This is a genomic window from Microbacterium alkaliflavum (genome assembly GCF_044325405.1).
In the GTDB taxonomy this organism is placed as follows: domain Bacteria; phylum Actinomycetota; class Actinomycetes; order Actinomycetales; family Microbacteriaceae; genus Microbacterium; species Microbacterium alkaliflavum.
On sequence record NZ_JBIQWL010000007.1, the window covers coordinates 56160 to 113696 of the forward strand.

51 protein-coding genes (2 of these 51 running past the window's edge) are annotated in these 57537 nt (G+C 69.8%); 31 read left to right on the forward strand and 20 right to left on the reverse strand.

Annotated features, from left to right (window positions below; all coding sequences use genetic code 11):
* Positions 1-522 carry the 3' portion of a DHA2 family efflux MFS transporter permease subunit gene (locus tag ACH3VR_RS17000; RefSeq protein WP_397557515.1) on the forward strand. The gene continues 927 nt to the left of window position 1, outside the view, so the window shows 522 of its 1449 coding nt (coding positions 928-1449); the start codon falls outside the window, past its left edge; it ends in the stop codon at positions 520-522.
* Positions 523-557: 35 nt separating this feature from the next.
* Here the strand turns inward: ACH3VR_RS17000 and ACH3VR_RS17005 are convergent, their stop codons facing one another.
* On the reverse strand, positions 558-1199 hold the full coding sequence (locus ACH3VR_RS17005) for a TMEM175 family protein (RefSeq protein WP_397557516.1): 642 nt from the start codon (positions 1197-1199) through the stop codon (positions 558-560).
* Positions 1200-1219: 20 nt separating this feature from the next.
* Entirely contained in the window at positions 1220-2722 is a 1503-nt protein-coding gene (guaB, locus tag ACH3VR_RS17010) for an IMP dehydrogenase (RefSeq protein WP_397557517.1), read from the reverse strand.
* A 288-nt stretch (positions 2723-3010) separates the two neighbouring features.
* Here guaB and ACH3VR_RS17015 point away from each other — a divergent pair, with 288 nt between their 5' ends.
* Genes ACH3VR_RS17015 through ACH3VR_RS17030 form a run of 4 tightly spaced genes read left to right on the forward strand, consistent with a single transcriptional unit; the run spans position 3011 to position 7058 of the window.
* The gene (locus tag ACH3VR_RS17015; RefSeq protein ID WP_397557518.1) at positions 3011-4300 is read left to right on the forward strand and encodes an ABC transporter permease subunit; all 1290 of its coding nucleotides are present in this window, start codon (positions 3011-3013) and stop codon (positions 4298-4300) included.
* 4 nt (positions 4301-4304) lie between these two features.
* Entirely contained in the window at positions 4305-5291 is a 987-nt protein-coding gene (locus ACH3VR_RS17020) for a branched-chain amino acid ABC transporter permease (RefSeq protein WP_397557519.1), read from the forward strand.
* Complete coding sequence (locus ACH3VR_RS17025; protein ID WP_397557520.1) at positions 5281-6270, forward strand: ABC transporter ATP-binding protein; 990 nt, start codon at positions 5281-5283, stop codon at positions 6268-6270. The genes ACH3VR_RS17020 and ACH3VR_RS17025 overlap by 11 nt, the downstream gene beginning before the upstream one ends.
* Positions 6267-7058 (forward strand): ABC transporter ATP-binding protein, encoded by a 792-nt coding sequence (locus ACH3VR_RS17030; RefSeq protein WP_397557521.1) that lies wholly within the window; start codon positions 6267-6269, stop codon positions 7056-7058. The genes ACH3VR_RS17025 and ACH3VR_RS17030 overlap by 4 nt, the downstream gene beginning before the upstream one ends.
* Before the next feature lie 131 nt (positions 7059-7189).
* On the opposite strand, the gene ACH3VR_RS17035 is transcribed toward ACH3VR_RS17030, so the two are convergent.
* Positions 7190-8470 carry an ABC transporter substrate-binding protein gene (locus ACH3VR_RS17035; RefSeq protein ID WP_397557522.1) on the reverse strand — a complete coding sequence of 427 codons (1281 nt, stop codon included), beginning with the start codon at positions 8468-8470 and terminating at the stop codon, positions 7190-7192.
* A 207-nt stretch (positions 8471-8677) separates the two neighbouring features.
* Here ACH3VR_RS17035 and ACH3VR_RS17040 point away from each other — a divergent pair, with 207 nt between their 5' ends.
* The 3 genes from ACH3VR_RS17040 to ACH3VR_RS17050 are packed head-to-tail and all read left to right on the forward strand — an operon-like array spanning position 8678 to position 11408.
* Positions 8678-8890, forward strand: coding sequence for a heavy-metal-associated domain-containing protein (locus tag ACH3VR_RS17040; RefSeq protein ID WP_397557523.1), 213 nt, complete (start codon positions 8678-8680; stop codon positions 8888-8890).
* Entirely contained in the window at positions 8887-11082 is a 2196-nt protein-coding gene (locus ACH3VR_RS17045) for a heavy metal translocating P-type ATPase (RefSeq protein ID WP_397557524.1), read from the forward strand. Before ACH3VR_RS17040 ends, ACH3VR_RS17045 begins: the two co-directional genes overlap by 4 nt.
* The gene (locus tag ACH3VR_RS17050; protein WP_397557525.1) at positions 11079-11408 is read left to right on the forward strand and encodes a metal-sensitive transcriptional regulator; all 330 of its coding nucleotides are present in this window, start codon (positions 11079-11081) and stop codon (positions 11406-11408) included. The genes ACH3VR_RS17045 and ACH3VR_RS17050 overlap by 4 nt, the downstream gene beginning before the upstream one ends.
* 7 nt (positions 11409-11415) lie before the next feature.
* Here the strand turns inward: ACH3VR_RS17050 and rarD are convergent, their stop codons facing one another.
* Complete coding sequence (gene rarD / locus ACH3VR_RS17055; RefSeq protein ID WP_397557526.1) at positions 11416-12369, reverse strand: EamA family transporter RarD; 954 nt, start codon at positions 12367-12369, stop codon at positions 11416-11418.
* Between the two features lie 139 nt (positions 12370-12508).
* Positions 12509-12805 carry a co-chaperone GroES gene (gene groES, locus ACH3VR_RS17060; protein WP_345801589.1) on the reverse strand — a complete coding sequence of 99 codons (297 nt, stop codon included), beginning with the start codon at positions 12803-12805 and terminating at the stop codon, positions 12509-12511.
* Between the two features lie 138 nt (positions 12806-12943).
* On the opposite strand from groES, the gene ACH3VR_RS17065 reads away from it, so the two are divergent.
* Positions 12944-14131 carry a THUMP-like domain-containing protein gene (locus tag ACH3VR_RS17065; RefSeq protein ID WP_397557527.1) on the forward strand — a complete coding sequence of 396 codons (1188 nt, stop codon included), beginning with the start codon at positions 12944-12946 and terminating at the stop codon, positions 14129-14131.
* Positions 14132-14140: 9 nt separating this feature from the next.
* Here ACH3VR_RS17065 and ACH3VR_RS17070 read toward each other — a convergent pair whose 3' ends face one another.
* From ACH3VR_RS17070 to ACH3VR_RS17100, 7 genes are all read right to left on the reverse strand, one after another.
* A complete protein-coding gene (locus tag ACH3VR_RS17070) occupies positions 14141-14716 on the reverse strand; it encodes a hypothetical protein (RefSeq protein ID WP_397557528.1) in 576 nt (191 codons plus the stop codon).
* The gene (gene tsaD, locus ACH3VR_RS17075) at positions 14713-15804 is read right to left on the reverse strand and encodes a tRNA (adenosine(37)-N6)-threonylcarbamoyltransferase complex transferase subunit TsaD (RefSeq protein WP_397557529.1); all 1092 of its coding nucleotides are present in this window, start codon (positions 15802-15804) and stop codon (positions 14713-14715) included. Before tsaD ends, ACH3VR_RS17070 begins: the two co-directional genes overlap by 4 nt.
* On the reverse strand, positions 15801-16298 hold the full coding sequence (gene rimI / locus ACH3VR_RS17080; protein WP_397557530.1) for a ribosomal protein S18-alanine N-acetyltransferase: 498 nt from the start codon (positions 16296-16298) through the stop codon (positions 15801-15803). The genes tsaD and rimI overlap by 4 nt, the downstream gene beginning before the upstream one ends.
* The gene (tsaB, locus tag ACH3VR_RS17085) at positions 16295-16954 is read right to left on the reverse strand and encodes a tRNA (adenosine(37)-N6)-threonylcarbamoyltransferase complex dimerization subunit type 1 TsaB (RefSeq protein ID WP_397557531.1); all 660 of its coding nucleotides are present in this window, start codon (positions 16952-16954) and stop codon (positions 16295-16297) included. The genes rimI and tsaB overlap by 4 nt, the downstream gene beginning before the upstream one ends.
* Positions 16955-17080: 126 nt before the next feature.
* On the reverse strand, positions 17081-17530 hold the full coding sequence (tsaE, locus tag ACH3VR_RS17090) for a tRNA (adenosine(37)-N6)-threonylcarbamoyltransferase complex ATPase subunit type 1 TsaE (RefSeq protein ID WP_397557615.1): 450 nt from the start codon (positions 17528-17530) through the stop codon (positions 17081-17083).
* Positions 17531-17580: 50 nt separating this feature from the next.
* Positions 17581-18705, reverse strand: coding sequence for an alanine racemase (alr, locus tag ACH3VR_RS17095; RefSeq protein WP_397557532.1), 1125 nt, complete (start codon positions 18703-18705; stop codon positions 17581-17583).
* Complete coding sequence (locus ACH3VR_RS17100) at positions 18702-19058, reverse strand: holo-ACP synthase (RefSeq protein WP_397557616.1); 357 nt, start codon at positions 19056-19058, stop codon at positions 18702-18704. Before ACH3VR_RS17100 ends, alr begins: the two co-directional genes overlap by 4 nt.
* Positions 19059-19275: 217 nt before the next feature.
* Here ACH3VR_RS17100 and ACH3VR_RS17105 point away from each other — a divergent pair, with 217 nt between their 5' ends.
* On the forward strand, positions 19276-22089 hold the full coding sequence (locus ACH3VR_RS17105) for a polysaccharide lyase 8 family protein (protein ID WP_397557533.1): 2814 nt from the start codon (positions 19276-19278) through the stop codon (positions 22087-22089).
* 50 nt (positions 22090-22139) lie between these two features.
* Here ACH3VR_RS17105 and glmS read toward each other — a convergent pair whose 3' ends face one another.
* Together glmS and coaA are read right to left on the reverse strand one after the other, a co-directional pair.
* Positions 22140-23993 carry a glutamine--fructose-6-phosphate transaminase (isomerizing) gene (gene glmS / locus ACH3VR_RS17110; protein WP_397557534.1) on the reverse strand — a complete coding sequence of 618 codons (1854 nt, stop codon included), beginning with the start codon at positions 23991-23993 and terminating at the stop codon, positions 22140-22142.
* A 170-nt stretch (positions 23994-24163) separates the two neighbouring features.
* Positions 24164-25180, reverse strand: coding sequence for a type I pantothenate kinase (coaA, locus tag ACH3VR_RS17115; RefSeq protein ID WP_397557535.1), 1017 nt, complete (start codon positions 25178-25180; stop codon positions 24164-24166).
* Positions 25181-25245: 65 nt separating this feature from the next.
* Between coaA and ACH3VR_RS17120 the strand changes: the two genes are divergently transcribed.
* Both ACH3VR_RS17120 and ACH3VR_RS17125 read left to right on the forward strand, forming a co-directional pair.
* On the forward strand, positions 25246-25806 hold the full coding sequence (locus ACH3VR_RS17120) for a YdcF family protein (RefSeq protein ID WP_397557536.1): 561 nt from the start codon (positions 25246-25248) through the stop codon (positions 25804-25806).
* Between the two features lie 50 nt (positions 25807-25856).
* Entirely contained in the window at positions 25857-26789 is a 933-nt protein-coding gene (locus ACH3VR_RS17125; protein ID WP_397557537.1) for a Ppx/GppA phosphatase family protein, read from the forward strand.
* A gap of 347 nt (positions 26790-27136) precedes the next feature.
* Here ACH3VR_RS17125 and ACH3VR_RS17130 read toward each other — a convergent pair whose 3' ends face one another.
* Positions 27137-28543, reverse strand: a complete 1407-nt coding sequence (locus tag ACH3VR_RS17130) for an HNH endonuclease signature motif containing protein (protein WP_397557538.1) — start codon at positions 28541-28543, stop codon at positions 27137-27139.
* An 810-nt stretch (positions 28544-29353) separates the two neighbouring features.
* On the opposite strand from ACH3VR_RS17130, the gene ACH3VR_RS17135 reads away from it, so the two are divergent.
* Together ACH3VR_RS17135 and ACH3VR_RS17140 are read left to right on the forward strand one after the other, a co-directional pair.
* Complete coding sequence (locus ACH3VR_RS17135) at positions 29354-31930, forward strand: ATP-binding protein (protein WP_397557539.1); 2577 nt, start codon at positions 29354-29356, stop codon at positions 31928-31930.
* A complete protein-coding gene (locus tag ACH3VR_RS17140; protein ID WP_397557540.1) occupies positions 31914-32777 on the forward strand; it encodes a hypothetical protein in 864 nt (287 codons plus the stop codon). The genes ACH3VR_RS17135 and ACH3VR_RS17140 overlap by 17 nt, the downstream gene beginning before the upstream one ends.
* An 85-nt stretch (positions 32778-32862) precedes the next feature.
* Here ACH3VR_RS17140 and glmM read toward each other — a convergent pair whose 3' ends face one another.
* Genes glmM through rplM form a run of 3 tightly spaced genes read right to left on the reverse strand, consistent with a single transcriptional unit; the run spans position 32863 to position 35196 of the window.
* Positions 32863-34221 carry a phosphoglucosamine mutase gene (gene glmM / locus ACH3VR_RS17145; protein ID WP_397557541.1) on the reverse strand — a complete coding sequence of 453 codons (1359 nt, stop codon included), beginning with the start codon at positions 34219-34221 and terminating at the stop codon, positions 32863-32865.
* 16 nt (positions 34222-34237) lie between these two features.
* Positions 34238-34720 carry a 30S ribosomal protein S9 gene (rpsI, locus tag ACH3VR_RS17150; protein WP_397557542.1) on the reverse strand — a complete coding sequence of 161 codons (483 nt, stop codon included), beginning with the start codon at positions 34718-34720 and terminating at the stop codon, positions 34238-34240.
* Between the two features lie 29 nt (positions 34721-34749).
* Entirely contained in the window at positions 34750-35196 is a 447-nt protein-coding gene (rplM, locus tag ACH3VR_RS17155; protein WP_397557543.1) for a 50S ribosomal protein L13, read from the reverse strand.
* 522 nt (positions 35197-35718) lie between these two features.
* Between rplM and galU the strand changes: the two genes are divergently transcribed.
* Entirely contained in the window at positions 35719-36612 is an 894-nt protein-coding gene (gene galU, locus ACH3VR_RS17160; RefSeq protein WP_397557544.1) for a UTP--glucose-1-phosphate uridylyltransferase GalU, read from the forward strand.
* Positions 36613-36779: 167 nt separating this feature from the next.
* Positions 36780-37004 (forward strand): hypothetical protein, encoded by a 225-nt coding sequence (locus tag ACH3VR_RS17165; RefSeq protein WP_397557545.1) that lies wholly within the window; start codon positions 36780-36782, stop codon positions 37002-37004.
* On the opposite strand, the gene ACH3VR_RS17170 is transcribed toward ACH3VR_RS17165, so the two are convergent.
* Positions 36998-38497, reverse strand: coding sequence for a sugar transferase (locus ACH3VR_RS17170; protein WP_397557546.1), 1500 nt, complete (start codon positions 38495-38497; stop codon positions 36998-37000). The two genes, ACH3VR_RS17165 and ACH3VR_RS17170, sit on opposite strands and share 7 nt — an antisense overlap.
* A 267-nt stretch (positions 38498-38764) precedes the next feature.
* Between ACH3VR_RS17170 and ACH3VR_RS17175 the strand changes: the two genes are divergently transcribed.
* The 13 genes from ACH3VR_RS17175 (at position 38765) to ACH3VR_RS17235 (ending at position 55308) form a co-directional block, all read left to right on the forward strand.
* Positions 38765-39583 (forward strand): polysaccharide pyruvyl transferase family protein, encoded by an 819-nt coding sequence (locus tag ACH3VR_RS17175; RefSeq protein WP_397557547.1) that lies wholly within the window; start codon positions 38765-38767, stop codon positions 39581-39583.
* 154 nt (positions 39584-39737) lie between these two features.
* On the forward strand, positions 39738-40793 hold the full coding sequence (locus tag ACH3VR_RS17180) for a glycosyltransferase (protein WP_397557548.1): 1056 nt from the start codon (positions 39738-39740) through the stop codon (positions 40791-40793).
* The gene (locus tag ACH3VR_RS17185; RefSeq protein ID WP_397557549.1) at positions 40790-42481 is read left to right on the forward strand and encodes a lipopolysaccharide biosynthesis protein; all 1692 of its coding nucleotides are present in this window, start codon (positions 40790-40792) and stop codon (positions 42479-42481) included. The genes ACH3VR_RS17180 and ACH3VR_RS17185 overlap by 4 nt, the downstream gene beginning before the upstream one ends.
* Entirely contained in the window at positions 42478-43473 is a 996-nt protein-coding gene (locus ACH3VR_RS17190) for a glycosyltransferase family 2 protein (protein ID WP_397557550.1), read from the forward strand. Before ACH3VR_RS17185 ends, ACH3VR_RS17190 begins: the two co-directional genes overlap by 4 nt.
* A gap of 129 nt (positions 43474-43602) precedes the next feature.
* On the forward strand, positions 43603-44679 hold the full coding sequence (locus tag ACH3VR_RS17195) for an acyltransferase family protein (protein ID WP_397557551.1): 1077 nt from the start codon (positions 43603-43605) through the stop codon (positions 44677-44679).
* The gene (locus ACH3VR_RS17200) at positions 44676-45551 is read left to right on the forward strand and encodes an alpha/beta hydrolase (RefSeq protein WP_397557552.1); all 876 of its coding nucleotides are present in this window, start codon (positions 44676-44678) and stop codon (positions 45549-45551) included. Before ACH3VR_RS17195 ends, ACH3VR_RS17200 begins: the two co-directional genes overlap by 4 nt.
* Positions 45552-45605: 54 nt before the next feature.
* Positions 45606-46607 carry a glycosyltransferase gene (locus ACH3VR_RS17205; RefSeq protein ID WP_397557553.1) on the forward strand — a complete coding sequence of 334 codons (1002 nt, stop codon included), beginning with the start codon at positions 45606-45608 and terminating at the stop codon, positions 46605-46607.
* Positions 46607-48682 carry a glycosyltransferase gene (locus tag ACH3VR_RS17210; protein WP_397557617.1) on the forward strand — a complete coding sequence of 692 codons (2076 nt, stop codon included), beginning with the start codon at positions 46607-46609 and terminating at the stop codon, positions 48680-48682. Before ACH3VR_RS17205 ends, ACH3VR_RS17210 begins: the two co-directional genes overlap by 1 nt.
* 91 nt (positions 48683-48773) lie before the next feature.
* Entirely contained in the window at positions 48774-50438 is a 1665-nt protein-coding gene (locus ACH3VR_RS17215) for a hypothetical protein (protein ID WP_397557554.1), read from the forward strand.
* Positions 50435-51691: a Wzz/FepE/Etk N-terminal domain-containing protein gene (locus ACH3VR_RS17220; protein WP_397557555.1), complete on the forward strand. Its 1257-nt coding sequence runs from the start codon at positions 50435-50437 to the stop codon at positions 51689-51691. Before ACH3VR_RS17215 ends, ACH3VR_RS17220 begins: the two co-directional genes overlap by 4 nt.
* Positions 51692-51728: 37 nt before the next feature.
* Positions 51729-52646, forward strand: coding sequence for a hypothetical protein (locus ACH3VR_RS17225; RefSeq protein ID WP_397557556.1), 918 nt, complete (start codon positions 51729-51731; stop codon positions 52644-52646).
* A gap of 166 nt (positions 52647-52812) precedes the next feature.
* Complete coding sequence (locus ACH3VR_RS17230; protein WP_397557557.1) at positions 52813-54123, forward strand: UDP-glucose dehydrogenase family protein; 1311 nt, start codon at positions 52813-52815, stop codon at positions 54121-54123.
* Between the two features lie 15 nt (positions 54124-54138).
* The gene (locus ACH3VR_RS17235; protein WP_397557558.1) at positions 54139-55308 is read left to right on the forward strand and encodes an acyltransferase family protein; all 1170 of its coding nucleotides are present in this window, start codon (positions 54139-54141) and stop codon (positions 55306-55308) included.
* A gap of 7 nt (positions 55309-55315) precedes the next feature.
* On the opposite strand, the gene ACH3VR_RS17240 is transcribed toward ACH3VR_RS17235, so the two are convergent.
* Positions 55316-56065, reverse strand: a complete 750-nt coding sequence (locus tag ACH3VR_RS17240) for an endonuclease/exonuclease/phosphatase family protein (RefSeq protein WP_397557559.1) — start codon at positions 56063-56065, stop codon at positions 55316-55318.
* 235 nt (positions 56066-56300) lie between these two features.
* Between ACH3VR_RS17240 and ACH3VR_RS17245 the strand changes: the two genes are divergently transcribed.
* On the forward strand, positions 56301-57344 hold the full coding sequence (locus ACH3VR_RS17245) for an acyltransferase family protein (protein ID WP_397557560.1): 1044 nt from the start codon (positions 56301-56303) through the stop codon (positions 57342-57344).
* Positions 57344-57537 carry the start of a glycosyltransferase gene (locus tag ACH3VR_RS17250; RefSeq protein ID WP_397557561.1) on the forward strand. 982 nt of this gene lie beyond the right edge of the window, so only the first 194 of its 1176 coding nucleotides appear in the window; it begins with the start codon at positions 57344-57346; its stop codon lies beyond the right edge, outside the window. Before ACH3VR_RS17245 ends, ACH3VR_RS17250 begins: the two co-directional genes overlap by 1 nt.

Consider the following 57537-nt stretch of genomic DNA (forward strand, 5'->3'; position numbering starts at 1 on the left):
ACGACGCCGTGGACGCTCGCGCCCATGTTCGTCGCCCCGCTCGCCGGCATCATCGCACCGCGCGTGGGCACCCGCATCCTCATGCTCGTCGGCCTCGTGCTGCAGGGCATCGCGCTCGCCTGGATCGGCCTCACGATGTCGGCGACGCTCGACTACATCGAGCTCGTCGCGCCGTTCATCCTCGCGGGCGTCGGCATGGGCCTCGTCTTCGCGCCGTCGGCGACGGCGCTCCTGGCGACCCTCGGCGTGCTCGACCACGCGAAGGCGTCGGGCGTCAACTCGACGATCCGCGAGATCGGCATCGCCCTGGGCACCGCCGTCATGACCGCGATCTTCGTCGGAGCGGGCGGCGCACTGCAGCCCGACCTCTACGTCGACGCCGCGCGCCCCGCCGTGCTCACGGGCGCCGCCGTGCTCTTCGTCGCCGCCGTCGCGGCGGTGTGGCTTCCGTCGGGTCGGGCAGTTCGCGGAGGGGATGCCTCACGCGAGGCGACCGCCGAGCAGGAGCTCGCGACGGTCTGATCTCGCCTACGGCACCGTGCGAGGCGGTGGGCTCCTCAGGAGCCCGCCGCCTCCGCGCGTCTCCGGCGACCGAGCAGCGCGCGCGTGAAGGTGCCGTCGAGGAGGAAGAGCAGGAACGCCCATGACCCGATGAACGCCGCCAGCACGACGACGACAGCGGCGATGATGAGGGCGCTCAGCGATCCGCGGCCGTAGACCTTGGCGTCGTCATCGCTCAGGTCGGGCATCATGACGTCGCGGTTGCGCAGGACCCAGCGGTACTGGAGCCAGCTCGCGAGGATCGCGAAGAAGAAGACGAGCGGCATCGCGAGCCGGCCGGCGAGATAGTCCGCGTACTCCGTCATGAGCCCCGTCGCGAACGGCACGAGCACGATGAACAGCAGGCGGGCGCTGTTGAGCCACAGCACGACGGAGTCGACGCGAGCGATGTGCTCGAACTGCTGCACGTGGATCATCCACAGCAGGCACAGCAGCCCGAAGCTCAGCAGGAAGTTGACGAAGAGGCCGCCCATCCCGCCGAGCGCACTCCACAGCTCGCCGTCCGAATCCACCTCGCCCAGCGAGTGGCTCGTGAGATCGAGCACGAGGAGCGTCGCCGCGATCGCGAAGACACCGTCGGTGAAGGCCTCGAGCCGACGGGTCGACTCGGTCGCGAGCGCATGCCTGCGGCGGATCACCCGCTCAGGCTAGCGAACGCTCAGCGCTTGTAGTTGGGCGCCTCGACGACGATCTGCACGTCATGCGGGTGCGACTCCTTGAGACCCGCGGCCGTGATGCGGACGAACTTGCCCTTGGCCTTGAGCTCGTCGACCGTGCGGGCGCCGACGTAGAACATCGACTGACGCAGGCCCCCGACGAGCTGGTACGCGACCGCAGAGACGGGACCGCGGTATGCGACCTGACCCTCGATGCCCTCCGGGATGAGCTTGTCGTCGCTGGGCACGTCGGCCTGGAAGTAGCGATCCTTCGAGTACGACGTCTTCTTGCCACGCGTCTGCAGCGCGCCGAGCGAGCCCATGCCGCGATACTGCTTGAACTGCTTGCCAGCCTGGAACACGATCTCGCCCGGCGACTCGTCGGTGCCCGCGAGGAGCGAGCCGAGCATGACGGTGTCGGCACCGGCGACGAGCGCCTTGGCGATGTCGCCGGAGTACTGCAGACCGCCGTCGGCGATCACCGGGACGCCCGCCTCGCGCGCCGCGAGCGACGCCTCGTAGATCGCGGTCACCTGGGGCACGCCGACACCTGCCACGACGCGCGTCGTGCAGATCGAGCCCGGGCCCACGCCGACCTTGACGGCATCCACACCCGCGTCGATGAGCGCCTGCGCGCCCTCACGCGTCGCGACGTTGCCGCCGATGACGTCGATGTCGGCGAAGGATGCGTCGGCCTTGAGCCGGCGGACCATGTCGATGACGCCCGCGGACTGCCCGTTGGCCGTGTCGACGACGATGACGTCGACCCCCGCGTCGCGGAGCGCCTCGGCACGCTCCCAGGCGTCGCCGAAGAACCCGATGGCGGCGCCGACGCGCAGCCGGCCATGCTCGTCCTTCGTCGCGAGGGGGTACTTCTCGCTCTTGTCGAAGTCCTTGATCGTGATGAGGCCCGCGAGCGTGCCGTCGTCGTCGATGAGCGGCAGCTTCTCGACGCGGTGCTGGGCGAACAGGGCGATGACCTCGCCCGCGCTGATGCCGACGTGGCCGGTGACGAGGTTCTCCGTCGTCATGACGTCGCGGACCTTCGTCGTCTGACGCTCGAAGCCCGACACGAAGCGCATGTCGCGGTTCGTCACGATGCCCACGAGGTGGTCCTGCTCGTCGACGACGGGAAGGCCGGAGATGCGGTACTGCGCGCAGAGCGCGTCGACCTCTTCGATGGTGGCGTCGGGGGTCGTCGTGATCGGGTCGGTGATCATGCCCGACTCGCTGCGCTTGACGCGATCGACCATCGACGCCTGGTCCTCGATCGAGAGGTTGCGGTGGATGATGCCGATACCGCCCTCGCGCGCGATCGCGATCGCCAGGCGGGCCTCGGTGACGGTGTCCATGGCGGCAGACAGGAGCGGCGTCGCGACGGTGATCCGTCGCGTCACACGGGACGACGTGTCGGCCTCACTGGGGATGACGTCCGTGTGCCCGGGCAGCAGCAGGACATCGTCGTACGTGAGTCCGACGAAGCCGAAGGGGTCGTTGTGCTCCATGGGTTCTCCTGCGCGCGCGGCGCGTTGCTCGAGTGTGGACGACGACGGCCGGTGCGCAGGGTAACGCTCCGTACTCGATTCTAAGCGAGCGCACCTGTGAAACATTCCCGAGAGCGGCCCCGCACCGGCGCGGGATCGCGATTGCATCACGTATCCACAGCGGCTCCTGAGCGAAACACCGCTGACACATTAGGCTCATAGCGTCGTTCATCACGGCCGATGCGACCCGGAGCTTCGGTGTGCGCTGTGCCGTACCTGGGAGGTTCTGTGGGTCCTACGACTAGCACCATGCGGCGTGCCGCCCCGTGGGTGGCGGCGCTCATCGGCGTCCTGCTCGCAGCCGCGATGGTCTTCATGGGCGCGTCCGGCGCGCACGCCGCGCCCGGCGACGACCAGGAGAAGACCGACTTCTACTTCGCGGGTGTCATCACCTACCAGGGCAAGCCTCTCGAGGCTGTCGTCGTGTCGGTCGAGGGCAACGGATTCAAGGCCGAGACCAAGACCGACGCCGAGGGCAAGTGGCGCCTGTACGTGCCCGAGAAGGGGAAGTACACGCTCAGCGTCGACGAGTCGACGCTTCCCAAGGGCGTGATCGTGAAGGGCGACTCCGCGTCGCAGGAGGTGCAATTCGGCCTCACCAACACCAAGATCATCAACCTCTTCCTCGGCGAGGGAGTCAGGCAGACGGTATCCATCTGGGACCAGCTGCTCGACCGGCTGATGAACGGCCTGAACTTCGGCCTGCTGCTCGCGCTCGCCTCGATCGGCGTCTCGCTCATCTTCGGCACGACGGGCCTCAGCAACTTCGCCCACGGCGAGATGCTGACCTTCGGCGCGATCATGGCCCTCGTCTTCGGCGTCTGGCTCGCGTGGCCCATGTGGCTCGTGCTGCCGCTCGTCGTCGTGCTGGGCGGGGCGCTCGGGTGGACGTTGGATGCGGGCTTGTGGAAACCCCTCCGAAGAAAGGGGCTGGGCCTGGTCCAGCTCATGATCGTGAGCATCGGCCTCTCCCTCGCCCTGCGCTACACCTACCAGTTCTTCATCGGGGGCGGCACGTACCAGCTGCCCGGCGCAGGCGCGGGACGAGACATCCACATCGGTCCCATCTCGATCTCGTGGATCGACGCGGTCTCGATGGCCACCAGCATCATCCTTCTCATCGCCGTCGCGTACTGGCTTCTGCGCACCCGCATCGGCAAGGCGACGCGCGCGATCAGCGACAATCCTGGTCTGGCCGCGGCATCCGGAATCAACGTCGACCGCGTCATCCGCATCGTGTGGATCCTCGCCGCGGCGCTCGCCGCCATCGCCGGCGTGCTGTGGGCGTACTTCCGTCCCGGGGTCGCGTGGGACATGGGCACTCAGGTGCTGCTGCTGATCTTCGCGTCGGTGACGCTCGGCGGCCTCGGCACCGCCTTCGGAGCCCTCATCGGCTCGCTCATCGTGGGCATCCTCGTCGAGGTCTCGACGCTGTGGATCCCGTCCGACATGAAGTACGTCGGCGCGCTCGCCGTGCTGATCATCATTCTGCTCGTCAGACCCCAGGGCATCCTCGGGCGCAAGGAGAGGTTGGGCTAGCGCCATGGACTGGGGACAGATTCTCAACAACACGGCGTACTGGATCTTCAGCCCGGAGACGATCGCGTACGCGCTCGCCGCGACGGGTCTTGCCGTGCACTTCGGCTACACGGGCCTGCTCAACTTCGGTATGGCCGGCTTCATGGCCCTCGGCGCCTACGGCTACGCCATCTCGATCCTGAGCTTCGGCCTTCCGTGGTGGCTCGGCATCATCATCGGCTGCATCGCGGCGGCGATCTTCGCCGTCATCCTCGGCATCCCGACCCTGCGGCTGAGAGCGGACTATCTCGCCATCGTGACGATCGCGGCGGCCGAGATCGTGCGACTGCTGCTGACGACCCAGCTCTTCGACGAGTTCACGAACTCCGCCGACGGTCTCGGCGGCTACCACGCGGGCTTCCGCGCCGCGAACCCCTTCCCCGACGGCACATACGGCTTCGGCCCGTGGACGTGGACGCAGGATCAGCTGTGGGTACGCGTGTTCGGCATCATCCTGCTGGGAATCGCGATCTACCTCGTGTGGGCGCTCATGCGCAGCCCGTGGGGTCGCGTGCTCAAGGGCATCCGCGAGGACGAGGACGCCGTGCGCTCGCTCGGCAAGAACGTCTTCTCCTACAAGATGCAGGCGCTCATCATCGGCGGCATCTTCGGCGCCCTCGGCGGCGTCGTGTTCGCCTTGCCGTCGGCCGTCGTCCCGGCGACCTACACCACGTCGCTGACCTTCTTCATCTGGACGATCCTGCTGCTCGGCGGCGCGGCCACCGTGTTCGGCCCCGTCGTCGGCTCGGTCATCTTCTGGGTCATCATGGGCTTCCTCGACAACGTGCTGCCGGCGCTCGCGAACTCCGACATCCCGATCATCTCGGCGATGTCGAGCCAGCAGGCGGGCACCCTGCGCTTCATCCTCGTCGGCGTCGCCCTGATGCTGATCGTGATCTTCCGCCCGCAGGGCATCTTCGGCAACAAGAGGGAGCTGACCTTTGTCAAGTAGCGCCTCAGAACCCACGCCCACGACGGGGAGCATCCGTCGTCCCAAGACCACGGGACTCGCCAAGGGCGAGAACGTCCCGGGTGTCGAGAAGGTCGACCCGATCCTCATCGTCGACAACGTGACCCGTCGGTTCGGCGGCCTCACTGCTGTCGACGTCGAGCACCTCGAGATCCCGCGCAACGCCATCACCGCCCTCATCGGCCCCAACGGTGCCGGCAAGACGACGCTGTTCAACCTGCTGTGCGGCTTCGACAAGCCGAACTCCGGATCGTGGTCGTTCGACGGCACCAACCTCTCAGGCATCCCGTCGTTCAAGGTCGCCCGCATGGGCCAGGTGCGCACCTTCCAGCTCACCAAGGCGCTGTCGCTGCTGACAGTGCTCGAGAACATGAAGCTCGGAGCCACCCGCCAGAAGGGCGAGAGCCTGTGGGCGAGCATCATCCCGGCCATCTGGCGCAGGCAGGACTCCGACATCGAGGACAAGGCCGTCGACCTGCTGCGCCGCTTCAAGCTCGACGCGAAGGCCGACGATTACGCGGCGTCACTGTCGGGCGGCCAGCGCAAGCTCCTCGAGATGGCGCGGGCGCTCATGAGCGACCCGACGCTCGTCATGCTCGACGAGCCGATGGCAGGCGTCAACCCCGCGCTCACCGAGTCTCTGCTCGACCACATCCTCGATCTGAAAGACCTCGGCATGACGGTGCTCTTCGTCGAGCACGACATGCACATGGTGCGTCACATCGCCGACTGGGTCGTCGTCATGGCCGAAGGCCGCGTCGTGGCCGAGGGCCCGCCCGACACCGTGATGCAGGACCAGGCCGTCGTCGACGCCTATCTCGGCAGCCACCAGGACGTCGACCTCGGCGTCGTGACGCACCGCGTCGCAGGCGAGCTCGACACGTCCGCCCTCGAGCTGCTCGAGGAGATCAGGGACGAAGAGGCCGCATCGATCGCCGAGGCCGAAGAGGAGAACAGATGACCGACGCTTCCACGGGCTCCACGCCCGACCTGGGCGCCTCGACCGGCACGGTGGAGACCGACGAGGTCGTCGTGCAGGTCACCGACCTCCTCGCCGGCTACCTGCCCGGCATCAACATCATCAACGGCGCCAACCTCGTCGCGCGCAAGGGCGAGCTCATCGGCATCATCGGCCCCAACGGCGCCGGCAAGTCGACGCTGCTCAAGGCGATCTTCGGCATGGTCAAGGTGCGCAGCGGCGAGATCACGGTCGACGGCGAGAGCGTCGTGGGCCTCAAGTCCGACAGGCTCGTGCAGCGCGGCGTCGGCTTCGTGCCGCAGACGAACAACGTCTTCCCCTCGCTGACGATCGAGGAGAACCTGCAGATGGGGCTGTATCAGAACCCGAGGCGCTACTCCGAGCGCCTCGAGTTCGTGACAGGCATCTTCGCCGAGCTCGGCAAGCGCCTGAAGCAGCGCGCGGGCTCGCTCTCCGGCGGCGAGCGGCAGATGGTCGCGATGTCCCGCGCGCTCATGATGGATCCGTCGGTGCTGCTCCTCGACGAGCCCTCTGCGGGCCTCAGCCCCGTCCGTCAGGACGACGCGTTCATCCGCGTCTCCGACATCAACAAGGCGGGCGTCACGACGATCATGGTCGAGCAGAACGCGCGCCGCTGCCTGCAGATCTGCGACCGCGGCTACGTGCTCGACCAGGGCCGCGACGCCTACGAAGGCACGGGCCGGGAGCTGCTCAACGACCCGAAGGTCATCGGGCTCTACCTCGGCAGCCTCGGCGCCGACGCGGACTGACCCGACTGCACAGACAAGAACAGAAGAGCGGATGCTGCGGCATCCGCTCTTCTCTTCTGTGCGGGCCCGTCGGACCGCCCTCGACGCGGAAGGGCCCCGGATCGCTCCGGGGCCCTTCGCTGCGAGTCGACTTACTGGTCGATGCGCTTGTTGAGGTTGTCGGCGCCGTACTGGAAGATGCCGACCGTGGCCTCGGTGGGGTCACCGTGCTCGTCGAACGTGATCGGACCGGAGAAGCCGTCGTAGTCCGCGACGCCACCGCCGAGGATGATGTCGGCGCACTCCTTGAACGACGTGCACTTCTTGCCGTCACCCGAGCCGCCCGAGACCTCCTGGAGCTTGCTCGCGATGTCGGCCGGGTCGGTCGAGTTCGCGGCGAGCGAGGCGAGCGCGAGCAGGACGACCGCGTCGTACGACTCGTTGGAGTACGAGAAGTCCGTGAGCGCGGTGTTGCCCTCGCCCGTCCAGTAGGTGTTCAGCCGCGACTGGAAGTCCTTCGGCGTGGAGGGTCCGGCGGGCGTCGTGCCCTTGGCGCCTTCCATGCTCACGCCGGCCGGCCACTTCGCGTCGGACCCGAAGTTCTTCAGGTTGCCGTCGACGAGGTACAGGTTCTTGGCGGGGTAGCCCGCGGCCAGGAGCGCCGGGCCGATCGTGTAGATCTGGTCGAACGTGATCAGGACGATGGCGTCGGGGTTGGAGGCCAGCAGCGCGCTGAGCTGCGCGTCGAAGGTCGTGTCGCCCGTGTTGTACGACTGCTCCGCGACGATCTTTCCGCCCGCGCCCGTGAAGGTGTCCTGGAACACCTTGTTCAGGCCCGTGCCGTAGGAGTCGTTCTGGTACAGGACCGCGACGTTCTCGTGGCCGTCCTCGGCGACGAGGTTGCCGAGGACCTCGCCCTGGAGCGTGTCGGACGGAGCCGTGCGCCAGTAGAGGTTGTTGTCGTCCCAGTTGGTGAAATCGAGCGACGTATTGGCCGGCGAGAAGGTGATGATGCCCGCAGCGACGGCGTCGTCGAGGAAGAGCTTCGTCACACCCGACGAGGCGGCGCCGATGGCAGCCGAGACGCCCTCCGAGATGAGCTTCTGGATGGTCGTCGCGTAGGCCTTGTTGTCGGTGTCACCAGAGTCGCCCCAGATGATGTCCGGGATCGTGATGCCGACGGCGGCGTCGTTGATGTCCTGCGCGGCAAGGCCGACACCGGCCTCCTCGGGCGGGCCGAGGAACGCGAGGGTTCCGGTCTGCGGAAGGATGGTGCCGATCTTCAGGCTGAGATCGACGTTCTCGGACGGCGCTGCGCTCGACTCCGAGCCCGATCCGCCGCCGGAGCATCCGGCGAGGATGAGGGCGCTGGCGCCGGCGATCGCGATGGCGCCGAGGACCCCGGCCTTACGCGAGCGGTGGAAGACGCTCATTTTGCTCCTTGCTGTGTAGGGACGCGGGCACGGCTCGGGTGCCGCCCCAGTGCACTAAACCTAATCGGGAGCCGGTCTCTTGTGTATTGCCTTTCGTTAACGATGTGTAACGCGACCGGATCGTTACAAACGGCCCCGGAATACCCCTGACGGGTATACGGTTGAGAGTGGTACCCCCTAGGGGTATCAACGCAAAAGGAGCCGATCATGATGATGAACGAGTACCTCGTGACAGGGATGAGCTGCGGACACTGCGAAGCGAGCGTGCGGCGCGAGGTGACGGCTGTCCGCGGCGTCGAAGCCGTGGAGGTCAGCGCGGCATCCGGCCGGCTGCTGGTCACATCGCAGACGGATGTGGCCGATGAAGACGTGATCGCGGCCGTCGACGAGGCGGGCTATGAGGCGGTGCGGGTGGCATGACCGATCACGCGATCGAGCTCGAGATCTCGGGCATGACGTGCGCTTCGTGCGCCGCGCGCGTCGAGAAGAGGCTCAACCGGCTCGACGGGGTCGAGGCCTCGGTCAACTTCGCGACCGAGCGCGCGCACATCGTCGCGCCGGCAGGCTTCGACCCGCATGCGCTCATCGCCGAGGTCGAGAAGACCGGTTACGGTGCCGCGCTCCCGCGGCCCGTGCACGAGCACGCCCACCACGCGGAGCCCGAGCTCGTCTCGCTCCGGCGGCGGCTCGTGGCATCCATCGTCCTCGCGGTGCCCGTCATCCTGCTGTCGATGATCCCTGCGCTCCAGTTCCCCGGGTGGGAGTGGGTCGCACTGGTGCTCGCGACACCGGTCGTGACGTGGGCCGCGTGGCCGTTCCACCAGGCCACGTGGATCAACCTGCGTCACGGCGCCGTCACGATGGACACCCTCATCTCCGTCGGCGTCTCGGCCGCGTACCTCTGGTCCGTCTACGCCATCGTCCTCGGCGGCATGGGCCACATGTACCTCGAGGTCGCGGCCGGCGTCACGATGTTCGTGCTCGCAGGACGCTACTTCGAGGTGCGTTCGAAGCGTCAGGCGGGCGCCGCGCTGCACGCCCTCCTCGAGGTCGGCGCGAAGGACGTCGCCGTGCTCCGCTCCGACCTGCTCACCGGAACGCGCACCGAGGTGCGCATGCCCGTCGAGCAGCTGCGGGTCGGCGACGAGTTCGTCGTGCGGCCCGGCGAGAAGATCGCGACCGACGGCGTCGTCGTGTCGGGCACGTCCGCGGTGGATGCCTCGACCGTGACCGGCGAGTCGGTTCCCGTCGAGGTGGCACCCGGCGACGGCGTCATCGGGGCGACCGTCAACGTCGGCGGGCGACTGGTCGTGCGTGCGACTCGTGTCGGCGCCGATACGCAGCTCGCGCGGATGGCGAAACTCGTCGAAGAGGCCCAGTCCGGCAAGGCGGCCGTGCAGCGGCTCGCCGACCGCATCTCCGCCGTCTTCGTGCCGGTCGTCATCGGCATCGCGATCGTCACCCTCGTGGTCTGGCTCCTGCTGGGCGCGCCTGCCGCCGACGCCTTCGGCGCCGCGGTCGCCGTGCTCATCATCGCGTGCCCGTGTGCGCTCGGCCTCGCAACGCCCATCGCGCTGCTCGTCGGCACCGGCCGCGGCGCGCAGCTCGGCATCCTGATCCGCGGCCCGGAGGTGCTCGAGTCGACACGCGCCGCCGACACCGTCGTGCTCGACAAGACGGGGACGGTCACGACGGGGCGGATGTCGCTCACCGACGTCATCGCCGCGCCCGGCGTCGATCGCGCCGAGCTGCTGCGGCTCGCGGGCGCCCTCGAGGACGCGTCGGAGCATCCCGTCGCCCGGGCGATCGCGCGTGCGGCGGGCGACGTCCTGCCCGAGCCCGAGTCCTTCCAGAACCTGCCGGGAGCGGGCGTTGCGGGTGTCGTCGACGGCCACGCGGTCGTCGTGGGCCGCCGCGCCATGCTGGCCGACTGGGCGCTGACGCTCGACGGCGTGCTCGACGCCGAGGCATCGCGCCTCGAGGCCGAAGGTCGCACGACGGTCGTCGTCGCCTGGGACGGCGCGGTGCGCGGCATCCTCGCCGTCGCGGACGGCGTCAAGCCGACCAGTCCTGCCGCGATCGCCCAGCTGCGCGACCTGGGTCTGGAGCCCGTGCTCCTGACGGGCGACAACGAAGCCGTCGCGCGGCGGGTCGCCGCCGAGGTCGGGATCGACCGGGTCATCGCGCAGGTGCTGCCGGCCGGGAAGGTCGCCGTCGTGCGCGAGCTGCAGGCGGAGGGCCGGTCGGTCGCGATGGTGGGCGACGGCGTCAACGACGCGGCCGCGCTCGCGCAGTCCGATCTGGGCCTCGCGATGGGCACGGGCACGGATGCCGCGATCGAGGCATCCGATCTGACCCTCGTCCGCGGCGACCTGCGCAGCGCGGGCGACGCCATCCGGCTGTCGCGCTCGACGCTGCGGACGATCCGCGTCAACCTGTTCTGGGCCTTCGCCTACAACGTGGCGGCGATCCCGCTCGCGGCGCTCGGCCTGCTCAACCCCATGATCGCCGGTGCGGCGATGGCGTTCTCGAGCGCCTTCGTCGTCGGCAACAGCCTGCTGCTGCGGCGTTTCCGCAGCCATGCGGACGACCTCGTGAAGGAGACGCGATGACCCTCGCAGACACGCCTTCGGGCACGCCCGTGCACGATCACTCCGCGCACCACGGCTACATCACCGACAAGGACAAGTACCTCAATCGCCTCAAGCGCATCGAGGGGCAGGCGCGCGGCATCCACAAGATGGTCGAGGACGAGAAGTACTGCATCGACATCCTCACGCAGATCAGCGCATTGACTTCCGCGCTCGAGGCCGTCGCCGTCGGACTGCTCGACGACCACCTGCGGCACTGCGTCGTCGACGCGGCGCGGCTCGGCGGGCCCGAGGCCGACGCGAAGATCACCGAGGCGACGCAGGCGATCGCGCGGCTCGTGCGCTGACCCGCCGTCAGGTGAGCTCGGCGACGTCGGACGGTGCGTCGTCGACGATGCGCGACGTGCGCGCACGGCGGGCGGCGACGACCGAGTCGACGGTCAGGAGGATGAGGGCGACCCACACGAGGGCGAAGCCGATCCAGCGCTCCGGCGGCATCGGCTCGCCGAGCACCCAGACGCCGATGATGAACTGCAGGATCGGCGCGGCGAACTGCAGGATCCCGATGAGCGTGAGGGGCGCACGGCGCGCGCCCGCCGCGAAGAGCAGGAGCGGCACGGCCGTGACGACACCGGCCAGGCTCAGGAGCACGGTGTGCAGCGGGGTCCCCTGGCCCATCGACAGGCCGACCGTGAGCGACACGACGACGAGCTGGATGATCGCGATCGGCGTCAGCCACAGCGACTCGAGCGTGAGACCGCTGATCGCGTCGACCGAGGGGCCGATCTGCTTCTTGACGAGGCCGTAGAAGCCGAAGCTGAAGGCCAGCGACAAGGCGATCCACGGGAACGCCTGATACCCCAGGATGATCACGACAACGGCCGAGGCGGCGATCGCGAGCGCCACCCACTGCGTGATCCGCAGCCGTTCGTGCAGCACCAGCACGCCCAGGAGCACCGTGACGATCGGGTTGATGAAGTACCCGAGACTCGTCTCGACGACGTGCCCCGTCAGCGTCGCGATGAGGAAGACCTGCCAGTTGACGTAGATGAGCGCGCCGGCGACCATCGTCCAGACCACGAGCCGGCGGTTGCGCAGGATCGCGACGAGCTTGGGCCACGTGCGCGTGACCGTCAGGAGGATCGCGCAGAAAGCGAGCGAGAGCAGGATGCGCCATGCCACGACCTCGAACGGGCCGGTGGGCGCGAGGAGGAGGAAGTACAGCGGGAGGAACCCCCACATGACGTACGCGATGAACGCGTACACGCCGCCGAGCGCGTGCTCGCGGGAGGGGTCGGAGCTCACCACCTCAGCCTAGGACGACGATCGGGCCCGGCGGCCGCGCGAGGCATCCCGTGCCTGCCGACCACGGCTCGATTCCTGCCACCCCGATATGCGAAAAGACCCGGATGCCGAAGCATCCGGGTCTTTCCAGAAAGTGCAGTCCTCAGCGGACGACGACCGCGAGCACGTCGCGAGCCGACAGGACGAGGAAATCGTCACCGCCGAACTTGACCTCGGTGCCGCCGTACTTGCTGTAGATCACGCGGTCGCCGACAGCGACGTCGAGCGGGACGCGGTTGCCGTTGTCGTCGATGCGGCCGGGGCCCACCGCCACGACCTCGCCCTCCTGGGGCTTCTCCTTGGCGGTGTCGGGGATGACGAGGCCACTCGAGGTGGTCTGCTCGGCCTCGACCTGCTTGATGACGATGCGGTCCTCGAGCGGCTTGATGGAAACCGACACGGGTCTACCTCTGCTTTCCTTGAGACTTCAAGACTCGTTAGCACTCACGGGCGGCGAGTGCTGAATCAGTCTAGGCGGGCCGCTGGCACTCACGCAACGTGAGTGCCAATCAGCGTCATACGGCAATACGCTGGCGACATGGACCTGGCCGAGCTCACGGCACTGCTGACGCCTGAGGGACTGCGCCTTCTGGACGAGCTTCCGCCCATCGAGAGCGCCGACGACGTCGCGCGGACGGTCTCGCGCCTGCGCGCAGCCGGGCACTCCCCCGACCTCGTCTCGGCCGTCGTCGGCCAGTCCCGCCTGCGCGTACGCGCGCAGGCGAAGTTCGGCGGCTTCGCCGAGCGCATGCTCTTCACGCGCGCGGGACTCGAGCAGGCGACGCGGCTCTCGATCGCCGGGCGGCACGCGGCGCGGTTCCGGGATGCCGGCATCACGACCGTCGCGGACCTCGGGTGCGGCATCGGGGGCGACGCGCTGGGCCTCGCGGCGCTCGGGCTGCGCGTCCTCGCGGTGGACGCCGACGACGTGACGGCCGCGATCGCCGCGTACAACCTCGCGCCGTTCGGCGACGACGTGAGCGTGCGGTGCGCCCGTGCGGAGGACGTCGATCTCGCCGGTGTCGACGCCGTGTGGCTCGACCCCGCCCGCCGCACCGCCGGACACGGTGAGACCTCGCGCACGCGTCCCGAGGACTGGTCGCCGTCGCTCGAGTGGGTGTTCGACCTGGCGGCGCGGCATCCCGCCGGCGTCAAGCTCGGACCGGCCCTCGACCGCGCGCTCATCCCCGACGACGTCGAGGCGCAGTGGGTCAGCGCCGACGGATCGACGATCGAGCTCGTGCTGTGGTCGGGCGCGCTCGCGCGCGACGGCGTGCGCCGGTCGGCTCTCGTCGTCCGCGGCGACGCCGCGGCGGAGCTCACGGCGGAAGGGGATGCCGAGGACGAGCCCGTGCGGCCACTCGGCGCCTTCGTGCACGAGCCCGACGGCGCCGTGATCCGTGCGCGGCTCATCGGCGACGTCGCGCGGTCGCTGAAGGCCGGGATGCTCGATGACCACATCGCCTATCTGACGTCGGATGCCGCCCTCACGAGTCCGTTCGTCGCATCGTTCCGCGTGCGCGAGGAGCTGCCCGCCGACACGAAGAGGCTCGGGAAGGCGCTGCGCGACCGCGGCATCGGGCGCCTCGAGATCAAGAAGCGCGGCGTCGACATCGACCCGGCCGTCCTGCGGAAGTCCCTCGCACTGCGCGGCGCCGGGTCGGCGACGCTCATCATGACCCGGATCGGCAAGCGCCGGGTCGCGCTTTTGGCCGACCGCGTCTGAGCAGAGGCCTCAGATGAGCCCCGACGCGACGGCGGCGAACAGCAGCCACCCCGCGCTGTAGAGGATCGAGAGGGCGCCCAGCGCGATCGCCCACACGGCGACCGCGCGGCTCTCGAGCGGACGGCGGAGCGCCATGATGCCGGCCACGATGCCGGCGATGCCCAGCGGGAAGCCCCAGCCGACGAAGAGCGAGACGACGAGTCCCAGGATCGAGAAGAGGAGCGCCCACCCGCCGACGCCCCGTCGCGGCGCCTCCGGGGTGGGCATCGCCCAGCGGATGTCGATCGGCTCGCTCTCGGGCTCGGCGGGAGCCGACTGGGTCGTGATCTCGACCGGCGCCGTGGGCAGGCGCGAGAATCCGCCGCGATGCGCGCCGGGCAGCACCGACTCGGATGACACCTCAGCGACATCGGGCGACGGCGGCTGGGTCGTCGCGGACGGCTGTCGGGCGAGCGGGGCCGCCGGCGGGGTGGTCGGGGTCGGCGGCGGGGTGGTCGGGGCCGGGGTGCGCGGCGCCTGCGCCGACGGCGACGGCGACGGCGAGGCGGCGGGCTCGGCCCCGTCGTCGTCGCGCGGTCCGGTCATGCCACGGCCTCCTGCGCGACCTGGATCTCGGTCACGGGCAGCGTGGAGTCGGCGCCGAAGGCGAGCGTCGACGGCGGCCGGCCCGACATGATGAGCTCCGATGCGAGCGCTGCGATCATCGCCCCGTTGTCGGTGCACAGCGACAGCGGCGGAATGCGGACGGTCACGCCCGCGGCATCCGCCCTCTCGATCGCCACGTCGCGCAGGCGCTTGTTGGCGATGACACCGCCCCCGAGGAGGAGCCGGGGCACGTCGTGATCGCGGCAGGCCGCGAGCGCCTTCGTCACGAGCACGTCGACGACGGCCTCGCGGAAGGAGGCGGCGACGTCGGCGACCGGGATCGTCTCGCCCGCCGCCTGGCGCAGCTCGATCCAGCGCGCGACCGCGGTCTTGAGGCCCGAGAAGGAGAAGTCGTAGCGGTGCTTCGCCATGTCGGATGCGCGCGACAACCCACGCGGGAAGGGGATGGCGTTCGGGTCGCCCACGGCGGCCGCCCGGTCGATCTCGGGGCCGCCGGGATAGGGCAGCCCGAGGAGGCGGGCGACCTTGTCGAAGGCCTCGCCGGCCGCATCGTCCATCGTCTCGCCGAGCAGCTCGACATCGGTCGTGAGGTCGCGCACGAGGAGGAGCGACGTGTGCCCGCCGCTCACGAGCAGCGCGACGGTGGGGTATTCGAGGGGCGGGGCGCCGGCATCCAGGATGTCGGCGGCGATGTGGCCCACGAGGTGGTTGACGGCGTAGAGCGGCCGGTCGAGGGATACCGCGAGGGCTTTGGCTGCGCCGACGCCGACCATGAGGGCGCCCGCGAGCCCCGGGCCGGATGTCACGGCGACGGCGTCGACGTCGGTGAGCGCGACACCCGATTCGGTGAGCGCCGCCTCGATCGAGGGCTGCAGGGCCTCGAGGTGCGCGCGGGCGGCGACCTCGGGAACGACGCCGCCGTACCGGGCATGCTCGTCCATCGAGCTCGCGATCGTGTTGGAAAGCAGCGTCCGGCCGCGGACGATCCCGATGCCGGTCTCGTCGCAGCTCGTCTCGATGCCGAGCACGAGGGGCTCGGATGCCTCGGGAGCCTGTCGAAGGGTCACGTGCACGCTCCCGCGTCTTCCGGGTCGTTCTTGCGCGCCGTCGACCAGCCGCCGAGATCGAGGCGCATGACGACGGCGTCGACGTCGTCCGGCTGGTAGTAGCGCGGGCGGCGGCCGACCTCGGCGAAGCCCTCGGAGGCGTAGAGAGCCTGCGCGACGGGGTTGTCGGCGCGCACCTCGAGGAACACCTCCTGCACGTCGCGGGTGGATGCCTCGACCAGGAGCGCCTCGAGCAGCGCGCGTCCGCGACCCCGGCCCCGCGCGGCTTCCGCGATCGCGATCGTCTGGATGTCGGCATCCCTCGACCCCTGCGGCGCGCGCAGGCCCGCGTAGCCGATGACCCGGCCCGCTTCCTCGTCGACGACGTAGCAGCCGTGCCGCGACGCGAGCTCCTCGCGCATCATGGCGTCCGACCACGCGTCGGTCGGAAACGACGCGCGCTCGAGCGTCATGATCGCGGCGAGGTCGTCGGGCGTCGCGCGGCGCAGGCTCATGCCGTCACCCGCTTGGGCCCCGCGGAGGGCGTCACATCGGGCGAGCGGAGGTAGAGCGCGTCGGGCGGACCGATCGTGCGATCCGCCGCGACCGCGCGCGCCGCCGCGAGGGCGAGCATCGCGGCGGGGATGCGGTCGGCGTCGCGGCGCAGGACGCGGCGTTCGGCGAGGATTCCGTCGAGCTCGTCGCGCGGCGCGAGCGCGGGCTCGGCGAGGCGGATCGGGAGGCCGTCGTCGTCGATGCCGCGGTACACCGTGAAGGCGAACTCGCGACGGCGCGCGTCGGTCACGACGGCGAACGCGTCGTCCTCGGAGTTGTCGCGGCCGCCCGTCAGCGCGGAGTGCAGGAGCAGCTCGAGCGCGACGGCGTCATGGCTCGCGACGGGGATCACCGGAACCCCGCGGCCGAGTGCGAAGGCGCGCGCCGCCGCGATGCCGACGCGCAGCCCCGTGAAGGGGCCGGGCCCCATGCCCGCGGCGACATACGTCACGTCGCCGGGGTCGATGGATGCCTCCGCCAATGCCTCGGCGATGAGCGTGCCGATCACCTCGGCGTGCCCCCGCGGGTCGGTGCTCTCGCGTTGCGACCGCACGACGCCGTCGGGTTCGACGACGGCGACGGCAGAGCCGAGGGACGTGTCGATGCCGAGGATCACGCCCTCCAGGGTAGTCGGGACCGTCGGAGGGCCGGGTCTGCCCGCGAGCCGATACGGGTTCGGCGAGCCGATACGCCTCAGACGGTCGCTCCCGTATCGGCTCGTCGGGAATGTATCGGCTCGACCCTAAGGACGCCGGGTCACCGTCACGACGCGGGGTGCGGCGGCATCCATCTCGGCAGCCGCCGGACCGCTCGTGCCGCAGGCGGAATCGACTCCCGCGCCGCCCCATTCGCGTTCGAGCTCGACCTCCCACCAGGAGTCGGCGAGGCCGTCGACCATGCCACGGCCCCACTCGACGACGACGACCGATCCGGCCAGGTCGATGTCGAGGTCGTCGAGCTCCACGGCCGCACCGAGCCGGTAGGCGTCGACATGCACGAGCGGGGCGCCGCCGACGAGCGACGGATGCGTGCGGGCGATGACGAAGGTCGGGCTCTGCACGGGTCCGCGCACGCCCAGACCCGCCGCGATACCGCGCGTGAGGGTCGTCTTGCCTGCGCCCAGCGGACCGGTCAGCACGACGAGATCGCCGGCGCGCAGCATCCCCCCGATCTGCTCGCCGAACCGCTCCATGTCTTCGGGGGCGACGATCTCGTGCCGGCCCGCGATCGCGTCGAGTCCGGTCACGACGAGACCTGCCGACGCGGCACACGCGGCCCGATCCGCGTGACGATCTCGTAGTTGATGGTCGACGCGGCTGTCGCCCACTCGTCGGCGGAGGGCACGCCGAGCGTCGGGTCGCCGAACAGCACCGCCTCGTCGCCGACGACGACCGGGAGGTCGCCGACGTCGACGACGAACTGGTCCATCGCGATGCGCCCCGCGACGGCGAAGCGCGCGCCGTTGATAGTGACGGGACCGCCGCCCGACGCCTGTCGCGGCACGCCGTCGGCGTAGCCGAGCGGCACGAGGGCCAGCGTCGTCTCGCGCTCGGCGCGGTAGTCGTAGCCGTACGAGACGCCGTGCCCCGCGGGCACGCGGCGCACGGCGGCGACGGGTGCGCGCAGCGTCATGGCGGGGCGCAGGCCGAGGTCGCCGGCATCGCGGTCGTCGAAGGGCGAGAGGCCGTAGATCGTCACGCCCAGTCGCACGCAGCCGAGCCGGGACTCGGGGAGCGCGAGCGCCGCGTGACTCGCCGCGATGTGGCGCAGCGGTGGGGCGAGGCCGACCGATGCCGCGACGGCGACGCCCTCGAGGAAGACGCGCAGCGCGGCGCGGTCGTCGTCCGCGGACGCGTTGGAGAGGTGGCTGAACAGGCCGACGACGCGCAGCCGGCCGATGCGCTCGAGGCGCGCAGCCTCGGAGAAGACGACGTGGTAGTCCTCCGGTGGGATGCCGTTGCGGCCGAGGCCTGTCTCGAGCTTGAGGTGCACACTGACCGGGCGGCCTGTGGATGCCGCGGCCGAGGCCTGCAGCAGCTGATCGAAGCTCGAGATGCCGAGCTCGATTCCCCTGCCGGCGGCCTCGCGGAAGTTCGCGCCGGGGGCGTGCAGCCACGCGACGATCGGCGCGGTGATCCCCCCGCGTCGCAGCGCGAGCGCTTCGCCGATGTCGGCGACTCCGAGCCGGGCCGCACCGCCGTCGAGCGCGGCAACGGCGCTGCGCACGGCGCCGTGCCCGTAGCCGTCGGCCTTGACGACGGCGATGACCTCGGAGTCGGTCAGGCGGCGCAGCTGCCGCACGTTGGCGGTGATGGCACCGACGTCGATCGTGGCTTCGCGCAGCACGCCGGCGGGCAGGCGGCTCATGCGTCCGCCTCCGCCACGACGTAGGCGGTCGCGAGGTTCGCGTCGTGCGACATCGACAGGTGCAGCTTCGTGATCCCGCGCCGCTCGACCACGTCCTGCGTCGATCCGCTCAGGACGAAGTAGGGACGGCCGGATGCCTCGGACGCGATCTCGACCTCGGTCCAGTGCAGTCCGTCCGACCCGCCGAGCGCCTTGATGAGCGCTTCCTTGGCGGCGTAGCGGGCGGCGAGGGACCGCGTCGAGCGCTCCCGCTCCGCCGCGGAGAAGAGCCGCTCGAGCAGGCGGGGCGTGCGCGTCATCGTGCGTTCGAACCGCGGAATGTCGACGAGGTCGACGCCGATGCCGACGATCACGTGGCCTCCCCTCGTGCCGCGGCCCTGGTCGAGCTCGGGAGCGGCATCCGTCACCCTATCGCGCCTGCCGCTCGGACCCGGCGGCGCCAGAACGGTAATGCATCGCGCTGATCCTGTGGCGGCGGGGCGAGTGCGGCGCTACCGTCCTCTGCAGTCCAGCACCCACCCGCCGGAACCACACCAACATCTGGCTCCTCGAAGATGAGAGTCGGCCACCGTGTCACGCCCAGTCTCGCCGTATCCGCATGCCATCATCGCCGTGATCATGACGGTGACTCTGACCACCGCGGCGATCCCGCTCGTCGGCGAGCCGGCTCGCGCGAGCGCGGCCGACGTCTACGACGCGATGCGAGACCGTCACGTCGCCGACCTGATCGGCGTCGTACCCGGGAGCGACGGGGTCGGCGACCTGTCGCGGTCGACGGATCGCGTCGCGGATGCCGGCGACAGCGCGTGGCGGGCCCTCCGGCCCACGACGAGCGCCTCGACCGAGCCGTGGCCCGATCTCGCGACGGGCGCCGCCAGTCGTCAGCTCTACTACGCGTACCAGCGCACGGTGGCGATGGCGACGGCGTTCCGCACCCCGGACTCGGCCCTGACCGGCGATCTCGATCTCCTGGCCGACACGATCTCGGTCGCCGAGTGGCTCAATACCTACCGCTACAACACGACGGTCGCGAAGGACGGCGACTGGTGGTTCTGGGAGGTCGGCATCCCGATGGAGGTGAACGACCTCACGAGCCTGCTGTACGCCCGGCTCACCGCCGACCAGCGGTCCCGCTACATGGCGGCGGTCGCACGCTTCGTGCCGAAGCCGACGCGGACCGGGGCCAACCTCGCGTGGTCGGCGTGGATCGTCGCCCTGCGCGGAGTGCTCACGGCGCAGCCGGCGAAGATCGACGAAGCGGTCTCCGGCATCCGCCCTGCGCTCCGCGACACCGCCTCGGGCGACGGCTTCCGCGCAGACGGCTCGTTCGTCCAGCACGACCGCTTCGCGTACACGGGCGGCTACGGGCTGTCGCTGCTGGAGACGGTGTCGCGGCTGTACTACCTCGTGGAGGGGTCGCCGTGGGAGTCGACGGATGCCGCGGATCGCTCCTTCTACGACCGCATCGAGTCGTCGTACGCGCCCGTCATGTGGTGCGGCGACCTCCTCGCCGATGTGCGGGGGCGCGAGATCTCGCGGGAGGCATCGTCCGACGGCGCGGGCGGGGCGAGCGTGCAGGGGTCGGCGCTGCGCCTCGCGGACACGGCGCCCGCCGACGTCCGGGAGACCATCCTGTCCCGCGCGAAGCAGTGGCTCGAGTGCTCTGCCGACACCGTGTCCAGCGTCGAGGCGGCGGGTTCGCGGAGCGACGTCGTGCGCGCGCGACTGCTCCTCGCCGATACCGGCGTGCGCGCCGCCTCAGGCGGCGCCGGCGGTGCTGTCGCCCTCAACGGGATGGACCGGTTCGTGTCATCGGACTCCCGGTTCGGATTCTCGGTCTCTCTGTCGAGCAGCCGGATAGGCGGCTTCGAGTCGATCAACGACGAGAACCTCCGCGGCTGGTACACGGGCGACGGGATGACGTCGCTGCGCGTTGGAACGGGCGGGCAGTTCGACGGCGGCTACTGGGCGACCGTGAACCCGTACCGGATGCCGGGGACGACGGAGGACACGATGCGCCGCGCCGCGGCGGAGGGATCGCGGTATGCCTCGCCAGAGGCGTTCGTCGGCGCGCTCGCCACCCCGGACGGGTCGACCGGCATCGCGGTGATGAACTACAACGCCTACCGCAGCGAGCTCGCCGCGAAGAAGACCTGGTTCGCCTTCGACGACGAGATCGTCTGCATCGGCGTCGGGATCACCTCGGCCGGCATGAGCGGGTACGGGTGGGACGGCGCCCTCACCCGCGTCGAAACGGTCGTCGACAACCGGCTGGCGCGCTCAGCGGATGCCTCGCTCGTCGTCGACGGCACCGCCGTCGGGCGGGATGCGACCACCACACGCACCGCGACGTGGGCGGCGATCAGCGGTGCAGCGGAATCGGTCGGCTACTACTTCCCGTGGCCGACAAAGGTCACGGCCCTCGACGAGACCCGCTCGGGAACGTGGTCGGCGGTGAACGCGCTGACGGGCAGCGGACGGACCGTGACCGGCCGGTATCTGACGCTCGTCACGAGCCACGGCCGCAACCCCGCCGGCGCCGGCTACGAGTACGTCGTGCTGCCGAACGCGACACCCGCCGCGACCGCGGCGTACGCGCAGCATCCCGGTGTCGAGATCCTCGACCGGTCGCCCGGACACGTCGCCGTCCACGACACGTCGTCGACGACGACCGGCGCCGTCTCGTTCGACCCAGCGGCCGATCACCCCCTCGTCATCGACGGTGCGCCCCTCGCGACCTGGCGGGGCAGCGGCATCCTGTCGATCTCCGAGACCGCCGCCACCGTCACGGTCTCGGTCGCCGATCCGTCGCGGATCTCGGTCTCGCCCGTCGTCGTCACCGTGAACCGGTCGGTGGACGTCCCCGGGCCGAGCGCCGGACTCACCGCCGCCACTCCCCTTTCGGACGGTCTCCGGCTGCAGTTCGACCCGAGCGGCTCCGAAGGCCGGACGCTGTCCGTCGTGCTCCACAAGACCGCGGCGCCCGTCTCCGTGCGCCTCGACGACACGGATCCCCGCATCCGCTACACGGGTGCGTGGCGGAGCACCTCGGCCACCGGCGACTTCGGCGGATCGATCGCGTTCAGCTCCGATCCCGAGTCCGCGTTCTCCCTCGACTTCACGGGGACGCGCATCACCCTGGAGGCGCGCCTCACAGCATCGGCGGGCATCAATGAGGTGGCCGTCGACGGCGTCGTCCTCGGGCGATACGACGGCTATGCGCCGACGACGACCTTCCGCCAGGCGGTCTTCACGAGCCCGGTGCTGGCGGCAGGCGCGCACACCGTCACCGTGACGCGCACTGGCACCAAGTCCGCGGCGTCGTCGGGGCGCAACATCATCCTGGACAGCATCCTGATCGAGGCGACTGGCCCGCCGCAGTGACCTCGCCGGTCTCCTCGGCCGTGACCGACTTCACTCGACCGTGACCGACTTCACTCGACCGTGACCGACTTCGCGAGGTTGCGCGGCTGGTCGACGTCGAGGCCCTTCGCGGTCGCAAGACCCATCGCGAAGATGTGCAGGGGCACGACGGCGAGGAGCGGCTCGACCAGCGGAGCCGCGACCGGGATGTGCAGCACTTCGTCGGCGAACGGCAGGACCGCGGCATCGCCCTCTTCGGCGACCGCGATGACGCGGGCGCCGCGAGCGCGGATCTCCTGGATGTTGGAGACGACCTTCGAATGCAGCACGGGCGACTCGCGCGGCGAGGGCACGATGACGAAGACGGGCTGACCGGGCTCGATGAGCGCGATCGGTCCGTGCTTGAGCTCACCGGCCGCGAAGCCCTCCGCGTGGATGTAGGAGATCTCCTTGAGCTTGAGCGCGCCCTCGAGCGCGATCGGGTAGCCGACGTGGCGTCCGAGGAAGAGCACGGACCGCGTATCGGCCATCCAGCCGGCGAACTGCTCGATGTGCTCCTGCGAGCGGTCGAGGATGCGCTGGATCTTCTCCGGCACCGCCTCGATCTCGAGCACGTGCTGAGCGATCTCGGTCGGAGTCAGCGTGCCGCGGACGCCGCCCACGTGCAGCGCGAGCAGGTACAGCGCGGTGATCTGCGCGACGAAAGCCTTCGTCGAGGCGACGGCCACCTCCGGGCCGGCGTGCGTGTAGACGATCGCGTCGGACTCACGCGGGATCGTCGCGCCCTGCGTGTTGCAGATCGAGACGGTCTTGGCGCCGGCCTCGCGCGCGTACTTCACGGCCATGAGGGTGTCCATCGTCTCGCCGGACTGGCTGATCGAGACGACGAGCGTGTCGGAGCCGATGACGGGGTCGCGGTAGCGGAACTCGTGGGCGAGCTCCACGTCGACGGGGACGCGCGCCCACTGCTCGAGCGCGTACTTCCCGACCATGCCCGCGTAGGCGGCGGTGCCGCACGCGATCACGATGATGCGGTTGATCCCCGCGAAGAGGTCGTCGAGGCCGTCGAGCTCGGGGATCGAGACGACGCCGTCGCGGATGCGGCCACGGAGCGTGTTGGCGACGGCCTCCGGCTCTTCGGAGACCTCCTTGGCCATGAACGACGACCAGCCGCCCTTGTCGGCGGCCGCGGCATCCCACAGCACCTCGAACGGCTCGACCTCGACGGGTCCGCCGGAGAAGTCGGTCACCTCGACGCCCTCGGGCGTGATCGCGACGATCTCGTCCTGGCCGATCGCGAGGGCGTGGCGCGTGTGCTCGACGAACGCCGCGACGTCGGAGGCGAGGAAGTTCTCGCCGTCGCCCAGGCCGATCACGAGCGGCGAGTTGCGGCGCGCGCCGACGACGAGGCCGGGGTGCTCCTCGTGCATCGCGAGGAGCGTGAAGGCGCCCTCGAGCTGGGCGACGGCAGAGCGGAAGGCCTGCACGAGGTCGCCGCCGTTGTGGCGGTACTCGTGACCGAGCAGCACGGCGGCCACCTCGGTGTCGGTCTCGCTGCGGAAGGAGTAGCCCTCGTCGATGAGCCGCGCCCGCAGGGCGGAGAAGTTCTCGATGATGCCGTTGTGGATGAGCGCGAGATCGTCGTCGTCGGCGAGGTGCGGGTGGGCGTTCGCGTCGGTGGGGCCGCCGTGCGTCGCCCAGCGCGTGTGCCCGATGCCGGTCTTGCCGTCGGCGAGCGGGTGCGCGGCCAGATCGTCGCGCAGCACGCTGAGCTTGCCGGCCTTCTTGCGCATGCCGAGACCGCCGTCGCCGTCGATCACGGCGATGCCCGCGGAGTCGTATCCGCGGTACTCGAGGCGCGACAGGCCGGCGAGCAGGATGGCCTGGCTGTCGCGGGGGCCCACGTATCCGACGATTCCACACATGCCCCTGATTTTAGACGGGGGGTTTCGTCAGAAGCCTGAACAAACGGATCGGGATGCTGCGCCCGGCCCTCTCGCACAGGTCAACCACGCGTTTGCAGGCCGATTTCCGCGCCGAACCCACCTGCGGATGCGTGGTTGACCTGTCGATGAGCTGGCCGGCGGCGCTCGCGTCAGAGCTTTCGGAGCAGCACCCGCTCGACCGCATGATCGGCGGCCTTGTGCAGCACGAGCGAGGCGCGGTGCCGCGTGGGGGCGACGTTCTCGATGAGGTTGGGCAGGTTGATGTCGTTCCAGTAGCCGAGCGCCATCGAGACCGCCTCGTCGTCGCTGAGATGCGCGAAGACGTTGAAGTAGGAGCTCGGGTTGGCGAACGCCGCTCGGCGCAGCGCGAGGAAGCGGTCGACGTACCACTGCGTGACGTGCTCGGGTTCGGCATCCACGTAGATCGAGAAATCGAAGAGGTCGCTCACGGCCACGTCGTTCGGGTACGGCGGCGGCTGCAGCACGTTGAGCCCCTCGACGATGACGACGTCCGGACGGCGCACCGTCACATGCGCGTCGGGCACGATGTCGTAGCGCAGGTGCGAATAGAAGGGCGCCTGCACCTCGGCCGCCCCGCTCTTGACCTCGGACAGGAACCGCACGAGCGCGCGCCGATCGTACGACTCGGGGAATCCCTTGCGCGCCATGAGTCCGCGGCGCTCGAGCTCCGCGTTCGGGTAGAGGAAGCCGTCGGTCGTCACGAGCTCGACCCGCGGGGTGTCGGGCCAGCGGCTCACGAGCTCGCGGAGCAGGCGCGCGATCGTCGACTTGCCGACGGCGACCGATCCTGCGACACCCACGACGAACGGCGTCGTGGTGTCGGGCTCCTGGAGGAAGCCGGCGGTGTCGGCGCCGAGGCGCTTCGTCGCGGTCGCGTACAGGCTGAGGAGTCGGCTCAGGGGCAGATAGACCTCGCGCACCTCGGTGAGGTCGAGCCGATCGCCGAGACCCCGCAGCTGCACGACCTCGGTCTCGGACAGGGGCTGCGTCATCCCGGCGGCGAGCCGCGACCACTCGGAGCGGTCGATCTCGCGATAGAGGTGAGGGCTCAGCCGCCCGCTCACATCGGACCCTTCGCCGAGGTCGTCGGCATCGGAGACGGTCGCATCGTCGGGGATCGCGGCATCGGCGGACATCGCGCCCATCGTATCGGCGATACACTCGCTGCGACGCTGGGCACCGTCGCTCTCGACCCGAGAGAGGACGCAGCATGCGCGCACCGACCACCAGAGTCGCCGCCATCGCGGCGGGCGTCATCGTCGCCCTCATCGGCGTCGTGGCCCTCGCGGGACTGCCGCTCTACGTGTTCCCCCCCGCCGAGCCGATCGGGAAGGCCGACCTCGTCTACGTGATCGGACCGCCGCAGAAGTATCGCGTCGAGGTGGAACGCGCGCTGCGCGCCGAAGGCGTCGCCGGCCACTCCCTCTACTCCGTGCCGACTCACGGCGGCTGGTCCGCCGCGCGCCTGCCGGTGTGCCACGAAGAAGGCGTCGACTGCGTACATCCCGAGCCCTTCACGACCAAGGGCGAGATCGCCTTACTCACGAAATACGCCCCCGCGCACGACGTCGACCGCACGATCATCCTGACCTTCACCCCGCACGTGCTGCGCACGCGGTACATCCTCGAGAAGTGCTACCACGGCGACGCGACGGTCGTGGCGGTCGACCAGCACTTGAGCCTCGCCGACTGGATCTACCAGTACGCCTATCAGTCGTTCGCGCTCGTGAAGGCCTGGATCACCCCCTGCGCCGACAGCTCGGACCTCTGAGCAGCGCGGGCGGCGCGCGAGCCGCCCGCTCCGACCGGTACCCTCGACCCGTGCGCCTGGGAGTCCTCGACATCGGCTCGAACACCGTCCATCTGCTCGTCGCCAACGCCCACCCGGGTGGACGCCCGCTCGCGACCACGAGCCAGCGGACCGTCCTGCGCCTCATGCGCTACCTGGCACCCGACGGCTCGATCACGCCGGAGGGCATCGAGGCGCTCGTCACCGCAGTCTCGGAAGCGCGGCAGGTCGCGGCCGACGAGAAGGTCGACGAGCTGCTCGCGACGGCGACCTCGGCCGTGCGCGAGGCCACGAACGGCCCCGAGGTCATCGCTCTCATCGAGGAGGCGCTCGGCCAGGAGCTGCAGGTGCTGGGCGGGGAGTCCGAGGCGCGCTTCACGTTCCTCGCGGTGCGCCGCTGGTTCGGCTGGGCCGCGGGGCAGATCCTCCTCTTCGACATCGGCGGAGGCTCGCTCGAGCTCGCGTCGGGTGACGACGAACTGCCGGATGTCGCGGCATCCGTCCCTCTCGGCGCGGGTCGCATGACGATCCAGTTCATGCCGACCGACCCGCCGGGCGAAGACGCCGTCGAGGCCCTCCGCGACCATGCGCGCGAGACGCTCGCCCCCGTCGCCGAACGCCTCCTCGCCGAGCCTCGGCCCGACCATGTCGTGGGGTCGTCGAAGGCGATCCGCTCCCTCGCCAAGCTCGCCGGGTACCCCGTTCCCGGCTCATCAGGAATCGAGGGGATGCTGCTCCCCCGCGCCGCGCTCGGCTCGTGGATCCCGCGGCTCGCGCGCATCCCCGCTTCGGCGCGTCAGGAACTGCCCGGCATCACGCCCGACCGCACGTTCCAGATCGTCGCCGGCGCGGTCGTGCTGCACACCGCGATGACGATGCTCAAGGTCGACGAGCTCGAGGTGAGCCCGTGGGCCCTTCGCGAGGGCGTGCTGCTTCGCTACATCGAGTCGATGTCCTGGGGCTGATCGGCCGCTGGCGCCGGGCACCGTTTCGGTGACCTTGTCGAGGGTCGACGCCGTAGGTGCGAGGACGTGAGTGACCGGCGCCGATCCGGTCCCCGAGCTTGCCGAGGGGCCGCGCGCAAGGACCGCCGGCGACCGGCACCGCCCCGGTCCCCGAGCTTGCCGAGGGGTCGCGCGCGAGGAACGTCGGCGACCGGCACCGCCCCGGTCCCCGAGCTTGTCGAGGGGCCGACTCGTCACGCGCGAGGAACGTCCACGAAGCCACGGCCCAGTCGCGATCCCCGAGCTTGTCGAGGGGTCGGCTCCTCACCAGCGTGGAGCGCGGGGCGTGCAGCTGCGATCGCTACGGGTCATGTTCGTCGTTTGATGGTGTCGAGCATGCGGGTGGGGGAGGTGGTGACGGGTCGCCACCTCATGGTGTTGTCGTACCATTTGTCGGCTTGGACTTGTGGGACGCCGTGGTTCATCCGGATCTTCCAGATGCCGTCGTCGATGAACCGGTGATGACTCCAGCAGAGCAGCACCCCGTTGTCGGTGTGGGTGGGCCCGCCGTTGGCGTGGTCGGTGACGTGGTGGACCTCGCACCAGGCGGCGGGGACGCCGCATCCGGGGATGATGCAGTTCCCGTCCCGCAGGCCGATCGCGCGACGCTGATGCTTGTTGAACACGCGCTGCTCGGTGCCGATCTTGAGGATCCGGCCCCTGTCGTCCAGGACGACGTGTTGGATGACGCCCGCGCAGCCGGCGTGCCGGGCCGCGGCCGGTGAGACGGGTTCGTCGGTGCCGTCCACGTGCGCCCACCCGGTGTCGCTCGCGAGGTCTTCGGCGCGCACCGAGATCAGCAGGGTGGGCGCGGCACCCCCGATCGTGGGGAGCAGTTCGCTGGTCGCGGCGACGGTGAGCGCGGTGGCCAGTGCGTCGTGGTGCTGCTGTGCGGTGGTGCGCTGGTCGGGTAGGAACGGGTCGGTGTTCGGGTCGTCGGGGTGGAACCTCACCCCGGGTTGGGTGCGGGGGGATTCGACAGCGGTGCAGATCCGCTGGAACTGCGCCGCGACCTCCGGCAGCAGCGCCCCGCTGATCGGGACGACCCCGTCCCTGACACGGCCCAGCCGGACGCCGCGGAGCCGGAGCGCGCGTTCCTCACGGGGTTGCGCACCGTCCTGGTCGAGCACCGCCGACCACGCCAGGGCTTGGATGCGCAGCAGGTCCGCGCACGCCGGCGGTGCCCCGTCCGGCCCCACCCCCCGTGCTTCCGCGGCCAGCACCGCGTCCGCGGCCAGCAGATCCTCCACCGCGACCCGGTCGCCCATCGCCTCCAGCGGACCCGCCACGGCCAGCAGCCCGTCCACCCCGACCTCCCCGTCGATCAGCGCGTCCCGCATCGCCGGTAAGCGGGCCGGGAGCGGTTCCCCGTCCAGGCGGTGCTCGACGAGCACGGACTTCGCCGCCTTCTGCAGACGGCCGACCGACGACGGGGAGAGCCGGGTGAGCCGCTGCACCAACTCCGACACGTCGTGGCATCCCATCCTGGTGGTCAACCGCAGGTCCCGCTCCGACGTCCACGAACGCCGCACGACCTCACCGGTCGACTCGACCAGCAGCGCATCGACCAGCCGCGCGGCCTCCCCCGCGACACGCAACGCGTCGACCAGATCACCGTCCGAGGAGCCCCGGATCACCTCATCCCGGAGGCCCTCGGCAGCGCAGACGCGGAGCTGCTCGACCGTGTCCCGGAGGGTGTCGAGCAGGGCTTCCATGGAACCATTCTGCCGAGGGCCACCGACATTCCCGGCGCCGTTTACCCTGATCCATCAGGGATTTCATGGTCACGACTCCCGTACTCAAGGGGAATCCTCCCAGGGTTCCTCGTCGGTTCAGGCTTCGACGCTTCGACACGCTCAGCGACCCAGAAGGACTGGCCCATGACGTCGGCCCCGCGATCCACCGAGGGGCTGAACCCGGGGTCTTCGGCGGGCTCGAGTTCGACGCTTCGACAGGCTCAGCGACCGAGAAGGATTGGCCCATGACGTCAATCCCGCGATCCGCCAAGGGGCTGAACCCGGGGTCTGCGGCGGGCTCGAGTTCGACGCTTCGACAGGCTCAGCGACCGAGAAGGACTGGCCCATGACGTCGGCCCCGCGATCCACCGAGGGATTGAACCCGGGGTCATCGGCGGGCTCGAGTTCGACGCTTCGACAGGCTCGGCGACCAACAAGACGCCGTCGAGAACGGCCGGGATCACTGCGGTCGGGCTATTCTCCCCCGCCCGTCGAACGGAGCGAACGCCAGGTTTGCGCCCGCGCTCGAGTTCCCCGCATCGACAGGCTCAGCGACCAACACAACGCCGCCGAAGACGGTCGGGACCACTGTGGCCGGCTATTGTCCCCAGCCCGCCGGGCGGCGATCTCCGGGGTTTGCGCCAGAGCTCAGGGGGCGACGCTTCGACGGGCTCAGTGAACAACGCAACGCCGTCGTAGTTAGGCGGGGTTTGCGCGGGGCGCGGGTTCACCGCGTGGAAGCTGAGCCGGTAGTGGACGTGGGTGCCCGCCGTGCTCCATGATTCCGTCATGGCCGTACGGCCCGCGGCGATCCGCACTCCCGACCAGCGTCTCCGTGTCTTCGTCAGCTCCACTCTGAAAGAGCTCGAGCCGGAGCGCCGCGCGGTGCGCGCCGCGATCGAGTCGATGCAGCTGGCACCCGTCATGTTCGAGCTCGGCGCACGGCCCCATCCGCCCCGCGAGCTCTACCGCTCGTATCTCGCGCAAAGCGACGTGTTCGTGGGCATCTACGCGGAGGATTACGGCTGGGTCGCACCCGGTGAGGATGTCTCGGGTCTCGAGGACGAGTACGCGCTCTCGGGCCGGCTCCCCCACCTGATGTACGTCAAGGATCCCGCCCCCGACCGGGAGGAGCGGCTCACCGAGCTGCTCGATCGCATCCGCGCCGACGACCACAGCTCGTACAAGTCGTTCGCCGCGGCCGGCGAGCTCGCCGAACTCGTGCAGGGCGACCTCGCGACCCTCCTCGCCGAGCGATTCGACGCGACGCGCATCGACCCGCCGGCGGAGACGAAACCGGACGGCGGACGGCCGGGTTCCGACATCCCCGCGCCCTACAGCGCCATCGTCGGCCGCGAGGACGAGCAGCGGGATGTGCTCGCGATGCTCGCCCAGCCCGGCGTGCGTCTCGTGTCGCTCGTCGGTCCCGGCGGGATCGGCAAGTCGCGCCTGGCGATCGAGATCGCCGAGTCGATCGCGGCCGAAGGGCGCGACGTGGCGTTCGCGCTGCTGGAGGCCGTGCCGATGCCCGATCGCGTCATCGTCGCGATCGCCCGCGCTCTGGGCGTGCGGGACGCCGCGGCGGAAGGCTCGCTCGAAGACCGGGTGGTCGCAGCCCTCGCCGACCGCGACGTGCTGCTCGTCGTCGACAACATGGAGCACGTGCTGGCGGCGGCCGATCTCCTCGTCCGCCTCCTGACGGCCGCGCCGAGGCTTCAGCTGCTCGTGACCAGCCGATCGCCGCTGCGCGTGCGCGCCGAGCATGTGTACGACGTGGGCCCGCTCAGGCTGCCGCCCGAGGATGCACCGGATGCCGCGGCATCCGCCGTGCAGCTCTTCGCGCAGCGTGCGGCGGCCGTGCGTCCGGGCTTCCGGGTGACGCCCGAGAACGCCGCGAGCGTCGTCGCGATCTGCCGCGCCGTCGACGGCGTGCCGCTGGCCATCGAGCTCGCCGCAGCGCGGGTGCGCTCGCTGTCGGTCGAGCAGATCCTCGACCGGCTCGACTCGGCCCTGACTCTGCTCGTGGGAGGCGCCCGCGACCTGCCCGAACGGCAGCGGGCCCTGCGCAGCACGATCGAGTGGAGCGTCCAGCTGCTCGAGCCCGACGCCCGGATCGCCCTCGGGACCCTCTCGGTGTTCACCGGCAGCTTCAGCCTCGATTCGGCGGAGCGCGTGCTCTCCGAGGCGGGGACGGTCGACCCGATCTCGGCGCTCGAGGCCCTCGTCGACGCGAGCCTGCTCGCGACGACGGATCGCCGCGGCGTCGCGATGTTCCGGATGCTCTCGCTCGTGCGCGCCTACGCCGGCGAGCTGCTTCCGCCGGACCGGGCGGCCGCGGCCGTGGACGCGTGGCTGAAGAGCTACCGCGAGCTGGCCGTCCATGCGCAGCCGAGACTGCGCGGACCCGATCAGCTGATGTGGCTCGACCGGCTGGAGGGCGAGATCGAGAACCTCGCCCGCGCGACGCGCGTGATGTTCGAGCGTCGCGAGCTCGACCTCGCCGCGTCGTATCTGTGGTCGCTGTACCTGTTCCTGTGGATCGGCGGCTACCTCGGCGTTGTGCGCACCTGGGCCGAGGAGCTGCTCGGCATCGCCGAGCGGGACGGCGTGCCGATCGATGCCGACACCCGCGCCATCGCCGAGTACTACATCAACGCCGTGCGGTTCTGGCAGGAGCCCGGATTCGACGTCACGACGGGTCTGACGGCGAGCCGGGAGCTCTTCCGCGAGGCCGGCGATCGGCATGGCGCCGCGGTGGCCGGCATCTCACTCGGGCTGGCGCTCCTCTCGCGGAAGGACCCCGATGTTCCCGCCGCCGTGGCGGAGCTCGAATCGAGTCGTGCCGAGTTCGCGGAGATAGACGACGCCTGGGGCCAGGCGATGGTGCTCAACGTCCTGGGCCGGGTGGACATGGGCCGCGGCGACATGGCGAAGGCACGGCAGCGTTTCGAGCAGAGCTTGGAGCGCGCGACGTCCCAGGGCGAGCGGCTCGGTATCGTCATCGCGATGAACTCGCGCGGATGGACGCGGCTGCTCACGGGCGATGTCGCGGGCGCGCACGACGACTTCGCCCACTCCTTGGATCTGTCGCTCGCGCTGCATCACGACGAGGGGATCGCCTACGGGCTCGAGGCCTTCGCCGGACTCCGCGCCGTCGAGGGCGACGCTGTCGCCGCGGGGCGCCTGTTGGGTGCGGCGCAGCGGCTGCGCCGGCGGAAGGGGCTGCTCAACCCGGGGTCGTTCGAGTTCTACATGATCCCGATCGGGGCGCTGCGCGCGGCCGACCAGGGCGAGGTGCTCGATGCCGCGACCCGCGCGGGGCTCGACCTCACCGTGGCGGAGGTGCTCGATGACGTCCGCCGGTAGGCCCTCGAAGGCCGGCGACGACCGCATCCTCCCCGTCACACGCTGGGTCGCCGTCTTCATCATCCCGTTCCTCGTCGTCGCGGATGTGCTGCTCTATGCGTTCCCGACCCGGGCCGGCGAGCTGTTCGCCTGGGCGATCGCGCCGCCGCTCTCGGCCTACCTGCTCGCGTCGGCGTATCTCGGCGGGGTGTGGTTCTTCCTCCGCGTCGCGACGGTGCGCGGGTGGCATCGCGTTCGGCACGGCTTCCCCGCGATCGTCCTGTTCGCCGGCGCGCTCCTCGTCGCGACACTCCTGCACCTCGACCGGTTCTCGCACAACCTGTCGTTCGGGGTCTGGCTGACGCTGTACGCCACGACGCCGTTCATCATCGCGGTGCTCGCCGTCGTGCAGGCGCCGCGCGATCCCGGGATTCCGGATGCCGCGGATGCCGTCATCGCAGGGTTCGCCCGCATCGGGCTGGCCCTCATCGGGATATCGGTCTTCGCGTTCGGCGCGATCATGTTCGCAGCCCCCGAGTTCGCGGTGTCGTTCTGGGCGTGGAAGCTCACACCGCTCACGTCGCAGGTGCTGGGAGCCGTGCTGAGCCTCACCGGCGTCGTCAACGCGGCGCTGCTCTGGGACAGCCGCGCCAGTTCGTTCCGCATCCTGTTCCAGGCGCAGCTGCTGAGCCTCAGCGCCATCGCGCTGTCGCTGATCGCGGGCCGCGACGACCTGCTGTGGGATCGCCCCATGACCCCGATCTTCATCGGGGTCATGGTCGTCGGGCTCGGCCTCTACGGCGGCTTCGTCGCCTGGTGCGAGTTCTCGCTGCGCCGTGCCGCGGCATCCCGAGTGACGGTCGCCTGACCCGGCCGCCGAGGAACGGCGACCAGGTCAGAACGATGAGCGAGTCGTCAGTGCGACCAGCGCACCCGGTGCAACGAGCGTGTCGTCAGAGCGACAGGCGCTCGCGGACGACGGCCGCGAGGCGACCGGCGGCGGCCTGGGCGGCGTCTTCGTCGGATGCCTCGACCATGACGCGGACGAGCTGCTCGGTGCCGCTCGCGCGGAGCAGGACGCGTCCGGAGTCGCCGAGCTCCGCGGAGACGGCGGCCACGGCATCCGCCACGCCCTCGTCGCTCGATGCGCGCGAACGATCGACGTCGCGCACGTTGACGAGCACCTGCGGATACACGGTCATGATGGAGGCGAGCTCGGCGAGCGACTTCCGACGGCGCGCCATCTCCCCGACGAGGTGCAGGCCCGTGAGCAGGCCGTCGCCGGTCGTGGCGTATTCGCTCATGATCACGTGACCGGACTGCTCGCCGCCGAGGGAGAAGCCGCCCTCGTTCATGCGCTCGAGGACGTAGCGGTCACCGACGGCGGTCTGCTCGACGTGGATGCCGTGCCGCTCCATGGCGCGGTGGAGTCCGAGGTTGCTCATGACCGTCGCGACGAGCGTGTTGTCGACGAGGCTGCCGCGCTCCTTCATCGAGACGGCGAGGATCGCCATGATCTGGTCGCCGTCGACGACGTTTCCATCGGCATCGACGGCGAGGCAGCGGTCGGCGTCGCCGTCGTGCGCGATGCCGAGGTCAGCGCCGACCTCGACCACCTTGCGCGCGAGGTTGTCGAGATGCGTCGATCCGACGCCGTCGTTGATGTTGAGCCCGTCGGGGTCGGCCCCGATGACGGTCACCCGGGCGCCGGCGTCGCGGAACGTCTCCGGCGAGACGCCGGCCGCCGCGCCGTGGGCGCAGTCCAGCACGACGTGGATGCCGTCGAGCGAGTGCGGCAGCGACGCGAGGAGGTGCACGACGTAGCGGTCCTCAGCGTCGGAGAAGCGGCGGATGCGGCCGACGCCGGCTCCGGTCGGCTGGAGCTTCGGGCCCGCCATCGCGGTCTCGATACGCTCCTCGACGATGTCGGGCAGCTTCCTGCCGCCACGGGCGAAGATCTTGATCCCGTTGTCGGGCGCAGGGTTGTGCGATGCCGACACCATGACGCCGAAGTCGGCATCCATGTCGGCGATCAGGAACGCCGCCGCGGGTGTCGGGAGCACACCGGCTTCGAGCACGTCGACACCGGACGAGGCGAGGCCCGCCGCGACAGCGGCGGCGAGGAACTCACCGGACACGCGCGGGTCGCGGGCGACGACGGCCGTGAGCCGCTTGCCCGCCGCGCGGCGCGCGTCGGCAGTACGGCCCTGGCCCAGGACGACCGCGGTCGCCTGGGCCAGGGTGAGAGCGAGATCGGCGGTGAGGGGGCCGTTGGCGAGCCCCCTCACCCCATCCGTGCCAAAAATCGGCATACGGAGGGTGCGCCGATCAGCGCTTCGAGTACTGAGGCGCCTTGCGGGCCTTCTTGAGACCGGCCTTCTTGCGCTCCTTCACGCGAGCGTCGCGCGAGAGGAAGCCCGCCTTCTTGAGCGTCGGGCGGTTGTTCTCCGCGTCGATCTCGTTGAGGGCGCGGGCGATGCCGAGGCGCAGCGCGCCAGCCTGGCCCGAGGGGCCACCGCCCGAGATGCGGGCGATCACGTCGTACGCGCCCGTCAGGTTGAGCACCGTGAAGGGGTCGGTCACGAGCTGCTGGTGCAGCTTGTTCGGGAAGTAGTCCTCGAACGTGCGGCCGTTGATGGTGATGGTGCCGGAGCCGGGGACGAGGCGCACGCGCGCGATCGCCTGCTTGCGGCGGCCGACAGCGGCGCCGGGCACCGAGAGCACGGGGCGCTCGGCGGCGACGACCTCCTGGTCGACGGGCGTCTCGGTCGAGTAGTTGCTGAGGTCTGCGGAATCCTGGATCTTCGCCACGAGTGTTTCCTTAGTCTGGAGAGCGGCGCTTACTGGGCGACCTGGTCGAAGGTGTACGTCTTGGGCTGCTGAGCGCCGTGCGGGTGCTCGGCACCGGCGTAGACCTTCAGCTTCGACAGCTGCTGGCGACCCAGGCTGTTCTTGGGGAGCATGCCGCGGACGGCCTTCTCGACCGCGCGGACCGGATTCTTCTCGAGGAGCTCCGAGTAGGTGACGGCCTTGAGGCCGCCCGGGTAACCCGAGTGGCGGTAGGCCTTCTTCTGCTCCAGCTTCTGGCCCGTGAGGGCGACCTTCTCGGCGTTGACGATGATGACGAAGTCACCGGTGTCGACGTGGTTGGCGAAGGTCGCCTTGTGCTTGCCGCGGAGGAGGGCCGCCGTGTGCGAGGCGAGACGTCCGAGGACGACATCGGTCGCGTCGATGACCAGCCACTCGCGCTGGACTTCGCCAGCCTTGGGGGTGAAAGTGCGCGTCACAGTAGTGCTGCTTTCTTGATTCGAACGGAGAGGTTCGTGAATCCCACTCCGGGGTGCTTCCGCTTCGATCCCCGAGCTTGTCGAGGGGCGGAAGACGCCAGTGGAGGGCTCACGTTCGCGGTGCCGGGTCAGCAAGAGCCGGACACCAAAGGTCAAGCTTACGGCATCGGGATGCCACGTCCAAACCGAGCGGGCGCGCAACGGCCCCCGGCCGGCTTGGGGATGCGCCTGGGGATGCGCCCGACCGGGGACCTGTCTATGCGCGTCATTGCGGAGCCAGTTCTGACACTATGACGCGGGTCGTTTACACCGCACTGCGGCGATGTGAAATCTGCGTTTCGAGTTGTCCAGCAGGAGCGATGAGCGCTCCGGCGGGTCGTGGTTCCGACAGAACGATTTTCCCACGCCTGATCCGTCGCGCGCATCCCGAATCACCGATCGGATCGCGATATTTCGTGGAGTGTGACGGCCCGTCACCTGTGCGAAATGGAATCTTCATCCCGGCTGGGTACCGTCGCGCACATGACGAACAGCTCCATCAAGGCAGTGATCCCCGCGGCCGGCCTCGGCACGCGATTCCTCCCGGCGACGAAGGCGATGCCCAAGGAGATGCTTCCCGTTGTAGACAAGCCCGCGATCCAGTACGTGGTCGAGGAGGCCGTCTCGGCGGGTATCGACGACATCCTCGTGATCATCGGGCGCAACAAGAACGCGCTCGCGAACCACTTCGACCGCGTGACGGAGCTCGAGCACACGCTGGAGCAGAAGGGCGACCACAGCAAGCTCGAGCGCGTCATGCAGCCGAGCTCCCTCGCCGACATCCACTTCGTCCGCCAGGGCGACCCCAAGGGCCTCGGTCACGCCGTGCTCCGCGCGCGCAAGCACGTCGGGAACGAGACCTTCGCCGTGCTGCTCGGCGACGACCTCATCGATGCCCGCGATCCGCTGCTCTCCCGCATGATCGAGGTGTCGCTCCACAAGAGCGCCACCGTCGTCGCCCTCATGGAGGTCGATCCGTCGCAGATCCACCTCTACGGCTGCGCCGACGTCGAGACCACCGACGAGACGGATGTCGTCAAGATCAAGGCCCTCGTCGAGAAGCCCTCGGCGGCGGAGGCGCCCAGCAATCTGGCCATCATCGGGCGCTACGTGCTCAAGCCGCAGATCTTCGACGTGCTCGAGGAGACCGCGCCCGGCAAGGGCGGCGAGATCCAGCTGACCGACGCGCTCGAGACGCTCGCCGACGACGAGGAGATCGCGGGCCCCGTGCTCGGTGTCGTGTTCCACGGCCGCCGCTACGACACCGGCGACCGCCTCGACTACCTCAAGTCGAGCATCCAGCTCGCGCTCGACCGCGAGGATCTCGGTCCCGAGCTTGCCGCATGGATCAAGGAAGTCGCCCCGACCCTCGCCTGACCCCCGCACAACGAGCCGCCCCGACCGGACAGCACGTCCGGCCGGGGCGGTTCTCCCGTACCTGACGAGATCCTGCCGACACGACCGCGAAGCGCGGGAATCCGCTAGTCTGTCCGGAAGCTCCAACCTCGCAGACGAAGCAGCACTCGACGGAGAGTCGCCTCACCATGGATGCCCCAACGATCGTTCTCATCGCCGCCGGCGTTCTCGCCGCGTGGGCTGTCATCGCCATACTCGTCGCGGTCGTGGTCGGCCGCACCGCCGCCGCGGGTGACCATGAGCGCCGGATCGAGGCGATGGCACACGAGATGCGCCGAGAAGACGCCGCGGCCGCGGCATCCGCTCGGAAGCACGACGCCGCGGCCGCAGACGGCGGCCGGCAGGGTCAGTAGGCGCCCTCGCTCTTGAGCACGGCCTTCACGGTCTTGAAGAGGATCGTGAGGTCGCCGGTCAGCGTCCAGTTCTCGACGTAGAACAGGTCGAGGCGGACCGTCTCGTCCCAGTCGAGGTCGCTCCGGCCGCTCACCTGCCAGAGGCCCGTGATGCCGGGCTTGACGAGGAATCGACGGTGCACGGTGTCGGCGTACTGCGTCACCTCGCGCTCCAGCGGAGGGCGCGGCCCGACGAGAGCCATGTCGCCGCGCACGACGTTGAACAGCTGGGGCAGCTCGTCCAGGCTGAACCGTCGGAGGACTTTGCCCACACCCGTGACGCGCGGGTCGTCCTTCATCTTGAACATGATGTCGTTGCCGCTGTCCCGCGACTTGTCCGCGAGGTCGGCGAGGCGGGCCTCGGCATCCTGATACATCGACCGGAACTTCAGCATGTGGAACTTCTCGCCGCCGAGGCCGATGCGCTCCTGGCGGAAGAGGACGCCGCCGGGGCTCGTGAACTGCACGGCGAGGGCGACGAAGATGAGCACGGGAGCCAGCAGCACGACCAGTGCACCGGCTGCGATGACGTCGAACGTGCGCTTGGCGTGCAGCTTTCCTCCCGAATAGCGAGGCGTCTCCACGTGGACCAGCGGGAGACCGGCGACCGGACGCGTGTGCAGGCGCGGACCGCCGATGTCTGTGAGGCTCGGAGCCACGATGAGGTGGTGGCGACCGGGTTCGAGGTCCCAGCTCAGGGACCGGACAGTCGCGGCGCTCAGCTCGTTGGCGCTGCTGATCAGGACGGTGTCGGCGTCGACGCGGTGCAGTGCCTCGATCACCTTGTCGACCGAACCGGACACCGCGATGTCGGTGCCGGGGATGTAGTCGGCCACACGCCCGCTGGGCGTGCAGGCTCCGACGACATGAAGACCCGCCGCGGGCGTGCGCTTCAGGTCGCGGGCGGTCGCCGCCACCGACTCCTCCGAGCCCACGAGCAGCACCCGATTGCTCATCCTGCCCTTTCGCCGCTGCGCGACGAGCCAGCGCCGCCAGAGCCACCGAGTGATGACGAGACCGGCCGTGGTCGCGACGAGCCCGTAAGCGAGGATGAAGGTCAGACCCTCGACGCCGAACAGGTAGGCGAGCAGCGCCGCCGTCGTGAACGCGAGGAACGACGACTGCACCAGCGCGCGGTACTCCTGGCTGCCGACTCCGACGACGCGCGGCGTGCGACTTCCCGTCAGCGACAGGAGTGCGAGGATGCCGAGCAGCAGAGCCACTCCGATGCCGACAGCCGGCAGTGCGAAGTCGTAGCGCGTCACCTCGACGATCGACGGATGCGGGGCGACGATCATCACGAGCGCCAGCATCACGACGAGGATCAGGACATCCGTGGCCACGAGGACGCGGGCGTAGTTCCGTTCCCAGCGGGCAGAGCCCGCTCCTGCGTTCGCCTGCGTATAGGCGGTACCCCCGACGAGTCGCTCGTTCTTCACCGTCACAGTTGCCATGTATCTTCACCACTCCCGAGCCGCGGACCTCGGGGGAACAGCGCAACGACCCCGGAGAGTCGACCGTCGCCCCCCAGAGACGGATTCCGAATGCCCATCATGGCGGGAATTCTCCAACGGCGGGTTACACACGTGTTACATGCCAGGCAAACGTTTCGGATTCCGGACACCGACGACGGTTGGAAACATGGGCTGGCTATCATTCCTCGCTATGACGCACCGGCCAATACGCAGCGCGCCCACCGCAATTCTCCGAGGAGGCGTGCGGTGAAGCTGCGCGGAGTCGAACTCGTCCACTGGAATCCGCGCCGGCACATCGGCGAGGGCCGCATTGCGCGCGCACTCCCCCGCATCAAGCGACCCAACAATTTCGGCGATCTGCTGGGTCCGCTCATCGTCAAAGAGCTCGCAAAGGGAATTCCGGGACGCGCCGACGACCGGCGCCTGCTCAGCGTCGGGTCGGTCCTGCATTTCGCGCGAGACGGCGACACCGTGTGGGGCAGCGGGCGCAACGGCAAGATCGCCGACGACGCGTACCGCTTCACGCGGCTCGATGTGCGAGCCGTGCGGGGTCCGCGCACCCGCTCATGGCTCGCCGAGCGCGGCATCGACGCGCCGGCGGTCTACGGCGACCCCGCACTTCTGGTGCCGACCGTCTTCCGCGAGTTCGCGGCATCCGTCGTCCCTCGTCGCCTCGGAGTCACCGTCGTGCCGAACCTCCACGACGTCCCCCGCTGGAAGGACGAGCCGGGATTCCTCGACCCGACGACCCGGGTCTGGACGACGATCCGCACGATCGCCGAGAGCTCGCACGTCGTCGCGTCGTCGCTGCACGGGATCATCCTCGCCGAGACGTTCGGCGTGCCCGCCTCCCTCGTACTCCCCGGAGCCGAGGATCTGTTCAAATACCACGACTATTTCGAGGGCACCGGACGGATGCTTCCGCCCTCGTCGTCGACGGTCGCCGAGGCCCTCGAAAACCCCGCCCCGCCCATTGTCGACTGGGATCCGAAGCCTCTCCTGGAGGCCTTTCCGGCCGATATGTGGACGGGCTCTGCGGCATTTCCGCAGGGTCTCGCTGCGTGAGCCGAAAAGCGTACTGGTCGAGTTTCGCATTTGTAAACAGTCGGTGCCCGTCGCGTGAAAAGGATGGGCACGAGCGAGAAGAGCCCGCTACAGTGACCACCGGACAAGGTCGTCATCGTTCCGAAGCAGTTCCGCAATGACCTGAGAGCTCACCATGACGACAACCGCCGATCGCGCAGCCGTCACGTCCGATCCCGCCTCCGCACGCCCCGCCGTCATCGTCGTCCAGCAGACGCTGGTCCCGCCGGACGGCACGACGAAGTTCGTCGACCAGATGGTCGGCATGGACAATCCCGCCGTCGTCCACCGCTACTTCTCGTGGAAGCGCGCCATCGTCACGAAGTACGACGTGTTCCACGCGCACTGGCCCGAGCTCACGATCCGCGGAGCCACGCCGATGCGCAGGTTCATGCGCCGCCGGTACCTCGATGCCTTCCTGCTGCGGGCCAAGCTCCTGCGCACGCCCATCGTCCGCCACCTGCACAACGTCGAGCCGCACGAGCCCGGCAACGCCGCCGAGCGGCGCGCGCTGCGGAGGTTCGATCGCGCGACGGACGTCTACATCCGGCTCAACCCGACGACGGTCCCTCCGACGGATCGCCCCGTCGTGACCGCGCTGCACGGGCACTACCGCAAACCGTACTCGGCGTACGGCGTGCCCGCCCCCGAGGCCGGTCGCATCGTCTACTTCGGCATCATCCGGCCGTACAAGGGCGTGGACAGGCTCGGCACCGTCTTCTCGGAGCTTCCGGATGAGGACGTCACGCTTCGCATCGTGGGCGCGCCGAGCGAAGGCCAGCGCGAGATGGTCGAGGCGCACTGCGCCCGCGATCCCCGCATCACGGCCCTCCTGCGCTACGTCTCGGACGCCGAGCTGGTCGACGAGGTCGGCCGCGCCGAGCTCGTCGTGCTGCCGTACAACGAGATGCACAACTCGGGCGCGATCCTCGCCGCGATGTCGCTCTCGCGTCCGGTCCTCGCGCCGCGCACCCCGGCGAACACGGCGCTCGCCGAGGAAGTCGGCCCGGGCTGGATCCTGGAGTACGACGGAGAGCTGACCGCTGAGATCCTGCGGCAGGGGCTCGAGACCGCACGCGCGGGCGAACGCTTAGCCGAGCCGGACCTCTCGGAGCGTGATTGGGACCACGTCGGGCGCATCGTCGAAGGCGCCTACCGCCTGGCCATCGCACGGGCGTCGCACCGGCGATGACTGGGGTGGACGTCAACACGTCCCTGGGAGCATCGGCGTCGCGCGGAGCGGCGATCACGATCCTGGGGCAGATCATCCGCGTCGTCGTGCAGCTCGGCGGGATCATGATCCTCGCGCGCCTGCTCACGCCGTCGGACTACGGTCTGCTTGCGATGGTGACGGCGATCATCGGCGTCGGCGAGCTGATCCGCGACTTCGGCCTGAGCTCGGCCGCGATCCAGGCTCGTACGCTGAGCCGGGGACAGAAGAACAACCTGTTCTGGATCAACGCCGGCATGGGCGCGAGCCTCATGCTGCTCACCATCGCGGCATCCTGGCTGATCGCGGCGTTCTACGGCGACGACCGGCTGCAGCCCATCGCGGCGGCGCTCTCGGTCACCTTCCTGCTCAACGGACTGTCCACGCAGTTCCGCGCCGACCTGTCCCGCAACCTGCGGTTCGGCCGCCTCGTCGTGGTCGAGACCGGCGCCCAGGTGCTCGGCCTCAGCGTCGGTCTGTGGATGGCGTTCACAGGCATGGGCTACTGGTCGCTCGTCGGGCAGCAGGTCGGCCAGACCGTCGCGGCGCTCGGCCTGCTCATCGCGCTCACGGGATGGTTCCCGGGCGGCATCGCCCGACGCGAGTCGATGCGCGGGCTGCTCGGCTACGGCGTCAACATGTTCGGCACGCAGCTGCTCACGTACGCGAGCCGCAACGTCGACTCCGTCGTGATCGGCGCCCGCTTCGGTGCCGCCGACCTCGGTCTGTACAACCGGGCGTTCCAGCTCATGATGCTCCCCCTCCTGCAGCTGAACGCGCCGTCGACCCGCGTCGCACTGCCCGTGCTGTCACGGCTCCAGGACGACAAGGCGCGCTACGCCGCGTTCATCACCTTCGGCCAGTCGGCGCTGCTGTCGGTCATCGGCGCCGTGCTCGCGCTCCTGGGCGCACAGGCCGAGTCGGTCATCCGCATCATGCTCGGCCCGCAGTGGCTCGAGGCCGTGCCGGTCTTCCGAATCCTGCTCGTCGCCGGGTTCTTCCAGGCGGCCGGCTACGCGACGTACTGGGTCTTCCTGTCCAAGGGGCTCATGCGGCAGAACCTCTACTACTCGCTCGTGACCCGCCCGTTCATGATCGTGGCGATCCTGGTCGGATCGATCTGGGGCATGTACGGCGTCGCGATCGCATACTCGGCATCCATCGCGATCATGTGGCCGCTCTCACTGCTGTGGGTGCGCCGCTCGTCGGACGCCCCGGTGGGCGCCATGTTCTTCAACGGGGCGCGCGCGATCATCGTCTTCGGGTTCGGCTGCGTCGTCTCAGGCGTCTCCACGATCTGGATCGACCCCGAGCTGCCGTTCATCAAGGTCATCGTCGGCGGACTCGTGCTGCTCGCGTGGATCGGCCTCATGGCGCTCGTCTGGCCCCGATTCCGTCGCGACATCGTCGAGCTCGCGGCGGCCCGCCGATACTTCCGCCGGCGCCGTGCGACGAAGACGACGGATGCCTCGCCTGCCGACGCCGAGCTCGCCGAAGGCATCGAGGACCCCGATCTCGCCGAGGCTCTCGAGGGCGCCGCTCGCGTCGAGGCCTTCGACGACCCGGCCCTCGTCGAGGGTGAGGAGCGGCTCGCGCGCCCGCACGGTCTGCTGCCCGGCGACGAGCCGCCCGCCGAGTGGGCGGACGATGACGGAAGGCGACGGTCATGAGCGCATCCCCGGCTGCGGTCTCCGTCAGCGTCGTGCTGCCGTGCTACAACGCGGCGGAGTTCATAGAGTCGGCCGTCGAGCGGCTGCTGCGGCAGTCCGACGTCGAGCTCGAGCTGGTGCTCGTCGACGACAAGTCGAAGGACGACACCGCCGCGATCCTCACGCGGCTCGCGGGCGCGCACGAAAGCGTGCAGGCGATCCTCCTCCCCGAGAACGGGGGCGTGGCCGCAGCGCGCGAGGCCGCCGTCGCGGCCGCGACCGGCGACTACGTCTGGTTCGTCGACGCCGACGACGACTGGCCGGAGGATGCCGCGCACGAGCTGCTCGGGGCGGCGCTCGCCGTCGACGCCGACATCGTGTGCGCCGGCGCGACGGTCGTGTCCGAGGGCCAGCCGGCCCGCCCCGTGGGAGACCTCCCCGAGGACGACGTCATCACGGGAGCGGCGGCACTCGACTCGCTCCTCGTCGGCGGCATCACGGGGCACCTCTGGAACAAGCTCTTCCGCCGATCGCTGCTCAGCCGCATCGAATTCACCCGCATCCGCCAGCACTCCGATCAGGCCATGGTCGCTCAGGCCCTCGTCGAGGCTCAGCGCGTCGCGATCCTGCGCCGATCGGTGTACGTCTACAAGCTGCGGGCGGGTTCCATCATCCGCTCCGGATCCCGCCGCGCCGACTCGCTCCGCGAACTCGGCGAGGTCATGGCCAGATGTGTCGCACGCGTCGACGCCTCGGCTCTGAAGAGCCCCGACTACCTGTACTACCGCGCCCGATACAACACCCTGTCGCGCCTGAAGGACGCGACCTCGGGCGCCTACACGGACACCGAACGCCGCGCTCTCGTCAAGCAGGTGCGCTCGGAGATGTCGTTCGCGCAGCTCGGTGCCATCAGGCGCCGGCGCGACGTGACGCGCTTCGGCATCTACACCCTCGGATGGCTCAGCCCGCGCGCCTACAGCGTGGTGCTCGACAAGGCCGGGGGCCGACTGTGACGGTCGATGACGCGCGGGGGCGCGTTGTTCGCACGATCGTCGCTGCCACGACACAGCCTGGAAACGGCCCGCTCGTAGCGTGGCCGACGACGGCGCGACATGTCCCCGTGGGGGGGAGGGAGTATCGCGATGACTGACACGGTTCAGCAGAAATGGTCGTTGATCGACCGCAACACACGACCCAAGGCATGGGTGGACATCGCCAAGGGCGTCGCCATGTTCATGGTGGTGATCTTCCACACGAGCCTTTACTTCGGCCACGCCGACATCACCGGGTATCCGGGGCGCCTCAAGCAGTTCCTCGAGGCGTTCCCGATGCCCGCCTTCTTCGTCATCTCGGGCATGTTCGCGCTGCGGGTCTCGCAGTGGACGTTCCCGCAGCTCTGGAAGCGCCGGCTGGTGCCACTGCTGTGGCTGTACGTCGTGTGGTCGCTCGTGCGGTTCGTGTTCTACACGGTCGTGCCCGGCACGAACGGCGACCTCGGCGCGCTTCCCGCGACCGACCTGCGGAGCCTGCTGCTCCTGTTCGTGTGGCCCAGCAACAGCTACTGGTTCCTCTACGCGATGTTCTGGTTCACGCTCGGGGTGTGGGCGCTTCGACGCGTCCCGGTGTGGCTCAAGGTCTCGGGGGCGGCGCTCATCTCGGCGGCGATCACCTCGGGGATCGTCTCGTTCGACAACCTGGGCTGGAACCGCACGGCGGCGCTCTTCCTCTTCTTCCTCGTCGGCGCCCTCTTCTACGACCGCATCACGAAGGGCATCACGAAGGCAGGCCCGTGGACGCTTGCGGGCCTCGCGGTGGTCTACCTGGCGGCATCCGCCGTCGTCGTCGCCGTCCCCGGCGTGCGGGGCCTGCCGTTCACCGTGACCGTCATGCAGGTGCTCGCGATCGCGGTGGGCTTCGTCGCCTCGAAGTACATCGCGATGGTCCGTCCGCTCGCGGCCGTGTTCGGCACGATCGGCGAGTGGAGCCTGCAGATCTACCTGCTCCACATCTTCATCATCGTGAGCATGGCCTCGCTGCTCGAGTGGCTGCTGCCGCCCATCGGCGGCGCGCTCGGCGCGGCGATCGTCACGGTCTCCGCGATCCTGACCACCTACGTCGCCATCCAGCTCTCCAAGCTGACGACCAAGGTCAAATGGCTGTACGTCCCGCCCATGCGCCTGCGGCGCTCCCGCAAGGCCGTAGGAGGAAGCTCCGCGTGATCCACCGCTCCACCTCTCTTCTGGCCGCAGCCGCTGCGATCGCACTGGCTCTCGCCGGATGCGCCTCTCCAGGCGCATCCGGTGCCCCCGCCGGCGAGCGCACGCCGTCGGCGACGGGGACGGCCACGGCCGCCGAGGTCTACCGCACCGTCGACGGCACCGACCTGAAGGCGGAGTTCTGCGAGCCGGAAGGCGTCGACTCACCTGTGCCGGCCGTCGTCCTGCTCCACGGCGGCGGCTTCAGCGAAGGCTCGCGCTCGAGCATGATGCAGCTCTGTGCGGATGCCGCAGCCCAGGGCATCGTCGGCGTCACGGTCGACTACCGGCTGCTGCCGCAGAACTCGTACCCGGCTCAGATCGATGACGCGGCGGCCGCCGTCGCGTGGCTGAAAGAGCCGGAGGTCGCCGCCGCGCACGGGATCGACCCCGCGCACATCGGCATGATCGGCAGCTCGGCCGGTGCGATCATCACGGCGACGCTCGCAACGCGCAGCGACTCCGGCCTCACGGCCGCCGCCGCGCTCTCGCCGGTCTCGGACATGACCGCCGACGGGCTGGCGCTGGGCACTCCCACGAACGAGGCGATCGCGACGATCCTCGCCTACCTCGGCTGCTCCGACATCGCGGACTGCCCGGTCGGCGCGGAGGCATCCCCTCTTCTCGCGGTGTCCGCGGGCGACACGCCGATGTTCCTCGCCGGCGGCACGCGCGAGCTCGTGCCGGCCGGTCAGGTCGAGGCGCTGCACGACGCGCTGGTCGCGGCGGGAGTGCCGACCGAGCTCGTCATGTCTCCCGGCGAGCGCCATGGCCTCGCCCTGCTCACGGACGACGTGCGCGCGAAGATGTTCGACTTCCTGAAGGAACAGCTGTGATGGGGCAGCGGCAAGGCCGAGACGCATTCCACTGACCGACTCCGAGAGGACCCCATGAGCACCGCACTGCCCTCCCTCGAGGCCGAAACACCCCGCAAGCTCCTCCTGGCCGCATCGACCGGAGGCCACATCGCCCAATTGGTGCGCCTCGCGCCCGGCCTGGGCGCCACCGACGACTCGCTGTGGATCAGCTTCGACTCGCCGCAGACGCGATCGCTGCTGGCCGGCCGCCGCACGCTCGTGGTCCCCTACATCCGCCCGCGGGACTGGAAGTCGACCGCCCAGGCCTTCCGCCTCATCCGCGAAGCCGTCGCCGACGAGCAGTTCGAGGCAGCCGTCAGCACGGGAGCCGCGCTGGCTCTCGCCGCGCTGCCGGCGGCTCGGATGCGCGGCATCCCGACCCTCTACATCGAAAGCGTGTCGCGCGTGCAGGGTCCCTCGCTCAGCGGCCGCATCCTCTACGGATTGCGCGGAACGCAGATGCGCACGCAGCACCGCTCGTGGGCGCACGGGCGCTGGGGGGTGCATCCCAGCGTTCTCGAGACCTTCGAGACGACGGGCCGCCCCGTCGACACCACGCGTCCGCTCAAGATCTTCGTCACGCTCGGCACGATCGAGGGGTACCGCTTCGACTCGCTCGTCGACGCCGTCCTCGCGACCGGTCTCGCCGGATCCGACACGACGTGGCAGCTCGGCTACACGACGCGCACCGACGAGCTTCCGGGTCGAGCGGTGGCGCAGATGGACGCCGCCGACTTCGACAAGTCGGCCCGCGAGGCGGACGTCGTCATCACGCACTCCGGCGTCGGGACGATCCTCGGCCTCCTCGAGATGGGCATCTACCCCGTCGCCGTCGTGCGTCGTTCGGCGCGCAAGGAGCACGTCGACGACCACCAAGAGCAGATCGCGGCGCTCCTGCGCGAGACCGGGATCGGATCGGCCGTCGAGGTCGAGCAGCTCACGGCGGACGTCCTGAAGGATGCCGCCACCCACGCCATCCTCACCGACAGCGACGCCGCGCCCGAACTCACGGGCCGCGGGAAGGGACGCTCGTGATGGAGATCTACGTGCCGGGCATCGGCCAGTACGACAACATCGGCGACATCATCCTCCGCCGCCAGCTCCTCAAGTGGCTCGAACCGCTCGGCCGGCTCCACGTGTTCGTCGGCAACGCGCCGGCGGGCTACGCCGAGTCGCTCGTCGGCGAAGACCACGTCGTGTACCGCAGCTTCGCGGCCTGGTATCGCGCGGCCCTCGCCGACGCCGTGCGCGGCAAGGCCGCCTACGTCTTCAAGCCCGGTGAGATCCAGATCACGTTCGCGGGCCTCAAGGAGCACCTCAGCATGCTCCCCCTGCTCGTCGCGCTGAAGCTCCGCCGCAAGCCCGTCATCCGCGTCGGTGCGGGGTCGCGCGGATTCGAGCCGATCCCGAAGCTCCTCATGCAGCCGTCGCTCGCGATGACCGACCTCGTCACGTGGCGCGACGCCCGCACGGCCGACTTCCTCGGCGGCACCGTCATGCCCGACCTCGCATTCGGCGAGGGCGAGGCCGAACCGCGCGGCAAGGACGAGCGGCCCGTGCTCGTCGTCTCGATGCGCAGCGACCGACCGCTCCCGTCCGACGAATGGTTCGGCGCGGTGCGCTCGTTCGCCCAGCAGCGCGATCTCGAGATCGTCTCCGTCGTCCAGGTCGAGCGCGACGCGGAGCGTTCGAGGCTTCTCGCCGAGCGCCTCGGCGGTCGCTACCACGCATGGTCGGGTGACGACCACGAGGGACACGAGCAGCAGCTGCGCGAGCTGTACCGCAAGACCACGCTCGCCGTCAGCGACCGCCTCCACGTGCTCATCACGGCCGTGACGGAGGGGGCGGCACCCATCGCGCCGCTCGTCGACGACAGCGACAAGATCGATCGTCACTTCTCGGCCGCGGGCATCTCGCATGTGTCGATCCGCACGCGCGGTCTCACGGAGCGGGTCATCCGCGAGGCCCTGGCCGAAGCGACCGACAACTGGCCCAAGGTCCAGGCCGCGCTGTTCGAGGCGCGCACGCAGCTGAGCGAGGTGCAGGACCGCGTCACGCTGCTGCTGCGGCCCGACCTCGCGCCGGCCGGCACCACGACGAACCTGCAGCCGACGGTGTGGCACGTCGGACGCAAGGGCGAGATCGCGGGCGGCATGACGCAGGTCGTCAACGCCTACCTCTCCTGGCCGTTCGGCAACGTGCGGCAGCGGCTCCTCGTCAGCCGCAACGGGAAGAAGGGCCTCTCCGGGATCGCGCTGTTCACCGCCGCCCTCGTCCGCACGCCCTTCCTCGGCCGCCGCGGTCGCACGGTCGTCGCCGTGCACCTCTCGCAGAAGGGATCCTTCGTGCGCGAGGGTCTGATCCTGCGATTCGCCAAGCTTCTTCGCTACCCCACGGTCGCGCACCTGCACGGGAGCAGCTTCGTGAGCTTCGCCGAAGGCTCTCCGGCGCTCGTCCGCAGAACGCTCGGGGCGGCCGATGTCGTCGTGGCGCTGAGCGAGGAGACGAGGGATGCCGTCGTGTCGCTGCTTCCCGACGCGCGGGTCACGCTGGTCCCCAACGCCGTGCCGGAGGGCCGCGAGCGCGAGAAGGAGCAGCTCGTCGTCTTCGGCGGCGGGGTGACGCGCCGCAAGGGCGTCGACGTGCTCGTCGAGGCGTGGAAGCTCGCCGACCCCGGTGCGGGATGGGAGCTGCACATCGCCGGCCCCATTCTCGAGTCCGACCTCGTGACCGACCTGCCCGACGGCGTGCGCAAGCAGGGCGCGCTCGAGCACGACGCCCTCATGACGCTGCTCGAGCGGTCGACGATCGCCGTGCTGCCCTCGCGCGACGAGGCGATGCCGATGTTCGTCCTCGAGGCCCTGGCGCGCAAGAACGCCGTCATCTCCACGCCGGTCGGCGGCATCCCGCGCGTCCTGGGAGACGGCGCGGGCGTGCTCGTCGCACCCGGCGACGCCGATGAGCTCGCCGCGGCGCTTCGCGCGCTCATGGATGACGCCGAGCAGCGCTCCACCGTGTCGGCCGCAGGCTACGACAGGTTCGCTTCGGAGTTCTCCGCGGAGGCCGTGTACCCCAAGGTGGAGGAGCTGTGGCTGAGTGTCCTGGACTGACCGAATGATCCGTTGACCGGGTGTTCACCGGCCGTATCACCCCCGTAACACGCGCTCTATAGCATGGCGCCCACCGATCCACGGAGGACTAGTGCTCCACTCTGAAGGCCTCTTCGCGACCGCCGCCCCGCGGCGGCGCAGCGGTGGCGGGCGAGCCGTGCGCAACGCCGTCGGCTACGCCGTGCTGCTGCTCGCGGTGGGTGCCAGCGCTGTCGTCGGCGTGCGCTTCCCGCTCGTGTTCTTCGCCGCGGTGGGCGCCATCGGCTTCTTCGCGCTCGCGTGGGCGATGCCCAAGACCGCGCTCGGGATCACCCTCGTCGCCGCGCTCCTCGCACCCCAGCTCGGAGCGGCCTCCGGAGGCATCGGAGGCATCGCCGACGAGGCGCTCATCTTCGGCACGTGCGCCGCGCTCGCAGCACGCCGGCTCGTGACGGAGCGCTCGCTCGTCTGGCTCCCCGGCACCGGGTGGTTCGCGCTGTTCATGTTCGCGGGCGCTCTCGGCGCGATGCTCTACGGCACTCCGCTGAGCATCTCTCTGCAGGGTGCGACGCTTCTGGCCAAGTGCTTCGTCTTCGGCCTTGCGGTCGCGCAGGCGCACTGGACCCCGAAGGATCTTCGGGCTCTCGCGAAGGCGGGCTTCATCCTGGCGCTCGTGCTCATCGGAACGGGCATGGTGAACCTCGCGATCCCCGGCCCCTGGACGGCGCTGTTCGGAGGATCCCCCGTCTCGTACACCGCAGGCATCCCTGCGATCATCGGCCCCTTCCGCCAGCCCGCCGCCTTCGGACGTATGGCGGTCATCGTCGCCGCGTCGATCCTCGTCTACCAGTTCTTCGTGCGTTCGAGCTGGTACGGCTATGCGGTCGCGTTCATCCTCGCGGGGCTGTCCCTGCTGACCTTCCGCGTGAAGTCGCTCGTCGGCCTCATCGTCGTGTCGACGGGGCTCGTCCTCCGCGCGGGGCGCCCCCTCCTGCTCCTGGTCATCGCGGGCCTCCTCCCGGCCGCGCTCGCGGTCATCGGACCAGGGCTGTTCCTCTACGTCTTCGGCGACGTCGACCTCTACTACGGCGCCGGAGTCGAATCGGCCCGCTCGCGCCTGACAGCCGGAGGGCTGCAGATCGCCGCGGCGCACTTCCCGCTCGGCGTCGGCTTCGGCCGGTACGGCAGCGCCACAGCCGCCGACTACTACAGCCCCGAGTACATCCGTCTGGGCTTCCAGTACATCTACGGCATCGGCAGTGGCGAGGGCATGGGCAGGTTCCTCAACGACACCCAGTGGCCCGCCCTGCTCGGCGAGACGGGATGGCTCGGCACGATCGCCTTCGCGATCGGCGCGATCCTCGCCGTCCGTGTCCTCTTCTTCCGCGTCGCCGACGACGAGCCGAGCATCGTGCGCTGGATCCGCCTGAGCGGCATCTGCTGGTTCGTGCTCATCATGCTCGACTCGGTGGCCGCTCCCGCCTTCAGCTCGCCCCCGTCGTACCTCTTCCTCTTCGCAGCACCAGGCATCATCGCTTCGATCCGCTCCGACCTGCGCGCGGGCTCCTTGCACTTCCCGCCGCCGGTGTCTGCCCCCGTCCGCCCCGCCGCGCGCGTCGTCGTCGCCTCGACGTCGCCCGCACAGTCCCCCGCGCCGTCGCCCCTCGAAGCTGAGGTCGCGACCGAGCAGGGCGACGGGCTCAGCACTTCAGTCGGCGCCGCCGGTGGCGGCGCAGGACGAAGGATCTCGAGATTCCACAGAGGAGATGCACCATGAACCTTGTCGCACTCGGCCGCGTCCTTCGACGCTCTTGGTGGTGGGTCGTCCTGATCCTCCTGGCCGCCCTCGTCGGCGGCTGGCTCGCGACCGCCGCGACGCCGAAGCAGTACGCCGCAGAAACGCGCGTACTCTACGCACTCGACGCGTCCGGCTCGATCCAGAGCCAGCTGCAGGCGGCCAGCCTCGCCAGCCAGCGGGCCGCCGTCGACGCCCAGCTCGTGCCGACCGCGACGATCCTCGCCCCGGTCGTGGCCGAGATCGGCGATCCCGACCTGACCGTCGAGGTCCTCACGCCGCTGACGGTCGCCACCGCACAGGCCACGGTGCTCGACGTCGTCGTGACGCTGCCCGACGCCGACGAGGCGGCAGCCGTGGCGAACGGCATCGTGAGCCAGCTCCAGACGCGCGCGGCGGCCGACCCCATCGTGCTCGACCCGGCCAACCCGCAGGCGCCGACCTACACGTACACGTTGACGACGCTCCTGCCCGCTGTCGCCCCCACGACGCCGGCGAGCCCCGTCCTCATCATCAACCTCCTGATCGCCCTCGCGATCGGCATCCTCGCGGCAGCGGTGTTCCTCGGCGTCCTCGTGAGTCGCGACAACCGCGTGTACGACCTCAAGCGTCTGCGCGAGGTCACCGACGCGCCGGTCGTCGGCACGGTGGGCTTCACCCGCGGACGCAAGGGCGTGCCGGTGCAGCGCGACATCGCGGCGCTGCGCGCGGCGCTGCTCTCGCGGGCCAGCGGGGCCGCGACCTGGCTCCTCACCTCGGCGGGCAAGGGCACCAGCGCCGCCCGCGTCGGCGGGCCCCTGGCCGCGTCGTTCGCGGCGACCGGTGAGGACACGCTTCTGCTGTCCACCGAGGCGGACGGGAAGGATGCCTCGCCCGGCCTGACCGACTACCTCGCCGGAGCCGCCGAGCCCGCCGAGATCAAGGCGGCCGCGCCGGTCGAGAACCTCGCCCTGGTCGGCGCAGGGACGCGGACGGATGCCTCGCACGACCTGTTCGCCCACACCAGCGCGCCCTCGCTCCTGGGAAGCCTGACGAACGGCACCGGCACCGTCATCATCACGGCGCCCGGCACGGCGGAGTCGGCCGACGCGACCACCCTCGCGAGGCTCGGCGGCCGTACCCTCGTCGTGGTGACCGCCGGGAAGACGACCGACGACGACCTCGCACGCACCCTCGAGGCGCTGACCGAGGCCGGCGCGGACGTCGCGGGTGTCATCTGGGCGACCCGAGCGTGACGTCGACGTCGAACCGAAGAGCACAGATGGAGGAGCAGTGAGTTCAGATTCACCCCGGACAGGTGTGAGCCGGCGGGTGTTCATCGGCGGAGGAGCCGCCGCGGCCCTGGGCGCCGCGGCGGGCGTCCTCGGCGGCGCCGTCCCGGCATCGGCAGCGGACTACACGAAGGTGCCGAAGCTTCCCTACGAGACGAGCCGGCTCAGCAATCAGGTGACCAAGGCCGGCACGCTCTACGAGAGCATCGACGTCTCGATCGCGGGTGATCCTGCGCGCATCTTCGTGCCGCACTCCGCGCCGCCGAGCAAGTACCAGTGGGTTCCGGTGATCTGGTTCTATCACGCGACCAACAGCTCGTATCAGGCGCTCAGCAGCGCGTTCTTCTACGGCGCGACGCCCGCCGTCGACGAGGGCGCCGTCTGCATCTGCCCGGATTATGCCGGCCCGACGGCGTTCGCCAACGCGGCCGCGATGAAGGCGCAGGCGAACGCCATCGCCTATGTCAACTCGCTCTGGCGCGTCTACTACAGCTTCGCCCGGTCGAATTCCGGCGGCGGCGGACTCATGTGCTGGGCGTTCGGCAACAACATGCTGCCCCGGCAGCAGGGGATGTACCTGGCGAGCTCGGTGTACGACATGTGGGCTGCGTTCCAGGAGGGTCCGACGCTCGTGGGCCCTGCCTACAACTACGACCCGAGCGCCGTGCAGGCCACGAACGCAGCGAATCTGCCGCAGTCGGCCTGGACAGGCGCCCGCATCCGCGCGTCCTTCAACCCGGCCGACACCCGTGTGCCGCCCGAGGAGCACGCGATCGCGCTCCTCACGAAGGCGGCGCCCGTGGCCACCGAGACGTCGTACATCACGCACGACGGCGGCGGGACCGAGACCGGGCATTACATCCCGGGCTGGGTGAACAATGACATGCTCAAGACGTTCAAGGCCTGGGCGGGAAGATGAGCCGAGCGGGCTCGTGCAGGGCCGGCTCGACCGGCCTCGCACGAGCCTGACGGGCGACCTCGGGTTGTCCACGAGCAGGTAACCCCGCCGTAACAGCGGGTTGGTAGGAAGAATCATCGACACGGGCAAAGAGGCTCGGCACCATTCAAGAACCTCGAGGAGCACCATGCGTCTGTCTGTGATCGGTTGCGGTTATCTCGGTGCGGTCCACGCTGCCGCCATGGCTTCGATCGGCCATGAGGTCGTCGGCATCGATGTCGACGAGCGCAAGATCTCGGCGCTGTCGAAGGGCGAGGCTCCCTTCTTCGAGCCCGGCCTGCAGGAGATCCTGACGGAGGGCATCCAGTCGGGCCGCCTCACCTTCTCGACGAAGATGGCGGATGCCGCGGGAGCGGCCGTCCACTTCATCGGCGTCGGCACCCCCCAGCAGGCCGGCGGCTACGCCGCCGACCTCACCTTCGTGAACGCCGCCGTCGACGGCCTCATCCCCTACCTGCAGCCCGGCAACATCGTCGCCGGCAAGTCGACGGTCCCCGTCGGCACGGCGGCGGAGCTCGCCGAGCGGGTCGTCAAGAGCGGCGCGACGCTCGTGTGGAACCCGGAGTTCCTGCGCGAGGGCTGGGCCGTGCAGGACACCATCGACCCCGATCGTCTCGTCGCCGGCGTCCCCGACGGCGACGAGGGCGCGCGCGCGGCCGACATCCTCCGCGAGGTGTACCACACGGCCGTCGCGAAGGACACGCCCTTCATCGTGACCGACTACGCGACCGCCGAGCTGGTCAAGGTCGCGGCCAACGCCTTCCTCGCGACCAAGATCTCCTTCATCAATGCGATGGCCGAGATCGCCGAGGTGACCGGCGCGGATGTCACGCAGCTCGCCGATGCGATCGGCCACGACGCGCGCATCGGTCGCCGCTTCCTCGGGGCCGGCATCGGCTTCGGCGGCGGATGCCTCCCGAAGGATATCCGCGCGTTCTCGGCGCGCGCCGAGGAGCTCGGCCGCGGAGAATCGGTCGGGTTCCTCCGCGAGGTCGATGCCATCAACCTCCGCCGCCGTGACCGTGCCGTGCAGCTCGTCGTCGAGGCGCTGGGCGGTGCGGTGTTCAAGAAGAACATCACGGTGCTCGGCGCGGCCTTCAAGCCGCACAGCGACGACATCCGCGACTCGCCCGCCCTCGACGTGGCGGTGCGTCTCCACGGCCTGGGTGCGTGGGTGACGGTGACCGACCCTGCGGCCATCGAGAACGCCCGGCGACTCCACCCCCAGCTCAATTACGTCGAAGACCGCGACGAGGCCCTCCGCGGGGCCGACGCCGTCATCGTCGTGACCGAGTGGGACGAGTATCGTCGCCAGCTGCCGCCCGCTGCCGCCGGCGAGCTCGTCGCCGGCAAGATCGTCGTCGACGGCCGCAACTGCCTCGATGCCGCCGCCTGGCGGGATGCGGGCTGGGCGTACTACGGCATGGGACGCCCCTGATCCGGGAGTCCTGACGTGCCGCACGCGGGTGTCGTCACGGCCGGCAGATTCGAGATCCCGTCACTCAACGGCTTGCGGGCGCTCGCGATCCTGCTCGTCGTCTGGGGCCATTCGGAGCTGCCGTATCGGTTCATCCGGGAATCGACCGGCGTCACGATCTTCTTCTTCCTCAGCGGCTACCTCATCACGACGCTGCTGCGGAGGGAGTACGACCGGTTCGACCGCGTCTCGGTGAAGGACTTCTACCTCCGCCGGCTGTTCCGGATCGTCCCGCCGCTGTACATCGTGCTCGCGGCATCCGTCGCGCTCTCGCTGGCAGGAGTCATCGCCAACGCGATGACGGGCTGGGGGATCTTCGCGTCGTTCGGCTTCTGGGCGAACTACTACATCATCTGGTTCGGTCGCGACGGGCTGCCCGGAGGGATGAACGCGCTGTGGTCGCTCGCGGTGGAGGAGCACTTCTACCTCGTCTTCCCGCTGCTCTACATCGTGCTGCGCCGCTTCATCCGGTCGCGCTGGGGACAGGGTGCCGTGCTCGTCGCGATCTGCCTCGCGATCATGGTCTGGCGGACGTGGCTGTTCACGCACGGTGCGAGCGTCGACCGCATCTACCTCGCGACCGATACGCGGGCCGACGCGATCCTCTGGGGGTCGGTGCTGGCGATCGTCGCGAATCCCGTCTACGGGGAGGTGCGCGCGCCGCGGCGGCCGTGGATGCTGACGCCTCTCCTGCTCGCGGGGGCGGGCGTGGTCTACCTGATCAGCCGCACCGACAATTCGATCGGCATGACGTTCGGCTACACCGTGCAGAGCATCGCCCTGGCCGCGGTGTTCGTCCCGCTCATCCTCGCGCCACGATCCGTCATCGGGCGGATCCTGAACCTGAAGGCCGTCGTGTGGGTGGGTGTCATCTCCTACTCCGTGTACCTCATCCACCGTCCGGCATTGATGATCGCGGAGCAGTACATCCCCGCCCCGCAGGCCGCGACGGCGATCATCGGGATCGCCGTCACGGTGCTGCTTTCCTGGGCGATGCTCGTCTTCGTCGAGCGGCCGTTCGGGCGTCTGCGCCGCCGGGCCAACCGTGCGGGCGAGACCGAGAATCAGGCGGACGACTCCGCAGAGAGCCCTCGCCGGCGGCGCGACGGAGAGGAAGACGGCGGGGCGATGCCGGCGACGTCCTGAGACGTCGTCAGGCGACGCCGAGGGCGTCGTCTTCGGGGCCCTCGGACACCTCCGCGGGCGTTCCGGTCGCCTCGGACCGCGCGGCGGCGGTCGGGTTGGCGGTGACGAGGATGGGCAGATGGTCGCTGAGACCCTGCGGCAGCGTCTTGACCTTGTCGATCGTGAAGCCGACCGACGTCGCGAAGTCGTAATGCCCCTTGAAGAAGCGGTAGCGCGTGTAGGTGCGCGAGTCGCTCAGCGTGAGCTCGTACCCATGCTCCCGCACGGTCTGACCGAGGTTCTCCTTGAACACCGGGTAGTTGTAATCGCCGACCATGAGGATGGGAAGTCCCGCTCCGAGCTCGGACAGCTCCGACAGCGCCGTCTTGATCTGGTGGCGCCGCAGCGAGTTGAGCGCGGTGAGGGGCGCCGCGTGGAACGAGGCGACGATCAGCGAGTGGTTGTGGTCGATGTCGTGCAGTCGCACGCCCAGCATCCGCTCCTCCGCCGGCTTGAGCACCCGGTCGTGGAGCGACTTCTTGAGGGACATCGACCGCACCTCGAGCGCACGGTAGGTGTTCTCGCGGTAGTAGACGGCGAGCCCCAGGCGATTGCGCTGCGTGGAGTCCGCGAGCCGCAGATCGCCGATCGCGGGCGGGATGTCGGTCGTGTCGGCCTCCTGGAGGCACAGGATGTCGGCGCCGTGCCGCTCCACGAGGCCGGCGAGTTCGCCGGCCGCACGATGCTTGCGCAGGTTGTAAGAGATGACCTTGACCATTGCGAACCCCAGCCTAGGACGGCAAGGCGTCGTCGTGGGTGACTTCATAGGAGCCGGACAGCGACCTCCGAGCGGCCGATCGGCGACGGTCGTTACGTCGAGGTAAAACCTCCGTGACCAGGGGCGCTCGACGCCGTGCACCCCGCTATGGTCGAGTCGGGGGTACTCGACGCCGCGTCCCGATGGTTCCGCGTGCCGCATCCTGCGGCCCGATGTCTTTCCTGGGGAGGGTGCGTTGAGTGAGACTTTGATCGCGCCGTCGGCTCCGCGCCGCGACGTCACGCTCGATGTCCTGCGCGTCATCGGAATCGCCGCCGTCGTCGTCGCGCATGTGTGGTGGATGACGGATTGGGCGCACGCCTACATCTTCAGCTGGAACATGCCGCTCTTCTTCTTCCTGACGGGCTACCTCTGGAAGACGAGACCATTCCCGTCGATGGTCAAGCGCCGCTCCGAGATGCTGCTCGTGCCGTACGCGTTCTGGCTCGTGGTCTGGAGCGTCATCGTCGTCGCCGTGACGCACGAGTTCACCGTCCGCTTCATCGTGGGTCAGGTGATCGGCGGCCGCTACATGGCCGGCAAGCCGTTCTGGGCCTTCTGGTTCTCCACAGCGCTCTTCGTGCTCGTGATCGCCTACTGGGTGGTCGCGAAGCTCCCGCTGTGGGCCCAGTGGATCGTGGGGATCGCGCTCGTCATCCCCGCGTACGTCGTCCCCGACGCTGTGCGGACGGTGCCGTTCGGCGCGGCCATCGGTCTGGCGTGCATGGTCTTCCTGCTCGCGGGTCGCACGGTCCGGCGCTTCGAGGGCGCTCTCTCGGTCCTCGCGCGGGTGGTGATCGGCGCCGTCGCCGTGGCAGCATCCTTCGTCCTGTTCGGGCTCGGCCTCGTGCAGCCCGTCGATCTCAAGCTGGTGCAGTTCGGCACCCCCGTGATCGGCGTCGCGCTCGCCATCGCGATCGTGACGGGCGGGATGTGGGTGCTCCGCGGCGTCGTGACGGCGCTCAGCCTCCACAGTGCGCCGACCCTGAGCCTGCTGGCGGAGTCCACCTTCATGGTGACGCTCACCCACGCGGGGATCCTGTGGGCCCTCGATCCGCTCGAGCTCGCCCCGATCGCGCAGTTCGCGATCGCGCTCGCGGTGCCGTGGTCGGCCGCGCTCGTCGTGCGGCACACGCGCGCATCGCGGCTGCTCACGGGCATGCCCCAGCGGCCGGCGCGGCCGATGCGGGAGCGCGTCGGGACGGGGACGACGACGACGGCGGCAGGAGAGGCAGGCTAGTGACCACCGAATCCATCGAGGCCGTCCCGACGGCTGTCGTCGCCGGCGGCGACACGCTGACGATCACCCTCGTCGTGACCTCGCTCAAGGGCGGCGGCGCGGAGGCAGTGGGAATCAGCTGGGCCCGAGGTCTGCGAGACCTGGGTCACGACGTCGAGGTGGTGGTCGTCTCGGACTCGACCGTCGACGAGGC

Bases quoted from the DNA above. Each gene is read 5' to 3' on its own strand.
- ACH3VR_RS17240 (WP_397557559.1), bottom strand. From the start codon at position 56,065: ATGGTCAAGGTCATCTCTTACAACCTGCGCAAGCATCGTGCGGCCGGC.
- ACH3VR_RS17030 (WP_397557521.1), top strand. From the start codon at position 6,267: ATGACCGACGCTTCCACGGGCTCCACGCCCGACCTGGGCGCCTCGACC.
- ACH3VR_RS17040 (WP_397557523.1), top strand. From the start codon at position 8,678: ATGATGATGAACGAGTACCTCGTGACAGGGATGAGCTGCGGACACTGC.
- ACH3VR_RS17015 (WP_397557518.1), top strand. From the start codon at position 3,011: ATGCGGCGTGCCGCCCCGTGGGTGGCGGCGCTCATCGGCGTCCTGCTC.
- ACH3VR_RS17230 (WP_397557557.1), top strand. From the start codon at position 52,813: ATGCGTCTGTCTGTGATCGGTTGCGGTTATCTCGGTGCGGTCCACGCT.
- alr (WP_397557532.1), bottom strand. From the start codon at position 18,705: ATGAGCCGCCTGCCCGCCGGCGTGCTGCGCGAAGCCACGATCGACGTC.
- ACH3VR_RS17140 (WP_397557540.1), top strand. From the start codon at position 31,914: ATGACGTCCGCCGGTAGGCCCTCGAAGGCCGGCGACGACCGCATCCTC.
- ACH3VR_RS17070 (WP_397557528.1), bottom strand. From the start codon at position 14,716: ATGACCGGACCGCGCGACGACGACGGGGCCGAGCCCGCCGCCTCGCCG.
- ACH3VR_RS17065 (WP_397557527.1), top strand. From the start codon at position 12,944: ATGGACCTGGCCGAGCTCACGGCACTGCTGACGCCTGAGGGACTGCGC.
- ACH3VR_RS17180 (WP_397557548.1), top strand. From the start codon at position 39,738: ATGACGACAACCGCCGATCGCGCAGCCGTCACGTCCGATCCCGCCTCC.
- glmM (WP_397557541.1), bottom strand. From the start codon at position 34,221: ATGCCGATTTTTGGCACGGATGGGGTGAGGGGGCTCGCCAACGGCCCC.
- glmS (WP_397557534.1), bottom strand. From the start codon at position 23,993: ATGTGTGGAATCGTCGGATACGTGGGCCCCCGCGACAGCCAGGCCATC.
- guaB (WP_397557517.1), bottom strand. From the start codon at position 2,722: ATGGAGCACAACGACCCCTTCGGCTTCGTCGGACTCACGTACGACGAT.
- ACH3VR_RS17135 (WP_397557539.1), top strand. From the start codon at position 29,354: ATGGCCGTACGGCCCGCGGCGATCCGCACTCCCGACCAGCGTCTCCGT.
- ACH3VR_RS17185 (WP_397557549.1), top strand. From the start codon at position 40,790: ATGACTGGGGTGGACGTCAACACGTCCCTGGGAGCATCGGCGTCGCGC.
- tsaE (WP_397557615.1), bottom strand. From the start codon at position 17,530: ATGGAGCGGTTCGGCGAGCAGATCGGGGGGATGCTGCGCGCCGGCGAT.
- galU (WP_397557544.1), top strand. From the start codon at position 35,719: ATGACGAACAGCTCCATCAAGGCAGTGATCCCCGCGGCCGGCCTCGGC.
- rimI (WP_397557530.1), bottom strand. From the start codon at position 16,298: ATGAGCCTGCGCCGCGCGACGCCCGACGACCTCGCCGCGATCATGACG.
- ACH3VR_RS17170 (WP_397557546.1), bottom strand. From the start codon at position 38,497: ATGGCAACTGTGACGGTGAAGAACGAGCGACTCGTCGGGGGTACCGCC.
- coaA (WP_397557535.1), bottom strand. From the start codon at position 25,180: ATGGGCGCGATGTCCGCCGATGCCGCGATCCCCGACGATGCGACCGTC.
- ACH3VR_RS17220 (WP_397557555.1), top strand. From the start codon at position 50,435: ATGAACCTTGTCGCACTCGGCCGCGTCCTTCGACGCTCTTGGTGGTGG.
- ACH3VR_RS17050 (WP_397557525.1), top strand. From the start codon at position 11,079: ATGACCCTCGCAGACACGCCTTCGGGCACGCCCGTGCACGATCACTCC.
- ACH3VR_RS17035 (WP_397557522.1), bottom strand. From the start codon at position 8,470: ATGAGCGTCTTCCACCGCTCGCGTAAGGCCGGGGTCCTCGGCGCCATC.
- ACH3VR_RS17205 (WP_397557553.1), top strand. From the start codon at position 45,606: ATGAGCACCGCACTGCCCTCCCTCGAGGCCGAAACACCCCGCAAGCTC.
- ACH3VR_RS17020 (WP_397557519.1), top strand. From the start codon at position 4,305: ATGGACTGGGGACAGATTCTCAACAACACGGCGTACTGGATCTTCAGC.
- ACH3VR_RS17120 (WP_397557536.1), top strand. From the start codon at position 25,246: ATGCGCGCACCGACCACCAGAGTCGCCGCCATCGCGGCGGGCGTCATC.
- ACH3VR_RS17195 (WP_397557551.1), top strand. From the start codon at position 43,603: ATGACTGACACGGTTCAGCAGAAATGGTCGTTGATCGACCGCAACACA.
- ACH3VR_RS17210 (WP_397557617.1), top strand. From the start codon at position 46,607: ATGGAGATCTACGTGCCGGGCATCGGCCAGTACGACAACATCGGCGAC.
- ACH3VR_RS17165 (WP_397557545.1), top strand. From the start codon at position 36,780: ATGGATGCCCCAACGATCGTTCTCATCGCCGCCGGCGTTCTCGCCGCG.
- ACH3VR_RS17190 (WP_397557550.1), top strand. From the start codon at position 42,478: ATGAGCGCATCCCCGGCTGCGGTCTCCGTCAGCGTCGTGCTGCCGTGC.
- ACH3VR_RS17045 (WP_397557524.1), top strand. From the start codon at position 8,887: ATGACCGATCACGCGATCGAGCTCGAGATCTCGGGCATGACGTGCGCT.
- ACH3VR_RS17130 (WP_397557538.1), bottom strand. From the start codon at position 28,543: ATGGAAGCCCTGCTCGACACCCTCCGGGACACGGTCGAGCAGCTCCGC.